Origin of the sequence: Pedosphaera parvula Ellin514, assembly GCF_000172555.1 — a bacterium.
Classification (GTDB): Bacteria; Verrucomicrobiota; Verrucomicrobiia; order Limisphaerales; family Pedosphaeraceae; genus Pedosphaera.
Genome location: NZ_ABOX02000020.1, coordinates 57672 through 115342 on the forward strand (window position 1 = coordinate 57672; position 57671 = coordinate 115342).

47 protein-coding genes (1 of these 47 only partly in view) are annotated in these 57671 nt (G+C 52.9%); 12 read left to right on the plus strand and 35 right to left on the minus strand.

The features are described from left to right. The 7 genes in view from CFLAV_RS16235 to CFLAV_RS16265 are tightly spaced (at most 53 nt apart) and all read right to left on the minus strand, a layout consistent with a single transcriptional unit that may run on beyond the window. On the minus strand, nt 1-111 hold the start of the coding sequence (locus CFLAV_RS16235) for a DmsC/YnfH family molybdoenzyme membrane anchor subunit (protein ID WP_007415861.1). The gene continues 1530 nt to the left of window position 1, outside the view; only the first 111 of its 1641 coding nucleotides appear in the window; it begins with the start codon at nt 109-111; its stop codon lies beyond the left edge, outside the window. Nucleotides 112-125: 14 nt separating this feature from the next. Continuing rightward, nucleotides 126-1652 carry an alginate export family protein gene (locus tag CFLAV_RS16240; RefSeq protein ID WP_007415862.1) on the minus strand — a complete coding sequence of 509 codons (1527 nt, stop codon included), beginning with the start codon at nt 1650-1652 and terminating at the stop codon, nt 126-128. Nucleotides 1653-1705: 53 nt separating this feature from the next. Then, on the minus strand, nt 1706-2614 hold the full coding sequence (locus CFLAV_RS16245; protein WP_007415863.1) for an ABC transporter ATP-binding protein: 909 nt from the start codon (nt 2612-2614) through the stop codon (nt 1706-1708). Beyond that, nucleotides 2611-3525: an ABC transporter ATP-binding protein gene (locus tag CFLAV_RS16250; protein ID WP_007415864.1), complete on the minus strand. Its 915-nt coding sequence runs from the start codon at nt 3523-3525 to the stop codon at nt 2611-2613. The genes CFLAV_RS16245 and CFLAV_RS16250 overlap by 4 nt, the downstream gene beginning before the upstream one ends. Before the next feature lie 7 nt (nt 3526-3532). After that, the gene (gene ntrB / locus CFLAV_RS16255; protein ID WP_007415865.1) at nt 3533-4318 is read right to left on the minus strand and encodes a nitrate ABC transporter permease; all 786 of its coding nucleotides are present in this window, start codon (nt 4316-4318) and stop codon (nt 3533-3535) included. A gap of 9 nt (nt 4319-4327) precedes the next feature. After that, entirely contained in the window at nt 4328-5617 is a 1290-nt protein-coding gene (locus CFLAV_RS16260) for a CmpA/NrtA family ABC transporter substrate-binding protein (protein ID WP_007415866.1), read from the minus strand. Then, nucleotides 5577-6683 carry a CmpA/NrtA family ABC transporter substrate-binding protein gene (locus tag CFLAV_RS16265; RefSeq protein WP_007415867.1) on the minus strand — a complete coding sequence of 369 codons (1107 nt, stop codon included), beginning with the start codon at nt 6681-6683 and terminating at the stop codon, nt 5577-5579. Before CFLAV_RS16265 ends, CFLAV_RS16260 begins: the two co-directional genes overlap by 41 nt. Nucleotides 6684-6798: 115 nt before the next feature. Here CFLAV_RS16265 and CFLAV_RS16270 point away from each other — a divergent pair, with 115 nt between their 5' ends. Beyond that, a complete protein-coding gene (locus CFLAV_RS16270; RefSeq protein ID WP_040549127.1) occupies nt 6799-7710 on the plus strand; it encodes a LysR family transcriptional regulator in 912 nt (303 codons plus the stop codon). Nucleotides 7711-7918: 208 nt separating this feature from the next. Here the strand turns inward: CFLAV_RS16270 and CFLAV_RS16275 are convergent, their stop codons facing one another. From CFLAV_RS16275 to CFLAV_RS16290, 4 genes are all read right to left on the minus strand, one after another. Then, nucleotides 7919-9535, minus strand: a complete 1617-nt coding sequence (locus CFLAV_RS16275) for a hypothetical protein (protein ID WP_007415869.1) — start codon at nt 9533-9535, stop codon at nt 7919-7921. A 124-nt stretch (nt 9536-9659) separates the two neighbouring features. Next, entirely contained in the window at nt 9660-11015 is a 1356-nt protein-coding gene (locus tag CFLAV_RS16280; protein WP_007415870.1) for an MFS transporter, read from the minus strand. Nucleotides 11016-11405: 390 nt separating this feature from the next. Continuing rightward, nucleotides 11406-12647 carry an acyltransferase family protein gene (locus CFLAV_RS16285; protein ID WP_007415871.1) on the minus strand — a complete coding sequence of 414 codons (1242 nt, stop codon included), beginning with the start codon at nt 12645-12647 and terminating at the stop codon, nt 11406-11408. Between the two features lie 53 nt (nt 12648-12700). After that, nucleotides 12701-13801: a response regulator transcription factor gene (locus CFLAV_RS16290; RefSeq protein WP_040549096.1), complete on the minus strand. Its 1101-nt coding sequence runs from the start codon at nt 13799-13801 to the stop codon at nt 12701-12703. Nucleotides 13802-14383: 582 nt separating this feature from the next. Between CFLAV_RS16290 and CFLAV_RS16300 the strand changes: the two genes are divergently transcribed. After that, nucleotides 14384-15181, plus strand: a complete 798-nt coding sequence (locus CFLAV_RS16300; RefSeq protein WP_007415873.1) for a histidinol-phosphatase HisJ family protein — start codon at nt 14384-14386, stop codon at nt 15179-15181. A 138-nt stretch (nt 15182-15319) separates the two neighbouring features. Here CFLAV_RS16300 and CFLAV_RS16305 read toward each other — a convergent pair whose 3' ends face one another. Beyond that, on the minus strand, nt 15320-16201 hold the full coding sequence (locus tag CFLAV_RS16305; RefSeq protein WP_007415874.1) for a prepilin-type N-terminal cleavage/methylation domain-containing protein: 882 nt from the start codon (nt 16199-16201) through the stop codon (nt 15320-15322). A 240-nt stretch (nt 16202-16441) separates the two neighbouring features. Between CFLAV_RS16305 and CFLAV_RS16310 the strand changes: the two genes are divergently transcribed. Next, on the plus strand, nt 16442-18061 hold the full coding sequence (locus tag CFLAV_RS16310) for a ribulokinase (protein WP_007415875.1): 1620 nt from the start codon (nt 16442-16444) through the stop codon (nt 18059-18061). Here CFLAV_RS16310 and CFLAV_RS16315 read toward each other — a convergent pair. The 5 genes from CFLAV_RS16315 to CFLAV_RS16335 all read right to left on the minus strand — a co-directional run bounded on the left by CFLAV_RS16315 (nt 18052) and on the right by CFLAV_RS16335 (nt 27321). Then, a complete protein-coding gene (locus tag CFLAV_RS16315) occupies nt 18052-19938 on the minus strand; it encodes an ABC transporter ATP-binding protein (protein ID WP_007415876.1) in 1887 nt (628 codons plus the stop codon). The genes CFLAV_RS16310 and CFLAV_RS16315 overlap by 10 nt on opposite strands. Beyond that, complete coding sequence (locus tag CFLAV_RS16320) at nt 19935-21797, minus strand: ABC transporter ATP-binding protein (RefSeq protein ID WP_007415877.1); 1863 nt, start codon at nt 21795-21797, stop codon at nt 19935-19937. Before CFLAV_RS16320 ends, CFLAV_RS16315 begins: the two co-directional genes overlap by 4 nt. A 245-nt stretch (nt 21798-22042) precedes the next feature. Then, nucleotides 22043-23692 (minus strand): putative manganese-dependent inorganic diphosphatase, encoded by a 1650-nt coding sequence (locus CFLAV_RS16325; protein WP_007415879.1) that lies wholly within the window; start codon nt 23690-23692, stop codon nt 22043-22045. Nucleotides 23693-23810: 118 nt separating this feature from the next. Beyond that, nucleotides 23811-24443, minus strand: a complete 633-nt coding sequence (locus CFLAV_RS16330; protein WP_007415880.1) for a response regulator transcription factor — start codon at nt 24441-24443, stop codon at nt 23811-23813. Beyond that, on the minus strand, nt 24421-27321 hold the full coding sequence (locus CFLAV_RS16335; RefSeq protein WP_160164597.1) for a PAS domain S-box protein: 2901 nt from the start codon (nt 27319-27321) through the stop codon (nt 24421-24423). The genes CFLAV_RS16330 and CFLAV_RS16335 overlap by 23 nt, the downstream gene beginning before the upstream one ends. 258 nt (nt 27322-27579) lie before the next feature. Between CFLAV_RS16335 and CFLAV_RS16340 the strand changes: the two genes are divergently transcribed. Then, a complete protein-coding gene (locus CFLAV_RS16340; protein WP_007415882.1) occupies nt 27580-31032 on the plus strand; it encodes a PPi-type phosphoenolpyruvate carboxykinase family protein in 3453 nt (1150 codons plus the stop codon). 27 nt (nt 31033-31059) lie between these two features. On the opposite strand, the gene CFLAV_RS16345 is transcribed toward CFLAV_RS16340, so the two are convergent. Next, nucleotides 31060-34221 (minus strand): ThuA domain-containing protein, encoded by a 3162-nt coding sequence (locus tag CFLAV_RS16345; RefSeq protein ID WP_007415883.1) that lies wholly within the window; start codon nt 34219-34221, stop codon nt 31060-31062. A gap of 101 nt (nt 34222-34322) precedes the next feature. On the opposite strand from CFLAV_RS16345, the gene CFLAV_RS16350 reads away from it, so the two are divergent. The 5 genes from CFLAV_RS16350 to CFLAV_RS16370 all read left to right on the plus strand — a co-directional run bounded on the left by CFLAV_RS16350 (nt 34323) and on the right by CFLAV_RS16370 (nt 39809). Continuing rightward, complete coding sequence (locus CFLAV_RS16350) at nt 34323-35729, plus strand: PQQ-dependent sugar dehydrogenase (RefSeq protein ID WP_007415884.1); 1407 nt, start codon at nt 34323-34325, stop codon at nt 35727-35729. A 71-nt stretch (nt 35730-35800) separates the two neighbouring features. Continuing rightward, the gene (locus CFLAV_RS16355) at nt 35801-36193 is read left to right on the plus strand and encodes a GntR family transcriptional regulator (RefSeq protein ID WP_007415885.1); all 393 of its coding nucleotides are present in this window, start codon (nt 35801-35803) and stop codon (nt 36191-36193) included. Then, nucleotides 36190-37137, plus strand: a complete 948-nt coding sequence (locus CFLAV_RS16360; RefSeq protein ID WP_007415886.1) for an ABC transporter ATP-binding protein — start codon at nt 36190-36192, stop codon at nt 37135-37137. Before CFLAV_RS16355 ends, CFLAV_RS16360 begins: the two co-directional genes overlap by 4 nt. A 2-nt stretch (nt 37138-37139) precedes the next feature. After that, on the plus strand, nt 37140-38768 hold the full coding sequence (locus CFLAV_RS16365; protein WP_007415887.1) for a hypothetical protein: 1629 nt from the start codon (nt 37140-37142) through the stop codon (nt 38766-38768). A gap of 45 nt (nt 38769-38813) precedes the next feature. Further along, nucleotides 38814-39809, plus strand: a complete 996-nt coding sequence (locus CFLAV_RS16370) for a coiled-coil domain-containing protein (protein ID WP_007415888.1) — start codon at nt 38814-38816, stop codon at nt 39807-39809. A gap of 48 nt (nt 39810-39857) precedes the next feature. Here CFLAV_RS16370 and CFLAV_RS16375 read toward each other — a convergent pair whose 3' ends face one another. From CFLAV_RS16375 to CFLAV_RS16385, 3 genes are all read right to left on the minus strand, one after another. After that, a complete protein-coding gene (locus CFLAV_RS16375; protein ID WP_007415889.1) occupies nt 39858-40367 on the minus strand; it encodes a phosphate-starvation-inducible PsiE family protein in 510 nt (169 codons plus the stop codon). Nucleotides 40368-40494: 127 nt separating this feature from the next. After that, nucleotides 40495-40854 (minus strand): hypothetical protein, encoded by a 360-nt coding sequence (locus CFLAV_RS16380; RefSeq protein ID WP_007415890.1) that lies wholly within the window; start codon nt 40852-40854, stop codon nt 40495-40497. Nucleotides 40855-41154: 300 nt separating this feature from the next. After that, nucleotides 41155-41595, minus strand: a complete 441-nt coding sequence (locus CFLAV_RS16385; RefSeq protein ID WP_007415892.1) for a rhodanese-like domain-containing protein — start codon at nt 41593-41595, stop codon at nt 41155-41157. Nucleotides 41596-41864: 269 nt separating this feature from the next. Here CFLAV_RS16385 and CFLAV_RS16390 point away from each other — a divergent pair, with 269 nt between their 5' ends. After that, nucleotides 41865-43832, plus strand: a complete 1968-nt coding sequence (locus tag CFLAV_RS16390) for a hypothetical protein (RefSeq protein WP_007415893.1) — start codon at nt 41865-41867, stop codon at nt 43830-43832. Between the two features lie 303 nt (nt 43833-44135). Here CFLAV_RS16390 and CFLAV_RS16400 read toward each other — a convergent pair whose 3' ends face one another. From CFLAV_RS16400 to CFLAV_RS16430, 7 genes are all read right to left on the minus strand, one after another. Beyond that, the gene (locus CFLAV_RS16400; RefSeq protein ID WP_007415895.1) at nt 44136-44771 is read right to left on the minus strand and encodes a flavin reductase family protein; all 636 of its coding nucleotides are present in this window, start codon (nt 44769-44771) and stop codon (nt 44136-44138) included. A gap of 74 nt (nt 44772-44845) precedes the next feature. Next, entirely contained in the window at nt 44846-45364 is a 519-nt protein-coding gene (locus tag CFLAV_RS16405; protein ID WP_007415896.1) for a GNAT family N-acetyltransferase, read from the minus strand. Nucleotides 45365-45433: 69 nt separating this feature from the next. Next, on the minus strand, nt 45434-45925 hold the full coding sequence (locus tag CFLAV_RS16410) for a GNAT family N-acetyltransferase (RefSeq protein WP_050785812.1): 492 nt from the start codon (nt 45923-45925) through the stop codon (nt 45434-45436). A gap of 29 nt (nt 45926-45954) precedes the next feature. After that, nucleotides 45955-46383, minus strand: coding sequence for a hypothetical protein (locus CFLAV_RS16415; RefSeq protein WP_007415898.1), 429 nt, complete (start codon nt 46381-46383; stop codon nt 45955-45957). Nucleotides 46384-46535: 152 nt separating this feature from the next. Next, entirely contained in the window at nt 46536-47033 is a 498-nt protein-coding gene (locus CFLAV_RS16420; RefSeq protein WP_040549102.1) for a hypothetical protein, read from the minus strand. Beyond that, nucleotides 47030-47377, minus strand: coding sequence for a hypothetical protein (locus CFLAV_RS16425; RefSeq protein ID WP_007415900.1), 348 nt, complete (start codon nt 47375-47377; stop codon nt 47030-47032). The genes CFLAV_RS16420 and CFLAV_RS16425 overlap by 4 nt, the downstream gene beginning before the upstream one ends. Before the next feature lie 115 nt (nt 47378-47492). Then, the gene (locus tag CFLAV_RS16430) at nt 47493-47840 is read right to left on the minus strand and encodes a hypothetical protein (RefSeq protein WP_007415901.1); all 348 of its coding nucleotides are present in this window, start codon (nt 47838-47840) and stop codon (nt 47493-47495) included. Nucleotides 47841-48276: 436 nt separating this feature from the next. Between CFLAV_RS16430 and CFLAV_RS16440 the strand changes: the two genes are divergently transcribed. Continuing rightward, complete coding sequence (locus CFLAV_RS16440) at nt 48277-49425, plus strand: right-handed parallel beta-helix repeat-containing protein (protein ID WP_040549105.1); 1149 nt, start codon at nt 48277-48279, stop codon at nt 49423-49425. 143 nt (nt 49426-49568) lie between these two features. On the opposite strand, the gene CFLAV_RS16445 is transcribed toward CFLAV_RS16440, so the two are convergent. Next, the gene (locus tag CFLAV_RS16445) at nt 49569-50735 is read right to left on the minus strand and encodes a sensor histidine kinase (protein ID WP_007415903.1); all 1167 of its coding nucleotides are present in this window, start codon (nt 50733-50735) and stop codon (nt 49569-49571) included. 371 nt (nt 50736-51106) lie between these two features. Here CFLAV_RS16445 and CFLAV_RS32485 point away from each other — a divergent pair, with 371 nt between their 5' ends. Next, a complete protein-coding gene (locus tag CFLAV_RS32485) occupies nt 51107-51784 on the plus strand; it encodes an ankyrin repeat domain-containing protein (RefSeq protein WP_007415904.1) in 678 nt (225 codons plus the stop codon). A gap of 86 nt (nt 51785-51870) precedes the next feature. Here CFLAV_RS32485 and CFLAV_RS16455 read toward each other — a convergent pair whose 3' ends face one another. From CFLAV_RS16455 to bamE, 6 genes are all read right to left on the minus strand, one after another. Further along, entirely contained in the window at nt 51871-52866 is a 996-nt protein-coding gene (locus CFLAV_RS16455) for a hypothetical protein (protein ID WP_150107454.1), read from the minus strand. An 85-nt stretch (nt 52867-52951) separates the two neighbouring features. Continuing rightward, nucleotides 52952-53752 (minus strand): Kelch repeat-containing protein, encoded by an 801-nt coding sequence (locus CFLAV_RS16460; protein WP_007415906.1) that lies wholly within the window; start codon nt 53750-53752, stop codon nt 52952-52954. Further along, nucleotides 53749-55653, minus strand: a complete 1905-nt coding sequence (locus tag CFLAV_RS16465) for a Kelch repeat-containing protein (RefSeq protein WP_040549106.1) — start codon at nt 55651-55653, stop codon at nt 53749-53751. The genes CFLAV_RS16460 and CFLAV_RS16465 overlap by 4 nt, the downstream gene beginning before the upstream one ends. A gap of 358 nt (nt 55654-56011) precedes the next feature. After that, on the minus strand, nt 56012-56266 hold the full coding sequence (locus CFLAV_RS16470; protein ID WP_007415908.1) for a hypothetical protein: 255 nt from the start codon (nt 56264-56266) through the stop codon (nt 56012-56014). Nucleotides 56267-56417: 151 nt separating this feature from the next. Beyond that, nucleotides 56418-57140 (minus strand): hypothetical protein, encoded by a 723-nt coding sequence (locus tag CFLAV_RS16475; protein WP_007415910.1) that lies wholly within the window; start codon nt 57138-57140, stop codon nt 56418-56420. Between the two features lie 60 nt (nt 57141-57200). Continuing rightward, on the minus strand, nt 57201-57515 hold the full coding sequence (bamE, locus tag CFLAV_RS16480; protein ID WP_007415911.1) for an outer membrane protein assembly factor BamE domain-containing protein: 315 nt from the start codon (nt 57513-57515) through the stop codon (nt 57201-57203). Nucleotides 57516-57671 lie beyond the last annotated feature (156 nt).

The window sequence follows — 57671 nt, forward strand, 5'->3', positions numbered from 1 at the left end:
GTGGTTTTCGTGTTGTCGTGCAAAACGATCTGCCGCTGACAATTCACGTTGATCCGCCAACAACGCATCAATTAGCGTGGGGCCATCATGAGATGAATTGTTGGTTGTCATGTTTCTATTGGTGACTAGAACAGCATGGTAAGTTGCACATAACAAAAGTCTGCATCACGCGCACCGAACCCGGGCGCAGACCAGGTCTGCGAGATGTACTGCCCGTGAAAGAAATGGCCGTAGCCTCCTTCAAGTTGGGCAAAACGTGTTGGTGCCCAACCAACGATGGCGGTCAACTCGGTCCCGAGAAAGTTGCTGTAATCAGGATTGACGCCGAAACCTGTGCCGGGTGTCGAGGTTGTCCCGCCGCGCGCGACGCCACCGACGTTGTAAAAACTGTCATGCGTGTCCGCGAGCCAGAGTGCGTTGCCCTGGAGCGCGACGCTGACACTCGGGAGAGGTTTTAGCTGAAGAATGGCGCCAACATCATGAATGTTTTGCAACGAAACAAAATCGAGGGAGCCGTAAAACCTATGGTTCGTAGGGAAGAGATTATCAAAAGTTTCGTGCTTGCCATCATGCGGGTTGCTGTCACCGGAAGCGAAATCGTATTCCAATCCCAATCGGGGCGTGGCCCATAAGTTGGTGAAAGTGTAGCCCCCTTGAAGCACGACCATGTAGGCTTGTTGATCAAGCCTTTGCTTCGGCGCGCCGGCACGGGAATCCCGGAAATTGCCGAATTGGTATGCGCCTTCGAGCGAATAATCCCATCCGGCAAGTTCACCCGGCCTGGATTTGAGTCGGGAACCGATGGTGTAGATGTCGCGAGCGCTGGGTTGAGGGAATTGCGGGCTAGGTTCGGCGGCGGCGGCTTGGGGCGAAGCGTTGCGGGAGAGAAAATAAACATCCAGTATGTTCTTTGGCACCATTGGTGAAGTGGCATAAACGCCCGAGAACCAGTCGTAATCATTGCTGACATCGAAACGGCCATTTTCCGGGATTACCACGCGACCGGTGAAAAAGTCGGCACCGAACCATTCATTCTGCCAGCGAAGTTTCGCAGCGTCGAATACACGGCCAATGTTGTTCCAGCCGTAGGCTCCCACGAGACGCTCCTCGCCGTAACTCAGTTCCTGACGGCCGACTTTGAGCGATAATGGAAATTCCTTATGATTGCCAATGGTGGCGAAAGCCTGGTGGAGATTGATCGCATCGTATTCCGGTCCATCGCCTTGTTTTTTCACCGTGCCGGCAACGGGAGGAACATTGGCATAGGCGAATCGCTGGTCGTTGTACGTCAGGCTGCTTTGGCCCTCGACGTAGGCACTCCACCACTCATCGACATACCCAACATGGAGACGGATACGTGATAGAAAATAGTCATTGTCAACGTCGGCTCCGTGAGCGCGAAAATCATTATTGAGCGCAGGTGGTGTGCCGGGTCGACCGGGAATGCCATAGCCCTCATGATCCTCATAGCGAAGGCGCATTGCACCGCCGAAATCCCATTTGTTCATGTAAGGGTCATCCTTGCGTAGATACTCGTTGATGAAGCCTTGGAATGGTTGCGGCGGTGGAGGTGGTGTGTACTGAGCGTAGACTTGGTTCGCAAGGCCAAGGACGAGGGAACTGGTCAGCAATGTTGGGCAGGTTCGTTTCATTCTTCGGTTGGTTAGGTTTAGGTGTGGAACTACAGGCTTACAACGGATCTGATTTAATTCTTGATTACAGCGGCTTCTGAAATGCGGTCGGCCTTTTGATTGTTGGGACCTGTTGAGAGAGGCTGATCCGAAGAGGAGTTATGTTTGATGACAGGTAAGGACGAATGTCTCACAGGCCTTTGTCCTTTGTGGGCATGCTCTTCGAGGAAAGTAATCAGGTGTTCTCGCAGCCGATAATAATCGGGATGTTCAAGAACCGCCTTGCGCTCACGTGGACGTGGAAATGTTACTTCGAGAATATCGCCCACTTCGGCTTCCGGCCCGTTGGTCATCATGACGATTCGGTCGGAGAGAAATAGGGCCTCATCGACATCGTGGGTTACCATCATGGCGGTCTTTTTGTCCTTCCTCCAGAGTTCAATCAAGACCTGTTGCAGTTCCATGCGGGTAAGCGAATCAAGCATGCCAAAGGGTTCATCCAGCAGAAGCATCCTGGGTGAAAGTGCAAAGGCGCGGGCGATGCCAACCCGCTGGCGCATGCCTTGGGAAAGCTGGGCCGGTTTCTTGTGCATAGCATCAGCAAGTCCGACCACGCTCAGATAGTATTCGGCGATTTGGCGGCGCTCATCCTTGTTCGCGGTATAAAAGACCTGGTCAACCCCCAGCATTACGTTTTCAAAGGCTGTTAACCAGGGCAGCAGACAGGGAGATTGAAAAACAATGCCGCGATCGGGACCTGGGCCGGTAAGTTCCTTGCCAGCCAAAATGATTCCACCGGAGGTGATGTCGTTCAGCCCGGCAACCATTGAGAGTACGGTTGATTTTCCGCAACCGGAATGTCCTATCAAGGAGATGAATTCGCCTTTTTTAATCCTGAGATCAAAGTCCTTTACGATGGTCGCTGGCCCCTTCGGAGTGGAATAGACCTTCGTTAGCTTGAAAATCTCCAAGTAGGTACTCATGAATCGATTTTAATGGTCTCAGTTTTAATCTCACTACGGCGAATCGGCTTGCGTCCGCTGAACCTCTGCCGGCCACGAGTCAAATCTTCGGGTTCGATATCTGGCAAAACCAGTTTTTTGCTAATGGCAGCCCGTTTGGAAGCTCCTGGTCCCAGGAGATAATCGATCACTTCCTTGCGTATCGCTTTAAACCGCGCGTCGTGGTTCATTGCTTTTCGATCTCGGGGTCGTGGAAGATCAATCTTCACGGACTTTCCGAGGGTTGCGTTAGGGGCGGCACTGAGAGGTATGATGCGATCCGCGAGGTAAATGCCCTCGTCCACATCATTGGTGATTAGTACCACCGTTTTCCTATCATCTGACCAGATGCGTGAAATCTCATCCTGCAGAGTGGAACGCGTCAATGCATCGAGGGCACCCAACGGTTCATCGAGCAAAAGAATTTGAGGGTCCATCGCCAGCGCGCGGGCGACGGAGACACGCTGGCGCATTCCACCCGAAAGTTCACTCGGTCGCTTATCACGAGCGGGAGTGAGATTCACCATGGCAACATATTTCTCCACGTGCTGCTGCTTCCTGGCGGGTGCCCAGTTGGGAAATACCTGGTCCACGGCGAGGTGAATATTTTCGTAAACCGTCAGCCAGGGCAGGAGTGAATAATTCTGAAAAACAATGCCGCGGTCAGGACCCGGTTCTGTAATTTCAAGATCGTTCAAGGTGATGTTCCCGGCATCCGGCCGGATTAAACCTGCGATCATGGAAATGAGTGTTGATTTGCCAGCACCGGAGTAGCCTACAATTGCAACAAACTCGCCTTTTTCCATGGTGAGATTTATGTCACGCAACACCTCGGTCCGCTGACCTGTCGCTCCGTATCCCTTACTGACATTTTTAAGTTCGAGGAAAGCCATGGGAATCTCAGGCGGTTTTGAAACGTTTTTCCGCCAAGCTCATCAGGCGGTCCAACACGAAGCCGACCAGGCCGATGACAATGATGCACAAAATGATGTGCTCATAGATGAGAGCGTTGTACTCCTGCCAAAGAAAGCCACCCACACCGGGTCGGCCAGTCAGCATTTCAGCAGCGACAATGACAAGCCATGCGATTCCCAGACTCAAACGGAAACCGGTGAACATGTATGGCAACGTGGCTGGAATCAGCACCTTAAACAGGGTCTTGCTTCGGGAGAGTTTCAAAACCCTGGCCACATTGAGATAATCCTGAGGAATTGCACGCACTCCAACCGCCGTGTTCATCACCGTGGGCCACATCGCGCATATGGCAATGGTAAACAATGCTCCGAGTTCTGAGGCCTGTTTGCCGAAGCTTAAGAACAGAATCAATCCCAATGGCAACCATGCCAATGGAGAAACCGGGCGCAAAACTTGAATGATTGGATCGAAGATTTTGGTAAAGGTTTTGGATAAGCCGAGGCAGAATCCGATCGGAGTGCCGAGGGCCAATGCGAGCACATAGCCTTTGGCAACGAGCACCAGCGAATACCAGGTGAAACGAAGAATTCCCTGGTCCATTTCGCCGCGTTTGGCAAACGGCTCCATGATGTAAGGCTTGCTGCTCTGCCAGGTTTTAAGCGGTGATGGCAATTCCTTCGCCCAGGTGGCACTCGAGATGGCCCAGATCGCGATGACGCAAGCCGCGCCGATCAGAGGCAGGATCAACCAATCAAGTTTGAATGTTTTCATAGGCAGATGTCATCCCTTGAGATTGCAAACCGAAAAGCCTTTGGCGTATTCCTCGGGTTTGGCCGGGTCGAAAGTTACGCCATCGAAAAGAGTTTCCTTGTCAGTGTTCAGTCCACCATGGGCATAGCCGATTTCCTTCATGGCTTCCTCGTAGATGTCATGGCGCATTACCTGTTTCGCGACGCCCTCATAATCCGGCGCGCCGCTGACCATTCCCCAGCGACGGAACTGAGTGAGCCACCAGACTGCGTATTTTGGTTGCGGGTAATTGCAGTTGCGGCTGCTGTAGATCATGTAATTAGCGTCCTTCTTTTTACGACCATCGCCGTAGTCTACATCTCCAACCAATCTGCCCAGAATGATTTCCTTGTTGCAGTTGATATAGGTGGGCTTGCTGACGATTTCACATTGTTCCGGGCGGTTTTCAAGCTTGTCCAACCATACACTGGCCTCGTGAAGAGCCTTAAGCACCGCTTTGACAGCGCGCGGGTTTTTATCAGCGAATTCTGCGGCAAAGGCGCAGACCTTTTCCGGATGATCCTTCCAGATGTCTTGTGTGAGAATGGAAGTGAACCCTATCTTATCTGCCACTGCGCGTGCATTCCACGGTTCGCCTACGCAGAAACCATCCATCTTGCCGATTTTCATGTTTGCCACCATTTGAGGGGGTGGCACGGTGATGAGGGCGACATCCTTGTCTGGATTAATTCCGCCAGCAGCCAGATAATAACGCATCCACATCGCGTGAGTTCCGGGGGGAAAGGTCATGGCAAACGAAAGGGGTTCGCCCAGTTTTTTGGCTTTTTCCACGAATGGCAAAAGAGCCTTCGGATCATCGGAAACCTTTCCTTTCCATTCCTGTTTCAGGGTGATGGCCTGGCCGTTCCGATTCATAATCCACGGAATGATCATTGGCTTTTTCGGCGAACCCAGGAGACCCATCGAGGAGGCGATGGGCATTCCCGTCAGCATGTGGGTGGCTTGAATATCGCCGGTGGAAAGGGAATCTCGAATGGCGGCCCAATTCGCTCCCTTGGAAACAACCGAGTCGATTCCGTATTTTTTAAAAAGGCCTTTTTCATGGGCGATGACAATTGGCGAGCAATCAGTCAGTGCTATGATGCCGAACTTCATTGACTTCAATTCGGGTGCATCATCTGCATAGACGCTCCCCACCCAACCACGAGGCAAACCACCCAACAATGCAACAGCACCAAGTCCGCGAATGGTCTGGCCGACGAAATTACGGCGACTGAGTCTAGGCGATGGTGTGGTTTTCTGCTTTGGATTTGTCTTCATGGTTGGTGACACTGGTGATCAGGTTCCTGGCCTTTTGATAAATATCCGACCGAAACACCTTGGGGATGCTGGCGGATGGAATGAGTGAACGGTTGGGGATAACACCGGTTTGATGCATCGTCTTCAAAACCCAGCCGGCCTTTTCGGCGGAAGGTTCGTTGGCGCCGTCGCGATGAAAAATTTGGAAGCCAGGCACCTTCTCCGTCCTACCATGGCCGAAATCAAAAGGACCGGTGATGCTTCTGCGCAACGAAGCGGCAGGAATGTTGAGATATTCAGGGCGCGAGAGGACGTTGATTACGTGATCTGCATTTTCAGGCTGGTCACAGTAGGTGCACGCTTCGATTAAAGATGCAATAAGTGCAAGGTGTTCAGTGGCGCGATCCGCGGCAAAGCGGCTGCGGACCATCAAAACTTTTTCGGGATGATTCGGAGCCAGTCCAACACTGGTGTCAGCGCACCAGCCGATCCGGTTTTGCACGGCGATTGAGTTCCAGGGTTCACCAACACAATAGCCATCCAGATTGCCTGCTTTCAGGTTGGCGAACATCTGCGGTGGGGGGACGACCACAATCTGAACATCCTTTTGCGGGTCGATGCCACTGGAACTCAACCAATGGCGTAACAGAAAATTATGACTGGAGAAAGGGAAGGGAATGCCAAAGGTGAATACCTTCCTGCCGCGCAGACGGGTCATGACTTCACGCAAGCTCTTTGCGTCACGTACGCCGTTTTCCCAAAGTTCACGAGATAAGGTGATGGCGTTGCCGTTCAATCCCAATACCAGACCAGTGACACATTCACAGGCTACGGAACCGAGGCCCAAGGTTGCGGCAAACGGCATTCCGGCGAGGGCGTGGGCGGCGTCCAATTCACCGTGAATTATCTTGTCGCGAATGGTGGCCCAGCCCAATTCGCGCCTTAAGTGCACTTCCAAATTGTATTTGGAGAACAGGCCCAACTCCCTGGCAATGGCGAGCGGTGCACAATCCGTCAAAGGTACGAAGCCGACCTGCAAACTCTGCGGATTTTCCAGCGAACGACCTGTATGAATGTTTCTGCTCATGCAACCATACTGACTGCCAACTAAAAAGAGCAGAGCTTTTGATATGCCAAATCTGAAATCTGGCGCGATGAATGCTGTGCATTGTTTTGATGATTGGAATGAAAATTATTCATTGATGAACAATCCACTTGATACCAGACAACTCAGAGCATTCGTAATGCTGGCAAAAACGGCGAGTTTCACATTGGCTGCAAAAGAATTGAATCTCTCACAGTCCGCAGTAAGCCATTCCATGAAGGCATTGGAAACCGATGTGGGGTGTCGCCTTTTGGACAGGATGGGCAAAAAGGTTTTGCTTACGCAGGCGGGAGAACAGTTGTTGCATCACGCGGAAAAAATAATGCAGGAGATGTCGATTACGCGTGCATCCCTGGAACAATTGGGGAAGTGGGGCAAAGGACGATTACGCATCGGCACCAGCGCCACCGCCTGCCAATATATCCTGCCAGCTGTGTTGCGGGAATTTAAGGAAAGTTTTCCGCAGTATGCCATCAGCATAGAGCCGGGAGATGCGCTCGAATGCGAGGAGGCATTGCGCAACAACCGGATTGACGTTGCGCTGGCATTGGAGCCTGAAAAGGAGGAACAATTTGCATTTCATCCACTCTTTACCGACGAGTTGCTTTTTTTGGTGAGTCCATTGCATCCCTGGGCCGCGGCAAAATCAATCAGCCGTTCGGAGATTCCGAAACAGAGTTATGTGCTCTACAACAAGAAGAGCCAGACATTTCGCATGGTCGAAAAGTACTTTCGTCATGAAGGGATGGTGCTGAATACGGTGATAGAATTGGGAAGCATGGAGGCAATCAAGGAGTTGGTAAAACTAGGGCTTGGAGTCGGCATTCTTGCCCCGTGGATTGCGCCCAGGGAAATTGAGGAAGGCTCCCTGGTCGCTTTGCCGTTGGGCAAGAAGAAGCTCAAACGAAACTGGGGAGTTTTTCATTGGCGCCGACACAGATTAAGCCTGGCCGAAGAGACATTTGTGGGCCTTTGTCGTTCTGCAACCGAGGGATTATCGAGGCACTGATGATTAGGCAAACCTGGCGAACTGACGGCAAATCTCAATGCTCTTGATGTGGTATGGCATACAATAATGCAGGGCTTTAATTTTTCAGCGTTAAGGCTTTCTTAAGAACAACTTGCCTTACCTTCTTTAAATTTTCGCTAGCAGGCATAATAAATGTGTTGCCCGGACTTTGCCGTGCTCGCAAGCATCTTTGTTTGAATCGCGAACCTTACTTGTCCCGCCATCCTTGCACCACTGTCAGCGGCATGTACTCGGCAGGATTCACCGTTCCCTCTTCCGGTGCCACTATGAAATCTTTGTATTGCTGGACATGAGACTGAACGAAATAGCCCGCTTCCAATGACCAAAGTTTCTGATAAGGAGTGCTCGACCATCCCGCAGGCCCGTTTGGCGCTGCTGGCAAACTCGGAGGTTTTTGATTGGGCGGTGGATAAGTAAGGCCGCCCACCAGGAAAACCCGATTACCCGATTTCAAAGTTTCTGTGATTTTATCGAGCACGCTGCCGATGGCCTCCATTTGATCCGGTTTCATCATGATTTGAACGACAGTGTCATAACAATGAAACTTATGGTCCTGGAGTTCCGGAAGTGTTGTCCATGGCGCCTCGCCGGAGTAGTAGTATTGAAAACTGATGCCGCAATACCAGGGATTAACCACGATCAAATCCCCCTTGTTCACGGATTCACTCAGCCTTTTGGCAATCAAATCCATATTGGTCATCCGCATGCGCACGGTGTTCCACACCGGCGGCGCCATCAAGCCGAGGACAACAACCACAAAAACCAGGCGGAGCTTCCGGCCTCTTTCCCAATTACCCAGAACGGAAAGGACGGCATCGATGGCCAACGCCGTCACTGCCATCAGCGAGGAGTAATACCAGGATTGTGTGCCAAATTTTAGGTTCCTTAGAAAGAGGAAGTATCCCACAATGCCGATGGCAAAGGCAGTGATTGAAAACAAGAGCAGATCGTTTTGCCCGGCTGTTATCTTCAGAACGGAGGGGCGGAATTGGCAGAAAACTGCCATGGCCAGCGCCGCCATGAGTAGGAGTGCCCAGATATACCCGGAAGCCGGTCGCCCATCCGTAACGGCCTCCGTAATTTTGGTGACAAACCTTTCGAAGTCAAAAGGGATTTGCGCGATGAGATAATGGCCTGCGATATGGTGAATGCCGATGAGATATGGTATCACGGAAACAACGGCCACCAGGCCGATGCCCAGCACCAGCACACTCCGCTTCCATTGCCCATGGCGCAGCGCCACCACGGAGCCGGCGGCACAAAGTGCGAACAACAAAACCCAATTGTAATAAGTAGTATGGACGCTGCCAATGGCTGCCATGGTGGCACCAAGAAAATTCAACCGGGAGGGAGACTCAACGACCCGCCAGATCAGGCCAAAAGTCATCAAAATCCAAAATGTTCCCCAACCCCAGGCCCGCATGGAGTCCCCCCAGAGAATGATGGTGGGGCTGAAACCGAGCAGGAGGAGAGAAAAGAACGGGAAGGAGATCTTCAAACGGCGCGCGTTGAACCAAAGCGCTCCCAAAACGGACAGTCCGACTAAAAGCCCCAGGAGGCGCAATCCGTTGTCACTGCCCAAACCCAGCCACAGCCAGGCCCGCGTGACTATCACCCAGAAGGCAGGGAATGAATCGTAGAGTAGATAAGCCCAGACATCGGGTAGATCGGGCCTGGCAGCCAGCCTGATTGTGCCAACTTCATCACGCCAAAGCCCGCCAGCATGCTGAAAAAAAACAAAATGCAGATATACGACCAGCGCCGTGACAAGGAGCGCAACACCCCATTCCGCTTTTCGCAACATATTTTGCACTTCAGATTTCCTGGCCTTGATAAGGCCCGCTTCTTATGCATTGGATGGTAATGAGGGAAGATGCGCCTGCTCAAGATAATTAAGAAGTTTGCCTTTGGGACCAATACCGATTGGCCTATGTAGTCACAGGCAATGCCGAGCGGGGTTCTTTGGGAACTTGAGGAGAAGCAGGCGGGCTGGTTTTGGGGAGCGCATTCCATTTGGGTAATAGAAGCACCCCCGCAATCACGAGAGTGACGGAGAGCGACACGAAGACTCCGTTCCAACCCCAACGTTCATGAAATACTCCTGGAATCGTGCCGCCCACAATTGCTCCGATGGAGCCGCAACCATTGATCAACCCGGCAGCAGTGGAAGCGCCTTTTTTGGTGCCAAAATCTATTGCGGCGGTACCACTGACCAGCGCATCTGGTGGAAATAACAGGAATCCGAGAAGGAACAGGCATCCCCCCAGCATCAATTGCGTGTGAGGCAGTTTATCAATAAAGAAAAGTAATATGCCACCAGCGATAAGACATACGACACAAACGGGGGTGCGTCGCGCGCCCAGCAGCTTATCGGAAACGACGCCGGCAAGCAGTACGCCCACTGGACCAGCGAGTTCAAATAAGGCACCGAGGGCACCAGATTTAGCCATGCCCGTACCGAGTTGGCTGTTCAAATACTTGGGTGCCCAGAGAAGGATGGCGTAGCGAGTGGGCTTCATGAAAAAATAGACCGTAGCTAAGAGTAGCACCATGGGGCTTTTCAATACTTCGATGACAATCCTCCAGGAGCCTTCCTGCTCTTCGGCGGCAGTTTCGCTGACTCCAACAACCGCTTCCTTTTCTCCGTGATACACTTCAATGGGCGGCAAGCCGATATCTTCCGGACGGTTACGTTGTAATAGCACAAACAGGATGCAGACCACAACCAACGCCAAAGCGGGCACCCAGAAAGCAAAACGCCAGCCAAACATTTCACCAAACTTTCCGGCGAGGTAGGACGCGATCAATCCACCGATTGCGTAATTGGTACACCACAAGCCCATGATTGTGCCACGTTCACGTTGTGAGAAGAAGGCTCCGATATTCTTGACCAAGGGAGCCCAACCGGTGGACTGACAGAGGCCTTGGAGGGCGGAGAAAAGTATCAGCATCGCGGCAACTGAGGATGAGCCCATGGCCACTGCAGCCAGCACTGAACCGATCATGCCGACCAGGATGACCTTGCGTGTGCCGTAGCGGTCCCCGCAAATTCCCCAGAAAAATTGTCCAACAGCGTAGGTCAGCAGCGAGGCGCCATCGATCCACGACATCTGCAGCTCTGTCAACCCAAGGCCGGCAGTCTTGCCCATGTCGATTTTGGCTACCGCGAAGGCCTTGCGCGTTTGATAAAACCCGACATAGGCCAGCCAGGTGATGGCGAAGACCTGCCAACGCCAACGCTCGTATTTCCAATTGTTACCAACCAGCTTCGGTCCGTTTTGCATAGCTCAATTGGGCATTGCGCTTCAAACGGCCCACAAGCCTGCCAGAGCTTGAAGACCGGTTCACTTACGCCTGCATTTAGGCGTAAGCTTTTGCTTCAAGACAAATTGCAGCCGGGTTTTGATGGCCATGAATCACAGGGAGTTCATGTTGATAGCTGCGGGAATTGCGAAACTGATGAAGCGAATGGCAAGGGATGAATCAGGTTCCTCAGCGTGCCAGGATGTTCGCATCAAGTCCATGGGCTGACATGCTATAAGATGCAAAGTCAGTTGCGCTAGCATTTTCTATTTTCGGAATGTAACGATTGGGCGAAATTGAATCTGGAGGAAGAGAGCCAAACTGCTTCATGTGCCAACCGCGATTGATTGATTGTTGATGGTCTGGTTTGCTTAAATCTTGAGGAATGTTTTTCTTCGATACATCCAAAAACACATCAGCCAAAGCACGAGCAGTGTTAAGGCCATCTCGGTTATTGGAGCACACGCGGTGCCCAGGATATTAAAGACGCCTTCGCCAAAATGAACTTTGAAAGTGGTCTTAATAAATTTATCCCACAAGTGAGCCATGACGTACATTGCAATTGAGTTCATGCCAACCACTATCAGCGGGAATGCCCAACGTTTGTACCCCTGCCAGTCAATAATCCCGTAAAAAGTTGCCAGCAGGATGCAGGTCCAGCCGGTGCTGAAGATTACCCATGAAGGCGTCCAGATGCGCTTTACTGACGGGCAGATGCCAGTCATATCAAGCACTGCTCCCAAAGCCAGACAGGCAATTCCTGCTCCAACCAGCAGGCGCACTTTTGAACTCTGAGTCGATTGCTCCCGCATAAACTGACCGGCTAACAAGCCGAAAATCATTGTGGCCAGCGAGGGCACAAAACTGAGAGTCAGATATCCACCACCATTAAATACGAACGGGTGTTCTCGTGGAAAGAGATTCAGGAACCATTGATCCACGGCAGCGGCCAAATTTGTGTTCTTGTCCCAGTGTGCGGCGAACCCGGTGAGATGATGCCAATTTGCTGGTATACCCACTTTTTGATAATCAAAATCGTTCACAGGCAGCGGATAAAGAGCAAATGCTGCCCAATAGCCCACAAGGATTAGCATGGCCGCAGTGAATTGCACCCGGAGTTTCGTCCAAGCCAGCAAAAAGAGGAAGGTATAACCAAGTCCAATCTGTGTGAGCACATCCTCAAAGGTGAAATAGGTCTGATGCCTGCCGACTGAGCGCAAAAAGATCCCAATGAAAACCAACGCGATTGATCGCCAAAGTGTGTGACCAAGCATGGTGTTGAAACTTTGTCCTTTGGCTCTGCGGCTGGCCAAGGAAAATGGCATCGCCACTCCCACCATGAACATAAATGAAGGTTGGATCAAGTCCCACAAAGCGCATCCGCGCCAATCCACATGTTCCGTCTGGTATTTCAGAAACTGCCAAAAGGAACTGTTCGGATTCTGCTCGGCCATACGCCACATATTGAAACCCTCTGAGGCCATCAGCAGCATCACAAATCCGCGGTAGGCATCAAGCGAAATGAGCCGCGTAGCTTTTTCAGGGACTGTCCGTGCTGGCCGCGATTCTTGGGTGGGGGACGCCAAAGTTGCCTGGGCTTCCTCAGGGTTCATGCAAATCAATTAAGACAAAGGTTCAGCAATTGCGAGCACAATTTCTTGAAGGGCTATTTTTGCAGGTATTTCAACGCTGCTTCCGTTCGAGTATGTACATTCAACTTTTCGTAGGTGTTCTTAAGATGATTATGTACTGTCCAGAGACTGATCCCCAGTTCGTGAGCGATTTCCTTATCCAGATATCCTTTGCTCACGCAATTCAAAACCTTAAGTTCGCGGTCGGTAAGATTTGCCATGGCCAGATTTTCCTTCTCCGACGATTCACCGCCAAAAAAGCTCTGAAAATAATTCTTTATCTGAGTGAAGACTTCCTTCGAATCAAGCGCGCCGTGCTTAAATGCTCCAAGAATTGGTTCAAGCAATTCACCTGGTGTGCGCCGCTTAAATATATAACCGGTCCTGACCCCGCTGACCCGAATGAAAATCTGGTCACTGTCCTCATAAATGCCGTAGGTGAAAACTGGAAGCTGCGGAAAGCGTGCCTTTAATTTGTCCACCAACTCCATCGCCCGCATGCCGGGCTGAAGCCGGTTCACGAGAATCATATCCGGATGTCGATGTTCCAGACGGCTTAGCGCTTCCTCGGCGCTGATCCAAATTTCATTGCATTCAAAGCCGGGCTGCCTGTTCAGCCAGAACACAAGGGCTTCCTTAAGTCCCCCGTCCGGCTCCACAATAGCCACACGCCAGCCTTTCTTCCTGGCGCTGCGGGCAGGTGCTGGTGTGTCCGCCTGTTTAGTCTTTTCCAATATGGAGTAAATAGTTGTGTATGTCACTGCAACCGGACTGACTGCCCAAAAAATCGCCAAAGTTATCTCCCGGGAGAATTGCTGGCACGCGGCTTTCCAGCCTTTTTCCACGACTGCCAGATAGATTTTGAGTGCTTGAATGGCAGCTGCTGCCCTATCGTCAGTCCCAAGGGGAAAATAATGGTAGTTTCCTCCGTGTTCGATACGAACGGTCCACTCCCTGCCCGGAGTGAGTTTTGCTTCCGTGTATTTGCACTCGATGAGCCGCTGCTGCCAATAGGCCTGGGAAGCCTTGGACATAGGTTGCTCCAGAATGTCCCCGGTGGGAGGTTGTTTCGAGCGGGCCAGTTTCCTGAGTTGATGAAAATGGATCGCTGTTTCCCAGCCGTGTTCCAAAATCATCCTATGAATCTCCTGAGCCTCCTTCAAGGCCTGGGCACGGGAGCTCGGAAGTAATGAAAATGTCCGGCGCCTGCGCTGGTGCTGAATTTTGACTGACCAGTGTTTCAGCTTTATCCGTCGCCCGTTCCGGGTGAAGGTGTTTTTGAAAATCTGCCCATGCCAAATGCGCCCGGATCCCACAGGTGCTTCTGCCTTTTGTATTAAAGAGGCCTCTTCGGAAAAAGTGCTTGGACGCAGCTTGGACATTGTTGTTTCGCGCAACATAGATGCTTGAAATTTCCCTGCCAAGCTCATTCTGTCCGCGACAGCGCTTCATGGTCCTGGTCGCGCCTGACACTATTTAATGATTGAGGAAACGCTGGCTGTTCGACAGAGTTTCAGTCTGGAAAGTTGCCGTTTAACGGCAATTGGTGCCGGAAATAAATGAACTGATCGAATATTAAACGTGGATTTGTGAAAAAAAGAATTCGAGTTTGTGCGAAGTTTTAGTAACTTCAGTGGGATGTACGCTTTAAATTGCAATCGACCGCCCGTAAGGCACTTTGCTCCATCCTGCTGCTTTAAAATAGAATAATATTTATCATGTCGACTGCCGATTACCACATGCACACTGCGCTCTGCCGCCACGCAGCGGGTGAGCCGATTGATTACGCTGCTCACGCTGTTGCGATTGGACTGACGGAAATCGGCTTTTCCGATCACTCCCCGATGCTCCGGGATGACTTTGACAACTGGCGCATGCGCTTTGATCAGCTGGATCAATATGTGGAGAACGTGCGCAAAGCGCAAAAGGCGTTTCCACAACTCACCATCAAGCTCTCTTTGGAAGTGGATTATCTGCCCGGTCATGAGGATTGGATTCGCAAACTTACAAGCCTTCATCCGTGGGACTACCTGATTGGCTCGGTGCATTATGTTTCGGATTCCTGGGACATCGATAATCCCAGCAAACTCTCCCAATGGAAAAACCGCGATCCTTACGAGGTCTGGACGGCCTACTTCGAACGGTTGACCATGGCGGCGGACTCGGGCCTGTTTGACATCGTTGGCCATGCAGACCTGCCCAAAAAATTTCGCATCTATCCCGAGCGCGATTGCACCCCGCTTTTCGACCGCTTCCTGACCACCGTTGCCCGCAAGGAAATCGCAATCGAATTAAACACGGCAGGGCTGCGAAAGGACTGCAAGGAAATATACCCAAGCAAACAAATCGTCCGGATGGCCAAAGAGCGCAATGTTGCCATCACCTTTGGTTCCGATGCCCATGCCCCAGATGAAGTGGGTATGGATTTCTCCAAGGCTATGGAACTTGCCCGCAGTGTTGGCTATACGCACTGGCGCCGCTTCACTCAAAGAAAGTCGGAGTCTGTCAAATTGTGAGGCAACGACCGCTCGCGTGTCGCATCACATTCATCAAAGAATGGAGGAATCTTTTTACCTTTTAGGGGGAGATGCTCAGACGGGGTGTATTCGCAATTCGCAGTATGCTGAAATAATTTAGCCTTGAGTTAAATCCTGCTAACGCGGGGCAGACGTGTGCTGCTGAAGCCAGGTCACGTCGGGATTGTTGGCCGATGAAACACCAAGCGGAAGCGGGACGTGTGTCACCGGAGGGGTTGTGCGGCCATCCTTCCACCTGTGAATTTCCGCGTGTCCTTCGGCGAAGGCAATGCCGCAGGCGCCGTTATGGTAACTGGCCGGGTAATCAACAATCATTGCGGCGGCATTTATCAGGCCGCATTCCACAGCCATGAGCGGATCGTTGATGCTGTCGGGATGTTCATCCATGAGCACCCAAAGATCGCTCGGGCTGGGTGCGGTGATATCGCTAAACTTGCCGTAAGTGCGCCAAGTGGTTTGGGCATCATTATATGATCCAGGCAGCCAGCCACCGCCGATGGCGGTTCCACGAGGACTTGTGTTCCAACGCGTGCCTACAGAGGAGTTCATGGACATGCTGCGTGCTCGCGGTGCGTTCTTCATCATGCTTTGATCGGCTGAACATTTGTAAGTGGCGGCGTTCGCATTATAGCTGGCCAGCATTGAGTATTGGGGATTTACCAGGATTGCGGTATTCGTAGCGTCGGGGAGGACGTCCATGCTGCCGACGACCCAACTGCGCAAGGTGGTATTAAAAGGTGTGGTATAAGGGTAATCATTCGGGGCCAGGACGTCATTATTATCGTCCGCGTACATGCGCCACGCGAGCATGATCTGCCGGTTGTTGTTCATGCAGGATATACCCTGGCCCTTCATTTTTGCCTTGCCCAGGACAGGCAGAAGCAAGCCTGCCAGAATGGCGATGATGGCAATGACCACCAGCAACTCAATCAGTGTAAACGCCCGGGTTTCGTAGTGGGGTGGGGCCAGGCGCGACCGACGTTTGTTTACGGTTTTCACAAGTGTGGATTGGTATTACTTTATCACCTCCAGAACCGATGACATGTCATGAAAAGTGATGACAGGAGCTGGTTGAGCAGGACATTGGCTGTGAAAGAAGCACCTTATGATCGGCGGGACGGATATACTTAAACACCCATTTTACAGGCGAGTTGTTCTGACTTTCATACTTGGTGTGACAAACGTTCATAATATTCTTTTCCTCAGACGTCTTTCCGAGTAAGAGGAATCAATCGCCACATGAAGGATTTGATTTCTCTGGGATTGGATTTTGGCACCGAGTCGGTGCGTGCGTTGCTCGTGGATTTAAAAGGTCATGAGCGCGGCTCCTCCGTGGTTGGCTATCGCCATGGGCAAATCACACAAAAGCTTCCCGGGTCCAAGAAGAACTTGCTGCCAGATTTTGCGCTCCAGCATCCCCGGGATTGGATCGACAGTGCCGCACGCGCGATTAGACAGGCTTTGCTTTCTGCAAAATGCGTTCCGAGTGAAATTATTGGCATCGGGGTTGATTTCACCAGTTGCACGATGCTTCCAACGAAAAGCGATGGAACACCGTTGTGTTTATTGAAGCAATTTGCTGCGGAACCGATGGCCTGGCCGAAGCTATGGAAACATCATGGAGCCAGGACCCAGGCGGATGCCATTAATGCACTGGCACACGAGCGCAAGGAGCCATGGCTTGCCCATTATGGTGGCACCATCGGCCTTGAATGGTTTTTTCCAAAAGTTCTTGAGACACTTGAAGTTGCTCCCAAGGTTTATGCTGCTGCCGATGTTTGGTTGGAAGCAGGAGACTGGTTTGTCTGGCAATTAGTGGGCGGTTCCGCGAAGGAGTTGGCAAGATCGACCTGCCAGGCCGGCTACAAAGCCATGTGGAATCGCCAGCATGGATATCCTGCTTCTGAATTTTTCCGTGCCATGCATCCCAAGATGGCGACGATAGTTCAGGACAAATTGCCGGGTCGTTTTTTAGCACCAGGCGAGTTAGCTGGTGGATTGTCTGCCAGCATGGCAACGAAATTTGGCTTGCGGCCTGGCACGCCTGTTAGTGCAGCCATCATTGATGCACATGCCGGAGTGCCTGGTGCGGGCGCATCCGAACCGGGAACGTTGGTGATGGTGATGGGAACCAGCAGTTGTCACATGCTTAACAGCGATCGTTTTCAGGCGGTGCCCGGAGTGGCAGGCATTGTGGAGGAAGGCATTCTGCCGGGCATGGTTGGTTACGAAACAGGGCAGGCTGCGGTCGGAGATGCTTTTGACTGGCTGCGACGCACCCTCGGACAAAGCGACTTCTCAGCCCTGACCAGGATGGCGGCCAAAATTCCCGCGGGTTCCGAAGGCGTGATTTGCATGGATTGGTTTAACGGTTGTCGCACACCGCTGATGGATGGCACGCTGTCGGGAGCATTTGCCGGACTCACATTGCGGCATACTCCCGCTCATCTTTACCGCGCGCTTTTGGAAGCTTCAGCCTTTGGGGTAAGGTGGATTGTTGAGTTGCTTCGCGAACACGGAGTGTCGGTGAACCGCTTTGTCGCAACTGGCGGGTTGCCACATCACAATCCTTTGTTGGTGCAAATTTATGCCGACGTTCTTGGTGAATCCATTTCAGTTCCTCCTTCCAAGCAGGGACCAGCACTGGGAGCTGCGATTCTCGGCGCTTTGGCGGCAGGGAAAGCAGTAACGGGCTTTTCAGATGTGGAGGAAGCCATCCGCACCATGGCGGCTCCGCCGCGGATTCGACGGGCCACCTCTACGATCAAACCCCGGCCAGGACAGGTAAAATCCTATAGCAACATCTATCCACGTTATCGTCAGCTAGCGAATATGCTGCAACAACTGAGTCAGGGATGAGCTGACAAGCCAAGGAATTCCTTATACAGACGTGCATATACGCCGTTAGCAGCCAGCAGGGAATTGTGATTGCCGCGTTCGACAATGCGGCCCGCGCCCAACACCAGCACCTGGTCGGCATTGCGGATCGTGCTGAGACGATGGGCCACGACGAATGAGGTTCGCCCGCGCAGGAGAACTTCCAACGCCCTCTGAAGTCTCGCCTCCGTGACGGTGTCGATGGCGCTGGTCGCTTCATCCAACACGAGAATACGCGGGTCAGCGAGGAACGCCCGGGCGAAGCAGACCAACTGGCGTTGGCCCAGCGAAAGCGATGCGCTCTTATCACCGACCGGCGTGGCCAGGCCTTGCGGGAGCGCTTCAATCATATCCACGCAATCCAGCGCCTGCAAAGCTGCCCGCACTTCGCTCTCGGTGGCAGTGGGGCGACCCAACCGAATATTGTCCATCACGGAACCGGTAAAAAGGTAGTTGTTCTGCTGCACGCTTCCCATTTGTGAATGCAAGGAATGACTCGTTACGTCCATTAAATCATGACCGTCGACGAGCACCCGGCCGCGCGAAGGCAGATAAAATTTTTGCAACAACCCGGCAATGGTGGATTTTCCGCTGCCGGTGTGTCCAACCAGGGCAACGGTTTGGCCGGGTTCAACGGTGAATGAAATCTCTTCCAGAACTTTGCGACCCTTTTCGTATTCAAAGTCAACCTGTTGGAATTCAACCTTTCCAAGAATATTGGGCAAAGGCTTTGCGGCAGGTGCGTCCTGCCATTCGGGTTGGAGATCCATCAACCTAAAAAAGCGCTCGGCACCCGCCATGGAGGTAAGGGCTTGATTATATTGATTTCCGATAACCTGGATCGGTTCGAAGAAAAGATTTGCCAGAAAGAAAAACATCACCAAATCGCCGACTTCCATATGCATCCACCCTTGCCAGCGAAGCGCCCCATAACCGCCAAGCCAAGCCATCGCACCCAAAAACAACTGACTCTTCATCTGCAGCAAGGGAATAAACACTGCCGTGGCACGGGCAGCACCGACGTTATTCTCTGCGAGAGAGCCGACCAGTTTGCGAAAGAAGCCGGAATTAATTTCCTGTCGCACGAAGGCCTGCGTTACGCGGATGCCACTGACAGACTCCGCGATGGTTGATGACAAACGGCTCCAACTTTCCTGCACCTTGCGCAATCGATAACTGACCTCCTCCCGATAACGCTGGTTCACCACCCAGATTATGGGAGCGAGCAGAAGCATGATTGCGAAGAGCTTCCAGTTGTAATACGCCATCAATACGGCGGAGCCCAGCATTTGAATGCCTTGCACTATCGAGGCAAACACCACGTCCTGCACGCCAATGCGCACGTTATCAATGTCCGACGTCATTCGACTGATGATGCGGCCGAATTTGGTGCGATTGAAAAAGGACATCGGCATGCCCATTAGTTTATGGAACAAAGCAGAACGCATGTCGTAAACCACGGCTTCACCCAATTCCAATGCAAGCCTTTGACGGAAGTGAAACGTGAACGCGGTCAGGAGAACGAGTGCGAGAAAAACAGCGGAATACAAAACAATTCCATGCTGATCACGGCCGGCAATCGGCCCGTTGATCGTTGCACCAATCATCCAGGCGAGCAGGGGAAGCTGGATACCGCGAAAGAGAGTGCAGAAAAAGAGCCAATTGCGTTTGGCGGCATGCGGCTTCGTGTATGTAAAAATGCGGCGAATCAGGTGAAGACTGAGAGGAGCGCGATCCGATTCGCGGTCTTCGACTGGATTATAATACGTAATTGCTTCCCGGGGATTCTGATGTGCCGTGCCGGCAGTCTCAAGCGACTCCCTGGAGGATTGGGATGAAGATTGCGGGGATGCACTCATGCTGCACTCCTTTCTTCCCTGGCCAAATCCATGAGTTGAAGCACTGCTGCATCCTGGTAGGGACCATGAATATGAGCAAGTTGATCATGGGTGCCTTCCTGAACCAACCGGCCTTCCTCCAGCACCAGTATCCTATCAGCGCGGCGTAACAAGCTGAGCCTATTGGCGACAACGAAAGCGGTGCGTCCCTCCATCGCGTGACGGAGTGCGGAGACAATTTCATGCTCCGTTTTGGCGTCTACCGATGCGGTTGGGTCGTCCAGGATCAAAATGGGAGGCTGTAACAACAAAGCGCGCGCGAGGGCGAGGCGTTGACGTTGACCACCTGACAGGTCGGCGCCGGATTCTCCCAAGACGGTGTTATATCCTTTCGGCAACGCCATGATGAAGTCGTGGGCCGATGCCGCCCTGGCAGCCTGTTCGATTTGATCCTGGGTGGCATAGGGGCTTCCAAAGGCGATGTTCGCGGCGACGGTGTTCGAAAAAAGAAAACTCTCCTGGTAAACGATGCCAATCTGGCGGCGATATTCATCCAAATCAAGATCGCGAAGATCCATTCCATCAATAAGAATGCGCCCTTGCTGTGGATCATAAAAACGAGGGATCAGGCCAAGCAGTGAAGTTTTTCCAGCGCCCGTCATGCCAAAGATGCCAATCACCTGACCTGATTGCGCAGTGAACGAGAGGTTCTTCAACACTGGTGTCTGCGGCACATAGCCAAAGGTAACACCGTCGAATACCAGATTGCCCTTGAGTCGCGAGGGTTTTACAGGGTTGGAATTATTTTCCACTTCAATTGGAGTATCCAGCACCTCAAAGACCCGTTTGGAGGCCGTGAGGCTTTGTTGCACTGAGTTGGCGATGGTTGAAAGGTTGGCCACCTGCCCAGTGAATTGTTGCAACAAACCTGCGAATACCACCAGTCCGCCACCCAATGGAATTCTTCCCTGCACATAAAGCCAGCCACCATAAGCGAACAGGATGACCAGGCTTAATTGAGACAGGAAGTGGGTGATGGGGGTAAAGACGGATAAATCCCAAAATATTTTTTGTTGCTGCGAAGCAACGGCTCGATTGCCTGTTTCGAATTTTTTAATCCGGTCAGATTCTGCCGCAAAACCTTTCACCGTTTGTATTCCCAGAACACTTTGTGAAAAGACCTCGACCAGACCGTCGTATAAATCACGATTCTTTTGGTACCCCGGACGCAGGCGGTTCGAATAATAATGCGTGACCAGTGCGAGTGGTATGGTCACTGAAAGACAGGCCAAGGTCAGCGAGGCCTGGATTTTCCACATGTACAGAAAGTAGGCTGCCAGCGTGATCAGCATGTTTAGTCCTTGCAGGATGACTCCATCCACGAATAAGCGGGTGTTCTGAACGTCACCCGTCAGGCGATTAAAAATGGAACTGGAGCCGTGAACTTCAAAAAAGCGAAAGCTTAACCTTTGAATTTTGGAATAAAGTTTGCCACGCAGTTCGGGAACAATTTTGCCTTGTGTCAGCCGGACGGTGGTCATGTTATAGCTGTAGGTTAAAACCGATCGCAAGACCGCCTGTGCGACGATGGCAAGAGAAAGCGCGGTTACCACATGCAAGGGGGACCAGTTTGCCGGCGGCTTCCAGCCGAACGGATAGGCTGGCGGAACTGCGGTTGGATCGAGGGCGTGCCGGATAACATCAATGGCGGTTCCGAGCAACTGAAGACCGACCAGTCCGAGCAACAACAGTATGATGCTCAAGGCCAGCGAAAGCAGGCAATCGACGCGAAACTGCCATGCCAGCGCCAGCAGACGCCGAAGCAGTTTAGCAGTCGAATAACGACTTTCATCTGTGTGAAGACTTGGTGTGTCAGACATCTTCTCAAATACGCATCCGATTTTGGATGTTCTTACAATAAGCCTTTTAGCATTCTCCGATTATTACCGCGCGGCAAGGGGAGAAACAATTTTTCTCGCTCCCTTTGGAGAAGAACCGTTTTTCCGCAAATCGAGGACTGACAGGGCGTGACCAATAGCACGGGCAACACGCATCTGATTTGAAGAAGAATCGGATTGCTTCTAAAGACCCGGTTATTGCCAGCCATTAAACCTTCCTGCCATGATCAACCTGCTCCAACGCCAATCATGCATTGCAGCAGATAAGGCAGGAGTTGCTTCTTCCTGGAAACGATGCCATCCAACTCCCAGATATGAGGCCCATGCGAAGGGAAGGTGATCCGTTGCTGGAACGCCGTTGATCCCGAAACCAATAGGAGTGAATTCTGGGTGTTGATGTCGGTAACCAGCAGTGCCGCAAAAAACAGCCCGCGACCTTCACAATGACGGTTTAATGCCTCCAGAAGGGAGGCTTGCTTCTCGGCCAGGTGGGAGAAATTAAGCTCTTCAATTTGGGAAACCGTGAAACGCTTGCCGTGTTCTTCGTATTCCTTGCAATCGGCAGTGATCACCTGATCGGGATTCAAGGTGAGCAGGGGGGAGCCGACAGAGAAAATGCGCTCTGCCAACTCAGCGGGATCTGCGTTGGCGATCTTTGAAAGGTGATCGAGCACGCGTGTATCCACTGGGGTAGCCGTCGGAGAAGTCAGGTTCAACGTGTCCGAAATCAAACCTGCCATCAACAGGCCCGCGACATCCGAAGGAATGGGTACGCCCATTTGTTGGTAGCAGAGGGCTACAATCGTGCTGGTGGAGCCCACGGGATTATTCCAGAAGTGAATGGGTGAATCGCTGGCGAAACCTCCGATACGATGATGGTCCAAAATTTCGGTGATGGGCACCTTGTCGGCTCCTTGAACGGCCTGCGATAACTCGTTATGGTCCACCAGTATGAGCCTGGTGCCGGGGGGTTTTAGGAAATCACTTTTGGATAGAACACCCAATAACTGACCATTCTCATCCACGATGGGGAAAATGAAGGAGGCGGAATTGGCAGCCCGTTCCCGCGCCAATTCCAAAGATGTTTCAGGGCTGAAACTGGTGAACGGTTCCAGGAGGTGGTCCGCGCGCACAGCACCGCGTGCCAGGAGCACGGTGGTGGCAGTATCGTAAGGCGAGCTGACGATGGTAACGCCGCTGCCCTTGGCCGCCTCCAATACCCGTTCCTCGACGGCCAAACCACCCGTAACGACTATGGCGCGCACCTTCGACACGATTGCCGCCGTCTGGATATGCTCACGGTCGCCGACGAAAAGCACGATTTTCTTATCCTTCTGGCGCAACATTCTCTGGGAGAAAGTATAAAGATCCATGGCGCCTACCATGAACAGCGTCTCGCTGGCTTCATTGGAGGCTTCTCCGGCGATGACATCGCCTCCGAACGTTTTTACGATACTGGCCAGTGAAGCGTTAATGATGCGCGCCGCTGAAGCTTCTTCGCGCGAAGGAAAGAGATAATGGCTCAACTTGAAGGCCGAAAGCAGCCCAAGGCACCGTTTGTTCCCGTCGATGACCGGCAAGCCGCGCAATTGCTTTTCGGCGATCAACTGGATGGCATCATAAACCGCTGAATCGGCGGTTACAGAGATGGCATCGCGCTGCATTACGTCCGCCACCCGAGGGGAAACATCACTCAAAAAAACGGGGGGCTGGACATGAAATCGTCCCAGCACATAGTCAATTCGGGCATTGGTATTGCCGGCCCGCGCGGCAATCACGTTCGGCACGCCGAGAAGTTGCTTCAGGCGCGCATACCCCACCGCGGCACAGATGGAATCCATGTCCGGGTTTTTGTGTCCAATCACAATTGTCTGCATGTCGCGATATGTATCCCCTCAAATCGGACTTCAATCAAGTCTGGGAAATCCCTATATACCAAATATTTGAATGGGGCCGCGCCGGTAAAACCGGGTTCATGGATGCGACGGCCGGCAATTATTTATCCGCCGAGGACGAACTCAGTATTTCCAAGGCACGCAGAGTGGCTGCGTTGCGGGATTCGACTCCGAGTTTTTCGAAGATATGGAGCAGGTGTTTTTTGACCGTCCATTCGGAGATGCCAAGAATGGAAGCGATGTCGCCGTTTGATTTCCCTTGAGTTACCCACAGAAGCACTTCAGCTTCCCGAGGCGCCAGGCCAAGGGCAAGCAATGGTTCAGAGGAGTCGAAGTTAGGCTTAAACTCGCGCTGGATTTGTTCTTCACGACGACTAAGCCGGGCTGAGATGGCGCCGAGAAGATCGGCTTTCGCCACCGGTTTTGTGAGATAGTCGTCCGCACCCCGGTTCATGCCATTGCGTTGATCGATTTTTTCGCCTTTGGCCGTGAGAAAAATAAATGGTATGGAGGCGGTGGATTTATCCTCCCGCAGAGCCTTGAGCACGCCGTAGCCATCCAGCTCGGGCATCATTACATCACAAAGGATCAGGTCAGGCTTTTCCTTTTTGGCCAGTTCGATTCCCAGGCGTCCGTTCTGGGCGCCGCTGGGTTCAAATTTTTCCAGCCTAAGAATGGTCAGGAGATTCCGGCGCATCTCTGGTTCATCCTCAATGACGAGTATTTTTTTCATTGGCTTCATTGAAAAGTGGCAACCTTACGGTAATTGCTGTGCCTTGGTCGACCACACTTTCTACCTTAATCCTGCCATTATGCAGTTCCACTGAGCGTTTCACAATGACCAATCCCAATCCCGTTCCTGGCAGGTTTGCGGCATTACTGCCGCGGTGGAAGGCTTTGAAAAGCCATTGCTGGTCTGCCTCGGGAATTCCAATGCCTTGATCGCGTACTTGGAAAACCGCATCTTTGCCTTCCTGAGCGACCATGAAATGTACTGGACTGCCAGCGCGCGAATACTTCACTGCGTTGAGCAGGAGGTTCGTGAAAATATGACGCAAAACCCGTTCATCAGCAAAAATATCGGTTGGAAAGGCTTCCATGGTCAGCACAATGGGGCATTGTCCATCCGTGGCGGATAATATCTCATCCTTCAGGCGGCGACAAAAGCTTGAAAGGCTTAATGGTGCAGGATGAAGCTCCATTTTCCCTGCCTCCACCTGTCCAAAAAGCAGGACTTCTTCCATCATTCCAGCCATTCTTTTCGCGTTTTTTGCGATCGATTCCAGATGCTCCTGGCGATGGATGGTTTCGAGTTGGTCGAGGTAGGAATGGAGAATTTCTGCCGAAGACATGATGATGCCGAGCGGGGTGCGGAACTCGTGTGATACCAGCGATACGAAACTGCTCTTTAAGACGCCCAATTCCTTTTCCCGCGCGAGCGCTTTCAATAGTTCGGTCTCGGCCTGCTTGCGTTCCGTAATATCGTTGATAACAGCCTGTATGACCGTGCGACCATGCAAGGGGATTGGAGTAAGGAAGATTTCAGCCGGAAAATCCTTGCCCTCGGGGCGCCGCGCCAGCCATTCGAACCGCGCGCTGCCTTTTTCCAAGGCCGTGCGGATGTGCTTGCGGGCCAGAGATTCTGCGGGTTCGCCATTGGCCTGTATGGGGGCGGAGATATCCCATGGACTTTTTCCCAGCAAATCCTCTTCATTTCCCCGTCCCAACATGCGCATGGCGGCCGAATTCACCTCGAAGATGATATTTTCATCATGCAAGAGTACGCCCTGGCTGGTTGCTCTAAAGAGTGCGCGGTGCTTCTCCTCCGATTCCCGCAACGATCTTTCAGACCGTGCTCTCTGGGCTGCTTCGATGGCCAATGAAATCATGGTTGCAACTGAGGCCGAAAAATCGATTTCCTCAGCCGTCCACTCGCGGCCCGGGCCGATGTGCTCATGGCAGAGAACTCCGACGACGCATCCATGCACCCAAACTGGTGCATCCAACATCGAGCTGATACCCAGGGGTTTTAGATAACTTTCACCGAGAGCGGCGGTAGCTGGATGGGTCAGGACCTGGTTGGCAACAATCGTCTCCTTTGCTCCCAATGCCTTGAAATAGTCCGGGCAGGAGGTTTGGTCCAACCTCATACCTTTGAAAGAAACCTCCACGCCCTTGCGGGCGTTGAGGTAAAGCACCTCACAAATAATGGCGGTATTGCCTTCGCACAAAGACCAGTAGCTGACGCGTGCCACATTGAAGGCTAAAGCGGCCAGGCCACAAATTTTCTCCAGTGCCAGTTCAAATTCGGATTTGTCGAGTTTGGCGAGTTCCAAAAGCATGTTGCGATGCCGCAACACTTGTTCGCTGCGAATGCGCAATGCCTGTTCCGCCTGTTTGCGCTCAATGGCGAGGGCGGTTTGTTCCGCCACGAAGGCCAGAATTCTCTTCTCCTCTTCGCCGTAGGCTTTTTCGTCATGGTAATCCTGCACGACCATTACGCCGAGAGCTTTTCCACGTACCACCAACGGTACGCCGAGCCAGATGGCGGACGGGGTTCCCGATTCCACGTACCAATTACCAGGTTCGATCGGGCCGGGCGGCGGACTGCCTTTAATCTGTCGTTGCAACATTGCGTTCCGGTCTGCCAACAAAGGTTTGCCGGTCTGGAGAACGTAGGCGGACATCCCGTATTTTAATTTTCGAGGTGGTGGTCGTTTATCGACTTCATCCACGTGGTAAACGAAATGATGCATGTCGGTGGCAGCATCGTGGAGCGAGAGGAAAAAGTTGTCCGCCGGCATCAACTCCTTGATCGTGCCATGAATCTGTCTATAGAGACTGTCCAGGTCATTGGCTGTGTGGATGGACTCGGAAATCTGGTAAATTGCCTTTTGAATCCTCTCCTTCCTACGACGTTCGGTATTGTCGGTGACACTGCCGCGGACCAGGTTCCGCCCTTCTGCAGGAAGCCGGACCAATCGAACTTCGCAAGGAATTAAATTTCCAACCGAGTTTTTGTGAATCCATTCAAAAACCGGCGTTTCTCCCGCCAAAGCAGCTGCTATTTTCTCTCGCGCAGCTTCGTCCGAAAATCTGCCATCTGCCTGAACAATGGGACAGAGTGGAGCCAGCCCCAATTTCATCAAGGCTTCCCGTGGATATCCAAATAATCGACAGGCATTTTCATTTACAGCGACAAACAACCCATTATCAAAGTCCAATACGACGATGGCCTCAGGGGCGTTATCCACCAGAATACGGGCTTGTTCTTCGCTCTGTCGGAGCAGGGCTTCGGTTTTTCGATGCTCCGTGATTTCGTTTGTGAGCTGGTTGTTGGCATTCGACAGGGCGGATGTCCGCTCGTTAACCCGGCCTTCAAGTTCCTGATTCAACTGCTGAATGCGGGCTTCCCTTACGGGTTGGGTTACCTTCCGGCTCGGGCGCTTCATCGCGAGCGCCCCGATGATAGCCCCAATAACCCCGCACGCTGCCGGAAGCAACCAGGAAACCGGGTCATTCATCTGAATCGCAAGCAAATACACGGGTGTCATTAAATCATTTCGGACCAGTTCCCAAGGAAGCCAGACGAATGGGAGATCATGCGTCATGCTCTCCCAGCCTGCATGGGTTTTCAGACCAATAAAGCAGTTAAGCATGGCTGATGCACGGGAATGAGTAAATCATTTTTCGTTTGCTGAGAGGGAGATAGCCACGATGGGTTCGGCTCACAGCTGGTAATTACTTGCGTGATTCTGGCAACATGCCGGCAGGTCGAGTTAGAGCGCTAAGTTGATTTCATGTAACTGCGATGGCTGGTGGCTTAATTCCGTTGCAGAGTACCCTGCGTTGATTGTATTAGACTGAGTATGAAGTTTGGAATGTCTGCGGGGAATGTGGAAACCGCCCCGGCCGGTCATCCGGATGAAACACTGATTGAGAGCATTAATTTGCGGCTGGCCATGACCGGTTGTCCCATCTTCGGCCAAAACGAGAGTGGCCGGGTGCCGGGCTTGACGGGGCCGATGTTCGCCCGCCAGAAGGAAACCATCCGGTTGCTGGCCAATTATCTTTGTCCGGCCGATTGGCGAATTCAGAAGTTTCTTGAAGAGTATCTTTATGACGCGGGGCTTTCAGTAAAACTGCCGGCCAGGACGTTTGTTTTGGACAGCGCCGGGCTGGCGCGAGTTTTGTCGTTACCGCCTGACAAGGATGAGTTTATTTCGGACATCACGAGTTCGTATCGTGTAAGGCAGGGAGTGTTGCACAATCCCGCCAAGGACCGGCGTACGACGCAGGGAGTATTCCATATTGCGGAAGGCGGGTTGCCGATTCCGGATGACAAGCTGGCAGTGCCAAAGAGTGTGTTTGCGAAGCTCCTGCAACTGGCATTGCAACCGCCGAAGGAACTGATGCGTCTGCCGTTCACCTCCACGCAGGCAGAGCAGGCGGAATGCTTTGTATCCTTGTTATTGCGACCGATTGTTTGCCCGGAAGTCCCCGGTTTTATTCCGGAGAAATCGATGGAGATTCGATTTTTCGCGCCGGGCAACCTGGTGAGCAATCTTGATTTTGTAGAAACGATTTTTGGAAATGCCGGGGATCCTCTGCTGCCGGAGAATGATGCGGGATTGGATACGGAACATTGGAGCGGCCACACGGGTTGTGTGATTTTGGCGCCGCACCTCGTAAAGGCGAACAAGAAGGAACTTGGGTTGCCACATTGGGACCAGGCCACCGCACGGCAGCGTCGGGACGGAATGTGTTGGAAGAACGAAGCGGAACTTTACAACAACGGCTCGGCTTTCAAGATCACGGCGCGCGATGAACATGGAGTGATCGTCACGCTGATCGCCGACAATTATTATGGGTACTGCAAGAAGGAGGTAAAGACGCAGATCAGTTATGCGGCGAATTTATTCGGGCTTTGCGAAGAAGAACATGCGGGTGGGGCATTGGTTTATCCGAGTTACGACCTGGGCGAGGAATTTTTTACGGACAAGCATGTGCGGCGACGCGGGCATACGCTGGCCGAGGTGGTGGAGCTTTGCGGGGAGGCGATGGAGATGCATCCGGATGGCTACGCCGTGGACAAGCGCTTTCCAGAAATCATTTACCTGCACCACGACGTGCGATTTGATTTGCACAAGCAGACTGTGACATGGCAGACACCGGAGGGGGAGAAGAGCATTAAATTGCTTGCAGATAAAATTTATGTCCGGCCATCCGGCTATCGCGTGCAGATGGAAAAGCCGATGAACCGCGCCTGGCGACTGGTGGGCACGGTATCCGAAGGAACGTTTTGCCATAAACCATCCACCGTTTCGGGTGGTGGAAAATCCGAGATATCCAAGCCCATTACCGACGCCATGTTACAAGGGCCGGTGTTCGTGGCCGATTTCAAGGAGGATTTTAATCACCTATCGAAGCTGTTGCGTCATGACTATTCCAACCGGTTCAAAGACCCGGCGAAGAACGGCATTGATAAGCGCTTGGTATTGAGTCAGGAACGGTCCCTGGGATCAGTCATCAAATTGTTTACTCCTTCGGAAAAGGAATATTCGGCCGAATTCAACGAATGGCTGGCCACAATTCCACAATATGTTCTGGAGTTGTTGTTTGTGGTTAAGAGGTTCTACAAGCCGCAATGGGGTGAGAAGTGGCTGGAGCATTTTGGCGTCGACATCATCAACGGCGTACCTGGCAATGAGTTGAGATATGATAACCGGAAACTGGTCTCGGCCTTTCTGCGCGTCGGTTATGATGTGGATGGTTCGTGGCGCGTTTTCGGGTTGAGGAAGGATTTTCATGAGGCAGCCAAGCTCCAGATGGAAGATGACATCACCGCCTCGATTGTGGTGCCGGCGGCGGGGTTGGAACATTTGAATCCGGAATATTCGAATGCTTCGGTGAAGTTTGTGATGAATTGCGAGGCGCGGTTATTTCAACGGCCGGACGAGGCAATTCACCGCGGTTACGATAAACAAACCGAGAAAGACCTGACCCAGCCGGGAAACTTTCTCTCTAATTTTGAGCCGTTGACCGCCACTGATGCGCGGGCATTGATTGAAGAGGCAACGAGTTTTGTGCAGTACACCAAGCCGATGCAAGACTTGATTTTGGCAGCTGCGAAGGGCGAGGGACCGGACTTTTTCGTTTCCTCCGCGCATCCAAGGATTGTTGATGGGAAGCCATCGAAGAATCCGCGTTATCTCCAGGAACGGACGGATCTGGCAAACCCGCGCGATGCATATCTGACGGAGATGTGCACCCGATTGCAACGGCGATTGCCGCTGGGAGCCCCGGTGCTTACGCCAGTTAATGCCGTGATGCCGGGCCGTCGGAATAATCCGCCCGAGGCAGCGGCGCATATTCGTTCACTGGCGGTTTATAATCCCATTCATTACATGGAGTTGCCGGAACTTTTCATGGAATTTATCTGCAGCATGACCGGTAAATCGCCTTCAACAACGGGAGCGGGATCGGAGGGTGCTTTAACGAAGGGGCCGTTCAATGCCTTGCCGCCGATCATCGATCTGAATGCGGCGTTGGTTTCCTACGCGCTCACCGGTTACGACGCGTTTATATCCGCTGCGGGATATGTGGGGCCGAACGTGCGTGTGGATCATGATGTCAGTTTGTTGATTCCCGAAGTTTGGTGCCGGATGACGCCGGATGAAAGGCGACCCAAATTTCTGATTGAGAATGGTTATTTGGAAAGATGCCAGGACATTGAATTTGGTGGCAACAAGGTGCTGGCCAGCAGGCTTGGTTATCGGATTACGGAGAATTTCGTGCGGACCTTTTTCGGCCGGGTTTTCAACCATCCAAAAGCGGTTTTTACTGACGAGATGTTGCATCCTGAAAAGCAGGATTTGGCAATTTTTGCCGACGGAATGGATAATATCGTGAGCACGCAAAAGCGCGTGGCCGAGAGTTATTTTGCAGATGGAAGCATGGAGATGGCCTGTCCGCCGTTGAAGGCGCTTTTGCATATGATGGTGCACGGCCATTACGAAGGATGGGATGTGAATCATCCTGAGTTTCGAGTATTGTTCACGCGGGATAATGTGCTGGCGAGTAAGTGGTATGCGGAGAGATTGAAAGCCAAGCAAAAGCAAGAGATTCAGCTGTGGCAGAAACATGCTGCCTATTTGAAAGCGTTCCTCCAAAGACCAAATTATGGGGAAGAGGCCGACAGGCTGGGGATCAAGGCGAAGTTGGAATCGGCATGGGATATGTATCACACGGTGAAGTCACCCGAGTATCTGGAGAGGCTGCAAGGGACAATAGGGGTGCAACCGTTGGCGAAAACCAAATGAGTCTCATAAGGCTTTCAGCAAGCGGGTTTATTGAACTTTGATTGCGAGACAGTCGGTGAATCGTTGTGATGGTTCATTCACTGTCCATGCGAGTCCGCGCAGGATCAGGATACGAAATGCGGGGTCATTGAGGGTCGAAGTGTAATGACCGGGGATGCTGGCAAACACACGGCCTTTGCCACGTTGATAGGTCCATACCATGGGACGGGGTTGACCTTCCATTTTAGCGGTGGCGAGAACTCCGATACGATTGGTATCGCCAAACATGGGCCAGTACGGTTCATCCAGAAAATGTAATTCCTTGAAACCGCACGTGAGCGCTTGATTGGAGGCTGCATTGAATTTCAAGTTGAAGGGAGTATGAAGGTATTTGGTGGGTCCGGGCTGAGCTGCCAAACCAATGCGCTCCGCCAGTTTTTCCGGGTCCTTGTCCGCGATGGTGGCGGCGTGCAGGAGAACCAGTCCGCCTCCACGAGCGAGAAAATCATCGAGTTGCTGATAGCGTTCAGCGCTCCAATCGTGATTCCAACAATACAGCATTATTACGTCAGCCTGTTGAAATTGTTGAGGGGTGGGCCAGTTCCAGGCATTGGTAACAGTCGTTGCGTGAATTTGAGCTAGAAGAGGAGCCCAGGCTTTTTGCCACGCGGGGTAATCATGTTGCCCGGTTGGATGATCCTGCTTGCCAGCCACCAGTACGATATTTAAAGGGCGAAGCGGGTTTGTGGCATTCAGGGTTTCAGATGGAGGGCAATGCAACAAGGCTTGGACCTGGGAGGCAGAACTGGTGGGTGGTTCGTTCAATAGAAAGGTAAGCAGGTCATCAACCTGATTTGTTTTCAGAGTATCCAGCAGGCCGGTGGGCATCAGGGAGACGGTGCTGGGTTGCAATTGTTTTATCTCGCTCGTGGCGATGGAATGTTCCTTGCCGGTGACATCGAGGATGCGGAGCAAACCAGCGGTTTGTGCCCGCACGAAGCCGGTGAGTTCCGTATCGTCACGCAGGAGGACATTATAGGCGACGTAGTCGGGATTGATTGTGGCATTGGGGTTTTTGATATCCCGCAGAATCGAGGCTGCGTCGCGATGAACGAGGTTGCTGAGATCAGGGCCAATCAGGCCGCCTTCACCGCGGATGCGGTGGCAGGTGCTGCATTTGAGTTGTTGGCCGAAAAAGAGATTGCGACCGTTTTCGAAATCACCATGGGCGAGATTGTTGTTCTCTTCCGTAACGGGAGTGAGTAGCTGATGCTGGGGGGCCCATGGAAGGTAAAAGATATTTAAGGGAAGTGGCCGCACGGTTGGATCGGATAGCAGCGAATAATCTGCGTGAACCAGGAAATCCAGGTTTCCGCCTGTTTCCAGCGCAATTGATAGCGGGACCAGTTGGCCTGTGGGACTTACTTTGAGTTCGGCACGATACAAACCATCATGCAATGCTGATTTGCTGGTAACGGTGCCGGCTGCAAGCTCAAAGGGGTGGCTGGATTGCAGGCGAAAAGTGACTTCGCCTGAAGGGAATGCGGCCTGAGTGTGCAATTTTAGGATTCCCTTTTTCCTGGTCAAGTTCCGGAGTTGTTCGTGTTCGGTTGAGTTGAGGGTAAAGGCCTTGTTTACGACGGAATCAAGATGTGGAAACCAACCACTCCATTCGGCATCAGTCTGACCTTTGCGAGACCAGGTTGCCTTGACGCCGTTTAGGGTATAGGCAGCGTCGATCTGGGTTGCCGGGGTTTTGGAGTTTGCAGCTTTAATGCCGGGTAAAGCCAGTGCGTAATTGACTGACTGTGGGTGTGGATCAGTGGTGAGTATTAGAGTGCGATGATCAATGGAGAGCCGAGTGGCTACGACGCGAAGTTTGCCACGCGGGGTGGCTTCCTGGCGATTGACCGCCTTATAGGGAGGTTTCAATACTTCGAGACGATCAGCAGTACTGACGTACTCACCAAAATCAATTTGCATCTGGCTTATCCAATTAGTCACTGAGGGGTCAATGGCCCGATCGAAAGCCACGCGCACTTCCATTGGACCAGCCGGCCAGATGGAAACCATCTGCGGAGCAGCGGAGTCGGTGTAGGAGATTTTAAAAAGTTTGCCTTCACCATGAGGTCCGGTTCCCCAGTCGGGAGAGCCGCTGTGGCAGGAGACGTAGAGATCGCCTTTGGGAGAAATCGCCACGTCCATTGTCAGCATGTTCAGTCGAGCGATGACGGTTTCCCTGCCAACGTAACCTGCCGGAGTTTTTACGAGGCGGACACGCCAGATTTTTCCGCGTGATTCACCCGCGACAAAGGCATCTCCTTCCCACCACTTGGGCCCGAAAGATTTATGGTTCTTAGACTCTTCATTAAAAACCAATCCGCAACTGGATTGATGTTGGGGACCGAAAGCAACGACCGGTGGTTCACTGATGAGAGCAGGAAGATATTTTTCGTGGCGCGGTGGAAACCCATAGTTGCGACCAGGTAAGATTTGGTTCAGTTCATCCAGAGGATTACCGCCGGGACACCAGGTTTCTCCTTCCTGATCGGTGACGAACAGGTCCCCGAGACGATTGAAAGCAAGCGTGTAGGGAACGCGAATGCCGGTGGCGATGGTTTCCAGGCTCCGGGTTGAAGGAGACCATTTCTGGATGGTGCCGCGTTTGCTTTTGAGATCGTAATGGGAGACGCCATTTTTGACGCGATAAGGATTGGAGTAATCGGCGGTGAGGAGGCCAAAATAAAGGTTTCCTTCGGAGTCGAGAGTCACAGCTGTGGCATCAACGCCGCCGGAGCCGACATCAGTGGGTGGCCAGCCGCTGGCGACGATTTCTTCCAGGTCAGCCTTGCCATCGCCATCGATGTCACGCAGCAGTGAAACCTTGCCATGAGAAGAGACGTAAAGACCATCCTTGGACCAGGTCATACCGACAGGAACGCTGAGAGTGGATTTATCCCAGTAGAGGAGGTCTTTGTCCTCAAGGCCGTCGCCATCCGTATCGAGGAGGATATGGACCCGGCCGTCGTAACCCAGTGCGGTCAATTTGCCATCGGGAGTGAAACGGAGATTGTTCACGTTTGAGAGGCGGACCGGTAGTTGCTGAACGGTAAAGCCAGGAGTCAGCATCGACACATTCGTCTGAACCTGGGTCGCCTCAGCCCGGATCAGAAAGGCTGCTGCAAACAGGATGGCAAAACGCAGGTGCATCTGACGATTATGATCAGCGAGGGAGGGGCAGGCAATTCTGGAATTGAACTTAACTTTGAAGATTGCCTGAAGCTCCACAAAGCTGCAAAACTGCGGGATTCATGAATCGACTTATTTGCCTTGGTCAAAGATTTGCAGTTTCGTGTTTGTTGCTGTTGATCGGCGGTTTGACAGGAGTTTCCCTTGCAGGAGAGCAATCAAAGCCTTTCAGTGAGCTCAATTTTAAAAAGGTGGTGTTGGCGACGAATTTGACGGAGCCGATGAATTTATCCGTGGCGCAGGATGAGCGCGTGTTTCTAGTGGAGCGGTTGGGGGCCATCAAGGTTTGGAAGCCGGAAACGGGTGAGATGAAAACCATCACGACCATCCAGACATTTAGCGGTTCTGAGAATAGTCTGCTGGGAGTTGTGCTCGACCCGAAGTTTTTGGAAAATCATTGGATCTATCTCTTCTATTCGCCGACGGCTCCGGAAGAAAACCGTGTTTCAAGATTTACACTAAACGGGGATGTATTGGACGTTGCGTCGGAAAAGGTGCTGATCCATTTTCGCACTGATCGCAAGGTGGCGAATCATGCTGGTGGGGACCTGAACTTCGACAAGCATGGCAATCTTTACGCTTCGACGGGAGATAATACATTTATCACGGAAAACGAGAGCTTCGCTCCGATTGATGAGCGTCCGGGAAGAGAGTATTGGGATGCGCAGAGGACGTCGGCCAATACGATGGATTTGCGGGGCAAGATTCTGCGGATTCATCCCGAGCCGGACGGCAGCTACACCATTCCGAAGGGCAATTTGTTTCCGGAGGATGGTTCAAAGGGAAGGCCGGAGATTTATGTGATGGGCGTGCGGAATCCATTTCGTTTCTCCATAGATTCGAAGAGTGGATGGGTTTATTGGGGTGATGTGGGGCCGGATGCGCGCGAGGCCAAGCCGGAAAGAGGGCCCGTGGGGTTCGATGAATTCAATCAGGCGCGAAAGGCTGGAAATTTTGGATGGCCGCAATTCGTCGGTGATAACAAACCGTATCGACGTTACGATTTTGGCAGCAAGCAGAGTGGTGAGTTGTTCGATGCGCAACATCCGGTGAATTCGTCGCCGCACAACACAGGCGCGAAGGAGTTGCCACCCGCACAACCTGCTTTCATCTGGTATCCCTACACACCTACATCACGTTTTCCTGAAATGGGTTCGGGTGCACGGGCGGCAATGGCGGGACCGGTTTATCATTTTGACAAGAAACTGAAGTCTGATTGCAAGCTGCCGAAGGAGTACGATGAGGAGCTCTTTATTTTTGATTGGGAGCGGAGTTTAATTAATATCGTACGTTTCGATAAACCGGGGAATCTACAGAAGCTGGAGCCGTTTCTGCCGGCGATGAAATTCAAACGTCCGATTTGCATCAAGCTGGGGCCGGAGGGGGCGTTGTATGTGATTGAGTGGGGGAGCAATTGGTACAACAATAAAGATGCACAGTTAGTGCGGGTGGAATTTCGGCAGAAGTAAGGGGATGACGCAGCGTCCTCAAAGTGGGGGTTGACAAGATCGAATTGGTGTATTAATAAACTAATACACTTATGCAGATTCATATCAGCTCGGCGGATGGGGTTCCGATTTACGTTCAGATTGCAAATCAGGTGAAGCATCTGGTGGCATCGGGACGGCTGGCGCCAGGGGAGGAAATTCCGCCGATTCGCGTCCTTGCAGAACAATTGGTGGTAAATCCCAATACTGTGGCGCGGGCGTATTTGGAACTGGAGCGGGCTGGTGTTGTCACCAAACGGCATGGCTCAGGGACTTATATTTCTGATGCTCATTCGCCGCTTTCACGGCGTGAGAAATTGAAGGTATTGACGCAACGAGCGGATTCACTGCTGGTTGAGGCGGGCCATCTAGATATCGATCTGGACGAGGTGATCGAGCTGCTCCGTGAGCGGCATGAGGCAATTCATTCACAGGCGAGCAAATGAAATTTCCATCGCCATCCTCGGCCGAGGCCGTGGTTTCCATCACCGGGTTGTGCCGCCGGTTTGGTTCGAAGACCGCGTTGCAGGAGGTGTCTTTGTACGTGCCGCGAGGCGGAGTGTTCGGGTTGGTGGGCGCCAACGGCGCGGGGAAAACGACTTTGATCAAGCATATCCTGGGGCTCCTGAGAGCTGAGTCTGGGAGCGTGCGGGTCTTCGACGTTGATCCGGTGGCCGATCCGGTTGGCGTGCTGGGGCGGATTGGTTATTTGTCAGAGCAACCAGATTTACCTGGATGGATGCGCGTGGATGAACTCATGCGCTACACGCAGGCCTTTTATCCGAAATGGGACATGGCCTATGCCGAAAAGTTGCGAGAACAGTTTGGGCTCGATCCAGCGGCCCGTCTCAAAACACTTTCCAAAGGCCAGCAGGCAAAGGCTGGTCTATTAGCGGCACAGGCGCATCGCCCGGACCTGCTGCTTCTGGACGAACCCAGTTCCGGCCTGGACCCAATCGTGCGGCGCGACATTCTGGAGGCGGTCATTCATACAGTGGCTGATGAAGGTCGCACGGTCTTTTTCTCCTCACATTTGTTGGAAGAAATCGAGCGGGTGTCGGACCACATCGCCATGTTGCATGAGGGAAAATTGGTGATGTGTGGATCACTCGACGAAATCAAATTACAACATCGATGCTTTATACTTCGCTTCCCAACGACGCAAACAAAGCCTCCGGTCATTGCCGGGGCATTGAGTGTAAGTGGAATGGGGCGGGAGTGGTCGGTGATGTGCAATGGCGCGCGAAACGAGCTGCCGGCGAGAGCACTCCAGATGGGAGCTGAAATTGTTGAGGAGCGGTTTCCCTCGCTTAATGAGATATTCGTGGCGCATGCCGGGGTGACTGCCTCCGCTCGCGCCAATTCCGAGGAACAAACAACGGCTCATTGATTATGCACGTACCCGTTGTGGCATTGACTTGGGAAATCTGGCGACGAAGCCAGAGATCCGTCTGGGTGGTGGCAGGTCTCATCGCACTATGCTCGCTTTGTGGTGTATTCTTTCCGAACAGAGCCCAGCTCTCCGCGGGGTTGGAAGCACTTTACTTGTTTTTGATGGTCTGTTCGTTTTTCTTTTTATTTGGTATTTTTCATTTTGCAGAGTCCAATACACGAAATAATTGGCATGGCTTTCCTTATCGACTCTTTACACTTCCAGTCGCGACCTGGGTTTTAGTGGCGCTGCCAATGGTTTTGGGGGTGATTTCTGTGGAGTTGCTATACATGGCTTGGGCGAAGCTTGTGTTTGCACCGATGGGAAGAATCATCAACCTGTGGCCCGCGGTTATACTCGGAACGGGAATGGTGTGTTATCAAGCGCTTGTTTGGAGCCTCGCCGGTTTTCGCATCACTCGGATTGTTGTCCTCGCTCTGGCTGGAATCGTCCTCATGAATTTTGCGATGGTACCACTCTTTCCTGAGCTTACGCGTTGGGAGCCTGCGAAGGCGTTTCGGGTGCTGAGCCTGGTAATGGCCGGGGTGGCAGGCGTGGCGTTTGGGGGAAGTTGGTTTTCTGTGGAAACGCAACGCCGGGGTGGCGGGCGTGGGCGGGGGTGGTTGAAGGCACGACTGCGCCATTTGGTTGATGCACTGCCGCGACGTCGCAAGGGTTTTGCTTCGGCGGCCGGAGCTCAATTCTGGTTTGAATGGCGGCGCGCGGGTCTGCTGCTCCCAGTCTGCACTGGCTCGGTCCTGCTGGTCATCTTTGGGCCAGTATCGTGGTTCACACGAAACTCGGAGGAGACGACGTTATGGACTTTCGGGTGGGCGGTGGCATTGCCCATCATCCTTGCATTGGTCATTGGCAAGGGTTTTGCCAAACCTGATTTTTGGTCTGGTGACATTTCACTGCCAGCATTCCTAGCCGTGCGCCCTTTGGCCACGGGCGAAATGGTAGTCACCAAAATGAAAGTAGCCGCATTGAGCGTGGCGATCACATGGCCGATGGTTATAGGTTTCCTGGCTCTGTGGCTTCCGCTGTGGGCCAACACTTCTTCATTAAAGGAATTATGGGATGCACTAATGATTTTGCGCAGTCCAGTGGGAACGTTGGCAATTTTGTTGCTGTTGCTTGTGTTGGCGATGGTGCTGACGTGGCGGGGCATGGTGGGGAGTTTATGGGCGGGACTCTCCGGCAACATGTGTCTCCTGGTGGGGGATACCTGCCTGAACGCGATTGCCATTGCACTGGCCGCATGGCGCATTGTCTCCTGGTTGAACCATTTTGAATGGAGCAAGGTGGAGGCGTATGTTTGGTGGATAGGCTCGGCTTTCGCCCTGGCTGCGCTGCTGAAGATATGGATCGCGGCTTTTTCCTGGAACAAGATTGGCCCCCGGCGGATCTGGAATTACGTGCTCATCTGGACGACAGGTACGTTCTGTTTTGTGGTTCTTGGGCTGTTGGTATGTCCTGATATTTTTTGGCTTAAACACCTCTTTATTCTGGCAGCCTTATTGCCGATTCCCCTCGCACGATTGGGATTGGCTCCCTTGTCACTGGCGAGGAACCGTCATCGACGATGAAAACATGGATCAAAGTGCCAGAACAGAATCTTAAAAGGATCAAGTATGAAAAACTTAATGATAGCCCTCGCCCTGGTAGTAACACTTCTATGTGGTTTCATTTTGTTGCAGAAGAACCATGAACTGGAGAAAGCCCGCGTGCAACTTGCGGCAGCGGACAGGCAGCGGGACCTCGCTGCTGCCGAGACGGCGCAAAAAGAAAAGCGAAGCAAGTATCTGCAAGCACGACTGCGCGAAAGTCGGGCGGAAACGCTGGGAAAGGAGGTCGAGACGCAGGAACTTCGGCAGCAGTTGGCCAGGAGTGAGATCAGAACGAATCAACATGCAGCGGTATCCGAAATGTTTCGCAGCCAGGCAATGAAGGAGGCGTTGAAGGCGGAGGCCAAGGTGGCAATTGCCAAGACAGTCAAGGCGCTGTTCGAAGCCGGGCTGGCCCAGCAACTGCAATTGAACGACAACCAGAGCGATGCGCTGAAGCAACTGCTCACTCAAAAAGCATCCATCGTTTGGGAGCAAATGCTGGTGCCGATGACAGCGGGTGAACTGGATGAAGCTGGCATGGCTGAGGCAGGAAAAGGAATCAAGCAGGCGCTGGAAGAGAACGCGGCTCAAATGCGTGCGTTGCTTGGTGATGATGGTTACAATTCGTACCAATTGTTCGAAAAGACGCAGCCTGAGCGGGATCGTTTGAAGCAATTCTCTGCACAGGCTTTACAATCTGGTTCGAACTTAACCGCCGAGCAGCAGGGTCAATTGCTTTCCGCCATGGTGGATGAACGGGCGAATTTCAAATTTCAGTTCGATATTGCAAACCCATTGAAATTAGATTTCGAACATTGGTACGACAATTTTACCGATCAAAAGCTGAATGCGTACAATCAGGATATGGAGCAATTGAATGACCGGATCGTGCAGCGGGCGCAAGCATTGCTCACGCCTGAACAAACCGAACTGCTAAAGAGTTCGCTCAATCGCGAATTGTTCCACAGCATGGTTACCATGCGAACGACGAAATCGATGATGTCTGCAAACGCACGGTGAATATTTTGCGGAAAGGTGGCGCCTTGGCCGCGTCGACACCTCATGGTGTCAGGGTTCAGTGGGCGTAAGGTTGGCTGATTGTTTTTGTGGAAGAGTTGCGAGGCGATCTACACGTTCGCGCAACAGCCAATAGGTTATGCCGAGCGCCAGGGTAATGGCGGCCAAGCCCAGCAATTGGTTGGGCTGCGTTTCCTTCAAGTCCATGATAATCAACTTGCGCGCCAATGCGAGAATGGAGATGAGAAGCACTATTTTGGTCTGAATGACACTTTGCTCGCGGGTGACGACGTAATGGAGCGTGTGGTTGAACTCCAGCGCGATCAGTACTGTCAGGATATCGCCGAAGAGGATTTGAAAAGTTTTTGGGTCGAGAGGATTCGAGGATTGCAAAACGAGCTTCTCGAATACCTCCCTGAGCACCTGCCAGAGACCCATCAAAATGATGAGGCTGATGGCGAAACTGAGCACGAGGGCGATCAGACTTTCGAATCGCTGGTAGATTGTGAGGCCAGGCCATTTATCGACTACGACGAACCATCGGGTGAAAAATGGTTTCATTCCTCCGAATCCGTTGTTTTATCTGCGATAAGAATTTTCTCCAAGGTGGCAAATTCTGGCTTGCTCCTCCTAATCCCGCGTCTGCATTGGGCAATTGGTTCCACTGTCTGCAGTATTCCTGCATTTATTATTTGGTGTGCGCCACTGCATCGATCATGCCATGTAAGTGAGCAGCGGCGTTCTCGATGTCCAAATGCTTGTATTGTCCAGCCCGGCTTTCGGCGCTTAACACTGCGCAACGGTGAACATTTGCGAAATCGCCATAGGGGAATTTGTATCTTGCCTTGGTATCCTCGGGTTCATTCTCATCGATTCCGAGGTGCCATTTCCCATATTCGTTGAACCCGTGCTCTTCGATGAACTCATTTTCCTTTTTTGTGGAAGGTTGGTGTTCGCTCCAGGCGTCTCTTTCGTCGAATATGACATGTCCCTCCGCGATGAGTTCCTTGGCGCGATCGAATCCCTTTTTATTTAGTTTTACTGCCATACGTTTTATCTCCGTTTCTCCGTCTTCGATTTGTCGATATAACCTCTTGTCAAAAGCGTAACGGACAGTGGCCGAGTTCCGAGTGGGGCGTTCCCCCCATCGTGAATGGAGATGCTCTGCAAAGGGGGGGCAAGGATCAAGATAGGATCTTGACGCAGGCTTATCGCGCTGAGTGGGAAGGTTGGTCTGAGTTTTCTCCAAGGAGGGAAGAAATCAATGATATCCGCCCAGCAGTTGAGAGGCTTCCCCATGTGATTCGCGCAGGGCCTGGACAAGGAGAAGACTGAGCCGTTTACTTTGTTATTTCTCGATGGGTTTGCCGGCTTTTTCCCAGGCACTCATGCCGCCTTTAAGGTCGTAAACGGATTTAAAATCGAGCTGGTTCATCATTTTGCAGGCTTTGGCGCTGCGGCCTCCGACGGCACAGTTCACGAGGTACGATTTGTCCTTTGGGAGTTGCTCCAGTTTTTTCTTAAAATCCTGATTGTGATAATCGATGTTGGTGGCTCCGGCGATGTGACCGGAGGCAAATTCAGCGGGAGTGCGCACGTCCAGGACAACCACCTTCTTGTCGGTGACAAGCTGTTGGGCTTTGTCGGGATCAATGGGTTCAGGAGGAGTCTTGACGGTTTGGGTGGATGACGCTGGAGCTTTGGCTTCTTCTGCTGCAGCGAAGTGGGCGGCGGCGAAGGTTACGCAAAGGATGCAGAGCAAGTGGCAGGTTTTCTTGATTGGTTTCATATCAGATAACGGAGATTATAGATTATTTTGTGAAAAGAAGCGAGGAGGCAATTAAATGCAATCCGGGGGTGGGGAACGGAGAAAGAATGTAATCCGGCCCTCAGTGGAGTAATTCCAAGTTCCAAGGTTCCGACTTCGTTGATTTGGAATGATTGAAAAGACGGGGCAATTCTGCTTTACCTGATATTGCTGAACCGATAATTTTTTACTAAAAGCAAACGCCTTAAAATCCTGCAACCAACTTCGATGAAAACTCAGTGTCGCTACGTATGAATATAGTTGTCCCCTCATCCAAAGTAGTGGCGGTGGCTGGCAAGGCTGGAACGGCGAAAACCGGTTGGAGGGTGCACCTTTGTTGGGCGGTGAGTCTTTTCCTTGTCAGCCTCGGAGGCAAGCTATGGTACATTTTGCACTATGGGAGCTCTTTGCCGTATTACGATCAATGGGATGGCGAGGCAGTGGACATGTATATTCCGTATTTTGAGCATCAGCTCTCGCTGGCCAACCTGTTCACGGCTCATAATGAACACCGGGTTTTCTTCACGAGGATTTATGATCTGGCACTGCTGCTATTGAATGGGCAGTGGGACAACCTAGTGCAAACCGTCTGCAACGCGATCATCTACACGGCAGGGATTGCAGGCTTCGGCTGGCTGATGGCCGGGTTGATTGGGAAAAGGATCTGGCCTGTCATATGGTTGCCGCTGGTGTTGATTTTGGTGCTTCCGTTTGCTTACGAGAACACGCTGTGGGGATTTCAGTCCAGTTTTTATTTCATGGCGCTTTTTTCCCTGCTGACCGTCTGGCTCCTGGGGATGAGCGAACCCAAATCGAGCCGGTGGCGATTGGGTCTGATGGCGGCCGGGGCGACGTTGTTTACGGTGGCTTCGGGCTTCCTGGCTGCGGTGGCGGTGGCAACACTGGTGATGTTGGATTTATTGAAGGACCGGCGGAATTGGCGGCAGTACGTGCCGACCCTGGGGGCATGCGCGGTGCTCGCTATCATCGGCATAATGATCAAAGTGGATGTTCCACGGCATCATCAGTTGGCGGCTCATTCATTAGGAGAATTTCTGAACGCACTTGCCACACAGCTCGCGTGGCCGTGTGCTTTTCAACCATGGGTGGCTCCCATAAACCTTCTGCCCATCGGAGTCCTGGCATGGATTTATATTCGCTCGGACCACAGGGAAATGCTGGCGGAAAGAATGATTCTTGGAGTTGGTTGCTGGGTGATACTCCAGGCGGTGGCGGGAGCTTATGCCCGAGGCAGCAAGGGGCAGATACTTGCTTCGCGGTACATGGAACTTTCGTGCTTCCTGATGGTGCTCAATTGCATGTGCATATACCTCCTGTTAACGCGGCACCGTCGACATCTCAAATTCCCACGAATCTGCTACTTGAGCACAGCTGGCTGGCTGGTGTGCTGTCTTTTTGGCTTGTGGTCCCTGAACGGATTCATCGCAAAATCCGTTCTTACCTCAGTACAGTTTTCCGCGAAGGCCCGGGAGGAGGCTACGCGCGCATTCATGGCCACGAATGACGAGCATGTGCTCAATGACAAGGAGCCTTTGTTGCTTCCATTTCCCTATGTGCCGATGCTGGTTTTCCTGTTGCGCGAGAATGATGTTCGCAGTCGGCTTCCAACTTGTGTACGGGATCCGTTAAAAGTGTTGGACAAGGGTGATGGGACATTTGTGCATAACGGATGGAAACTGGCTGAACCGGATGCGCCTACGGAAAGGAGCTGGGGATCGTATTCAGTAGCGGGCGCGAACGTTCCAAGAAGCTTCAAGAGTTTGCCGATCAAAAAAAGTACCTTGTCGTATTTGGAAATTCCGGTGGCTGGTGACCTGGGCGAGGCAGGGTTGTCCCTTCAACTGGTGGACATGGCCAGCGGCAAAACAATCGACATCAAGCCAACCAGGAAGGCGGGCGGACGCTGGTTGAATATCCAGGTTGCGGCGCCAGACGGTGAGTTCGAGATTGTGGCGCGGGATGAGAGCGAAACCAAATGGTTTGCGTTTAAGGAGCCGCGTGAGATGGGGCGGTTCTCTTATTTGGCGACAAAGGTGTCCGCGGCGTGGGGATACTTTGTGATAGCCGGACTGGCGTGCCTTATTTTTAGCCTGGTGAAGCTATTTGCGGATCGGACACTAATTGGAACCTCCCCTGACGGCGAATTGCGGGAGCGGGCAGGGAGTGGCTTGGTTAGCTATACCGAACGCCAAAATTAATTTCCGGAATGGGAAAAGAAACGGAATGAAAGGAGGCGGTAAGCCGGATGAACGTGGAGACTGAAAAAGCCATGACCCTGAGGAAAGAGGAGCCTCGTTAGTCATTGGGTACAGGGTGCTTTTGATTTGAGGCGGCGTTGTCGGCCTTGGCGTTATCTTTCAGATAGCGCCTGCGGCCTCCGCCTTGCCTCAAATCAAAATCCCTCCTGCCATCCGGAAATTTCTTTCGGCATTCGGTATAGATTATGTCCTGCCGAAATGGAACAAGCCTGGCTGTCGGGTGTGGGTGCGTGTGCGTTATGATTAATGGTTCTTTTTCCATTCTTCGTAGGGAATACGGGACATGGAAAAGAAGGCATCCCTGGTTTTGACGTAGGCGCCGAGGCCATTCATGCGCCCGATGGCGTGGAGATTTTCGGCGCGGATGTAGGGGCCTTTGGGATCGATGAACTCGTCCTTCACGTAAATCGAAATGACTTCGCCGAGGATAATGCGGGAACGGCCGATTTCCATGGTGGTGACTTCGCGGCATTCGAGGCTGGCGGGAGCTTCGAGGATTCTCGGCGGAGAAACCTTGGAGGACGGAGCGGTGTTCAGCTTGGCCATTTCCAATTCGTTCACGCCTGTGGGGAAATCGATGGCGCAAATATTCATGGCTTCAGCGATATCTTCACTGACGACGTTGATGACGAATTCGCGGGTGTTGCGGATGTTGCGCGCGGTGTCCTTGCCGATGATGCCCGGGCCAGGGCGATTGCCGACACCGATGGCGACGATGGCAGGATCAGTGCCGACGTAGTTGTAGGCGCTGAAAGGGGCAGCGTTGACCTTGCCTTCGAGATCGATGGTGGTGATCAGTGCGATGGGGCGGGGTGCGACGAGGCCGATGAGGAGATTGTAGGTTAGATTTGGAACGGCTTGGGAGAGGTCGAAAGTCATGGTTGAAGCTGGAACGACCGGGACATTCAGTCAACGATGGATTTATGGGGAACCAGTAAATGACAGGCTGAATGTTAAACAGCACGGTTCAGGTCCAATTGCATCAGTTCGAAGTCATAGAATTTTCCGTCGAGGTGCAGGGCCTGGGGTTCGATGCCGCAACTGACGAAGCCGAAGCGTTGATGGAGGATGCGGGCGGGTTCGTTGGTAGTTGTCACTTGTAACGTAGCGAATCGGACGCCGGGAAGGCTGCGCGCGAATTCAATACGAGCCTCCATCAAATGGCGGCCGAGGGAGCGTCCACGGTAAGCGGGTAAGATATAGAATCCCCAGAAAAAGACCTTATGGGAGTATTTAGGATTGAGTTTGCGGCTCATTGCGGCGACGCCGGCGCACACATCGTCCAGAAAGCAACCGAAGAGATAAGTGCCCTCGGATTCGTAACGGTCCATGCGGGACTGCAACTCGGCGAGGTCGCAGAGGGCTTCCCACTCGGCAGAGGGGCCTACGAATTGCGGGACATCCTTGAGCGCGCATTGGCGAATGTGCTGGTATGCGGGCGCGTCGGATGAGGTGAGTGGGCGGATGGTCATGGTGACTGTTGGCTTGTATGCGGGGAAGCATAGCGACAGTTCGCTGGAGGGTAACGATCAGGCAAAGGTTCACGTGACTTTGTATTCATAACGTGAAACAAAATACGGGCCAACCTGCCTGTCGCTGTGATGGCGGAATCCGAATTTTTCGTACACGGCCTTCAGGCGTGGGCGTGATGCCTCACAGTCGAGGCGCAAATGTTCTCTGCCAAGGAGACGCGTCCTCTCAACCGCCCAACTCAACAAAACCGAAGAAATGCCACCCCCTGCGAACCTCCTTCTGACCGCAAGCCGATGCACAAAACCGGACTTTGCGAGCGGAATGTCTGGCCAGAACAGTTTGTCTTCGAGCTGAAACTTCACAACGCCAGCTGGCTCACCATTACACTCAGCAATGAAGAACAGCCCGGCATCGACATCGGCAGCGATGTGTGATGGCAGCAACTCCTCATTTCTCCACATGGCCATTCCGCTCTCCTGCAACCAGCGCGCCGCCTCAGAGAGAATACCAGCGACCGCTTCAGTATCTTGTCGCGTCGCTTGTCGGATGGATGGGTGCATGCTGGTCTATGGATAAAACATCATTACTTTTAGCCTGCTTTCTTGCTAACAACCGCATAAAAATATGAAACACTGTCCACCTTCCCATTTTCCAGTAACTTGAAGGCTTTCCCAATAGGATTCCATACGTTCCCATTTGGCGTCTCAATCACCATTATCTTCGTATTGCCAAAACCCAGCTTCGACCAAATGCTCTGTTCTGGCATCTTCCAAACTCCGCCTTGATGACGCACCAGCACTTCGCCGACGTAACAGCCGAATGAAAAGATGGTCGAACCAATCTGGCCTGGGGTCAGCTTCTCCGAATGAAATCTCCCGATGATGCCGTCGACATCAGCCAAACTCCGTGGCGAATAATCAAGCTCGATGGAATCAACGTTTCGGGCGGCATCCACCGCAAGTTGTGCAAGTGCAGCAGCGTTTTCCGGCGTGGGTGGATATTGCAGACGTAGATTCATTATTTAATTATAGGGAAAGAATTCCTGCCAAGTTGATTCATGGCAAAGCGGGGGAATGGTTTCCTCGTTTCGTTCTGTAGGTAGAATTAGGAGTTGGAATGAACGCGGTCAAGGGGAAATAGCCGGGCGTGGACGTGCTGGCGTCCGTGTCCTCAGACCTTCACGCTCTTGTAATAACTCTCAGATGACTCCTCGACAAGCACATGCTTTGACGGCGTTGCGACCTCTGCCCTGAAAAGGGCGGCTGTCTCCGATGGCAGAATGATGGCGAATTCGCCCACGATACTTCGATCATCGGCATCCCATTCGGCACGAAAACGAAGGTACCAATTTCCATCTTCTGGCGCGACGCCGATGAAGACTTCATCGTCATCCGGCGTGGCCTCGAATAAGGTCCGTGGTGTTTCGAACATGGCGAACAGATCGTGGAAGGTGATTTGGCCTTCGTCGAAATGAAGGCCGTCGTGTTGCCACCAGTCGTGGTAAAGGCGGAGTGGCTGGGGTGCCAAGTCGAGACTCTGCAAAAATGTGGTTATTCGACGCAATATGGCGGAGAGTTCGCCGACGGGAATTTGGTCTGCGGTGTGGAAGGCTATTCCGGATGGTGGTGAAAAGGGCATGAGATTTTCGATGATCTGCGGAATCGTCAAATAGATCGGACTTTGCCGTCTGAACCTGCGACAAATGTGGTTTTGCGTCGGTTTGCTTTGTTGCCTGACTCGAGCTGTTCCCAGGCCTGTCGCAACAGCTTCCTGCCAGTCTCGATCTGACCGTTGCGGTAGTGTTGCTGAGCTTGCCTTGCATATCCCAGAGCAATCATGAACCAGTTGTGGCGTGTCTTGTTGCGATTCCGTGCGATTTTGTCTTCGATACGTTCGACGAACTCCGCGACCTTCTTATTGATCTCAAGATTTGAGTCGAAGTCAGGCCAAGCTGATGCGACCAAATAGCATCCACTGATGTGACCCATTGTGTTGTCATCGTTGAATGGCATGAGCGGCTAGTGACCTATGACGAGAACTGAGCCATGCCGGGGTGGTGGTGTCAACTGGGAATGCGGGACTACGAGGCAGACGGCGTTGGTTGCGGTTTTTTCCACGTCATTTGTCTCACCGTCTGCGCTGGTAGAAAGCTTCAATCTTTTCCTTCGCCTCGCGCAGGCCGACTCCGGGATTCTGCTCCCGGTAAAGTTTGATGGCTGCAATCTTCCCGTTGGGAACGCTGGCCAGTTGTTCAACCTCGGGGGATAGGCCGGACGGTGGTGGCTGTGGCAGTTCAATGCCTTGGTGCTTGAGGAGGGCGTCTAGTTTCTTTTGAAGCTCTCTCACTTGCAGTTGCAAAAGTTGCAAGTCAACCTGTGGTCGGGCGTTGAGGGCCGCGCCTCCTGCAAAGGCCACCACGATGACGGCGATAATGGCGTAGTCCTTGAACTCCAGAACTGCAAGTAGTGTTGTCATAAGCTAGGTGCACTGCCGGCTAACAGTTAAATGAGTGACTTGGCGTCAATAAGTTCGTTGCACTACTTTTGTGGCAATAGCAAGTGGGGAATATGGAATTTTTTCCAGTTTTGATTTGCATGAGTCCGCCCCGCTTTTTTCGGCTATTGACGGGCCAACGGCACGTCGACCGGCGTTGCTGATTGCAACCGCGACGCGACCGCCGCCAATCGTTGGCCACAGGTCGGCAAAACGTGTGACGAGGTGACCACCAAATTGGTGAGTCGGTTCGCAAATTGAGGACATACACTGGTTGGCCGCCAACAGAGGATTTTGAGCTTGATACGACTCTAATGGCCATGATAACAAACGTTGTTTTCAGATTTTGGCTTCTAGCCGGGTGCCACCAGCCTGAGGATGTTGTACCAGTCAAATGAACCTGCTGGCTAAGTACATAATGAATCCAAAAATCGTCCCTCTCATTGCTGCCGTGTGCAGCTGTTTTGCAATCACCTACTCCGCCCGCGCCCAAGGAAGTCTCACGCCACCTGGCGCGCCCGCGCCGACGATGAAGACTTTGGCGCAAATCGAGCCGCGCACGCCGATTTCGTCGCTGCCTTACGTTATCACCAACTCCGGTTCCTACTATGTGACAACCAATCTGACAGCAACCAACATAAATACGGGCATTACGATTATCGCCAACCAGGTCACGATCGACCTGGGCGGTTTCACTTTGCAAGGTCCAGCAGTTTCAGGCGTCGGAATCTATGTTGGGGGCAGTCTTACCAATGTGGTTTTACGGAATGGCAGCGTGACTGGTTGGGGCAGCCATGGCGTGGATGCCTACAACGGCGGCTATCCGCGCAACATGCTTTTTGAGCACCTCACCATATCCGGCAATGGTGGGCACGGCCTGTACACTGAGGCGGGCAGCATCGTGCGCGACTGCCTTTTCATAAACAATATCAACGACGGACTCAACAGCGTCGGCGGCGAAATAAGCGGCTGTATTGCCCGCAAGAATGGAGGTTACGGCTTCGAGACCAGCTACGCCACCCTGCACCACTGCCTGGCCGAGTATAATGGCGGTGGCGGCGGCTTCAGCCTTTATTCCAGCCGGGCGCTGGATTGTAACAGCCAATTTAACTCAGGCACCGGGTTTGATTGTTTTGGAATAGGGGATGCAATTCGCAAGTGCCGGATCGCCTCTAACAATGGCAACGCCATTCACATTAATAGCGACAACGGAGCGAACGTGATCGAGGATTGTGAAATTGAGAATAACAGCTTGTATGGCATCTACGGTCCTGGTACCGGCGGCTCATTTATTGCCAGAAATAATTTTAGCCTGAACGTCGCTGGCGGCATTGTGATTTCAGACAGCAACAATTATATTGAGGGCAATCATGTGGTGACGAGCGTCGGCGTGCATGGCATTTCAATAACCAGTTCCGGTTACACCAATAATGTCGTGGCCAAAAACGTCGTCGTCGGCGGCGGTTCTGCGAGCAATAATTACTCGAATATCGGCGGCGCGAATGATTTCGGGCCGATTGGCAGCGCCGCCAGTGCTACAAGCCCGTGGGCGAACATTTCGCACTGACATGCGAGGATGAGTGCCGGATGTGGACGACTCGTGTAGCAGAGGCGTGAGGTAATTGGGCTCGGACGTTTGTAATGCGGGACGAATTCTCGAATTCTTTCCCTCCTAAGGCCGACTGAGTTCACGCAGGGATGCATGCTTTTTTACGCCTTTTTCAGTTCAAGCCAGAAGCAAGCGCCCTTACCCAAATCGGAAACCACTCCAATCGATCCACCCATCCTCTCAAGAGCCTTGCTTGCAATGGCCAGTCCACTGCCTATTCCAATCTCCGAATCCGTATCAAGCCGCTCAAATAAACTAAAAATCTTATGCTGATAGCGTGGGTCTATGCCCAGGCCATTGTCCTTGATCCAAATCTTGATTCGGTCCTGCCGGCCTTCCATGCATACGTTCACCACCGGTGCTGTGGCGCCACTGTGGAATTTCAACGCGTTGCGGAGGATGCTTTGTAGTGCGATGGCCAGGAGTTTTCGATCGGCCTGCAATTCCAGCGGGCTTTCTTCGATGTGTATTTCTGCTCCGGCCTTCTCAACGTCGGACTTCATTGAAATGACTATTCCCTTCACGAAGCTCGCAGCGGGAATTGGCACCAGAGAAACTGTCGCATGGCTTAATCTTCCATAGAGCAGAAGAACATTAATCATCTTGTCCATCCTTTCACTGCCCTCCTTGATCATACCCATTGCGGCTTTTTCTTCTTCATTAAGTTTTGTGCCAGAACTCATTTCCAGGAGTGCAGCTCCTCCATGCATGGCACGCAATGGTGCGCGGACATTGTGCGCGATGGAATAGCAAAAGTTTTGGAGAAATTCAACCGACTGGCTCAATTCTGAAGTTCGCTGCGCCACCTGTATCTCCAGTTTGAGAGCGTGCTCTTCAATCTGTTTCCGTGCCTGAGCCAACTCGTTTGCGTAGTAGTCGATTCTGCGTCGCGCCCGGTGCATGAGGGCTATTGCAGAAATAGCCAGGAGCCCGGTGAGCACATTGCCCAAGAGCTCCATTGCTTCGGCCTCTTCATAAACTCCGATGCTTTGAATCGGAGGCAGAAAGAAATAATCACCTAAAACAAAACCTAAAACGATGGCATATAGACCCGGGCCAAGTCCACCCAGCCAGGCAGCGACGATTGCGCTGGTGAGAAAGAAGGTGAGTGGAAAATGTTCTCCGAGCGCAAGATGGAAACCCTGTCGCAGCAGGAACGCCAGGAGCACCATAAGCGTGGCAAAACCGTAGCGGACAGCGGCGGGTCTTTCGCTAAGTCGCTGGCAGAAAAGTTCACATTTCCTTATGTCGGCTTGAAGTTTCCTCATATGTTCTCAATTAAAATATCACCCCGAAAGCAGCATTCACAAAATTCCAATCAATCGTTGTGGCACCTGGTTGAACAGAAGGAACAAATTTGCGTAATGAACTCGAACTTCCTGAGGCGCAGTCAGTAAAATGGAGGTTCGCGATGTGTCCATGGGCTTGGGGGTTGCTATACTATCGGCTCGGAGAAATGCAAAGCAATTTCGTGGCATTGGCGATAACTTACCAAGCTAAACGATGCTTCCTCTGCTCTTCGCGCCTGGCATGCCTTCGGGAAGGGCGGCGGATGTTCCGGCTTTCCCGGATCGACTTATGCCGTTGCAGGGTTGAACGGGAGCATCAATGAGTATAAAGAATAAGGACCGGCCCGTTCATGGATGCAATTCTTATAGCCATACTTGATGATGATCGGCCGAGGGTTAACAAGCTGCTGAAGGCCGAGCCCCGGCTGGCGACGTCTTTCATTGATTCAGCCCGACTGTACGAATCCAAAATCTTTCACTGGATTTACGTCGGGGATACTGCATTGCATCTGGCAGCTGCGGGTTATCGCGTTGAAATTGTTCGATTATTGCTGGCTGCCGGTGCCGATCCGAACTCAACGAGGAATCATCGTCAGAGTGGTCCGCTGCACTATGCGGCGGATGGCTGCATAAACGGGCCCGAATGGAATGCGAAAAGGCAGGTCAAGACCATCCAATGCCTGCTCGACGCCGGAGCGGAAATTAATGCCCAGGACAAGAATGGTGCTGCCCCGCTGCACCGGGCAGTGCGTACGCGATGTGCGGACGCTGTGAAATGCCTGCTGGAAGGAGGCGCTGATGCGAAGCTGAAAAATAAATCCGGGTCCACACCTTTTCACCTGGCAGTGCAGGACACCGGTCGTGGTGGAACTGGCACAGAGGCAGCAAGAGCGGCACAGCGACAGATCATCCGCGGGTTTCTTTCCCTGGGACTCAACGCTGCGCTTAAGGATGGCAATGGCAAATCTGTCTTCGATTGCGCTGGGAGCGGTTGGATACGAAACGCGCTTTCTGGCGAGAGCGTTTGATTCTCTAAAACATGAGGAAGGGCGCATTGTTGGGAGTTAAAGGAACTTCAACCGCACAAGTTAGCGGTCTGGGCCTTTTCCCTGGGTCACGGTTTTTGTTCCGTCAACCATTCTTCGTAGCTGCGTTTGGGCAGTGACAGGCAGGCGGCGGAGAGAGTCGTCTGTGATTTTTCGCTGACGACGTAGAGCAGGAAACCGCCGGGGGTTTCGATGACGGCACTCACATCGCCAGGGTGGCGGAGTTGCACGCGCAGGACGTTCTGCAAGGCGGGCGGTAATTCCTCGAAGTAAAATTTCTGTTCCTTCGCCGGGCCGTGTGGCCCGGAAATGATTTGTGCGTCCGGGCCGAAACGCTTCTTGATATCGAGTTCATCGGCGGCGGGGGCGTTTGTTTCGGCGGGACGCGGGGTGAGTTGCCAGGTGGTTTCGGTGACGGCGTTGGTATTGGCTTTTTTGAGTTGGGCGAGGAGTTGCGGGGCGGTGGCGCCGTTGGTGCGGGCGGCGAGCAAGGAGTTGCGGATTTGCTCGGATTCGTGGCGCTTCGCGGCATGGAGTGCGTCGTCATTCTCGAACTTGTCGTGCAGCAATCGCTCCACGAGGATGGGGCGGGCAAAGGCTTCCGCAAACCGGGTGGGGTCGTTGCCCAGCGCCGCCTTGATTTCGGCGAGCATTTCCGGCGCGCGGGTCGTGGTGTTGATGCGGTTGACCTCGGCATCAAGCAGGGCGGGGGTGATGGTGATGCCGTAGTTTTTTCGGAGCACGGATTCTTTCTTCAGATCTTGTTGCACGAGATTTTCCAGTGTGGCGCGCGGGAGGGTTTCCTCGAAGGACGCTTTTGTGCCGGTGCGATGATTATAATACACGCGCTCGATGGCGGCATGGTCGGCGCAGAGAGTGGCGAAATCGACGGCACTTGCCGTGGAGCACAAGGTCAGCAGCAGCACGACATAACATTTCTGAAAAAGAATGTCGGAAAAGCAGCGAGCAAATGAGCCCCTCGTCATCGCCTTCTTCCCGGTCGTGGAGAAGAAGAAGAAAGGACGCCTGAGATTTCCACCCTGCACTGCCTTGATTGCGTTCATTTCAGTCATTGCTATCAAAGCACGAATCTTTTTTCGACATTCTTTTTGCAGTGAGGTCTAGTGGATGCCAGCTCAACGGTGGCTGTCACAACCGCTGATAGAGGTAAAGTGCTCGCGCTGGGCGGTAGCTGAAGGTGTCGTTGTAGTACGTGCTGCCGTTAACTCCACCAAACACGATCAGCTCGCTGCCTGTCCACACCGCCGTGTGACTATAGCGGCCAACGGGTGCGCCGGGCATGGTTACCACGGTCCAACTGTCAGAAGCGGGATTGTACCGTGCGCCGTCGTTAAAGGTGCTGTTGCCGAGCCCGCCCCAGATGATCATTTCGCTCCCGGTCCAGACTGCCGTATGTCCGTCACGTGCGGCGGGCGCACCGATGGTGGATCCCGCCAGCCAGCCTATCCAGCTGTTGGAGGAGGGACTGAAGCGTGCGCCATCATTCAAGAAGTTGGTGCCGTTATACCCGCCCCAAATAATCATTTCGCTGCCTGTCCAAACTGCACTATGAGCGGAGCGTACGGGAGGTGCCACGGTGGTGGGCATGGATGTCCAACTATTGGCTGTGGGATTGTAGCGCCCACCATCATTCAATGTGTTGATGCCATTGTTCCCGCCCCAGACGATCATCTCGCTGCCGGTCCATACTGAGGTGTGCTGGTAGCGCGCACTGGGCGCGCCAGTGGCGGTCACAGCGGTCCAAGTGTTGGCGGTAGGATTATAACGCGCGCCGTTGTTAAATGGGGTAGTGCCGTTGAATCCACCCCAGACAATCATTTCGCTGCCTGTCCAGACCACCGAGTGAAAGTAACGTGCGGTGGGTGCACCAGTGGTGGTTACCGGCGCCCAGTTGTTGGCGGTAGGATTATAGCGTAAGCCGTCGTTCAAGTAGTTAGTGCCATGAATCCGCCCCAGACGATCATCTGGCTGCCTGTCCAGACCGCGGTGTGAAGCGCCCGCGCAGTGGGTGCACCGGTGGTGGTCACCGTCGTCCAGTTGTTGGCCGTGGGATTGTAACGTGCGCCGTCGTTAAAAAAGCTGGTTCCATTGTATCCGCCCCAGACAATCATCTCGCTGCCCGTCCACACCGTCGTGTGATAGGCGCGTGCGGTGGGTGCACCGGTGGCAGGAACCGTTGTCCAGATGTTGGCTGCAGGATTGAAGCGCCCGCCGTCGTTCAAGTAGCCGAAAAAGCCATATCCGCCCCAGACGATCATTTCGCTGCCCGTCCAAACTGCCGTATGACTATAGCGTCCGTTGGGCACGCCAGTGGTGGCCACCGCCGTCCAAGTGTCGGCCGCAGGATTATAGCGTGCTCCGTCGTTAAAATAGTAGCCGTTGTATCCACCCCAGATGATCATCTCATTGCCCGTCCAGACCGCCGTGTGATATGTGCGCGCGGCAGGGGCACCGATGGCGCTTACTGCGGTCCAGCTATCGGCTGCGGGATTGTAGCGTCCACCATCACCTCGATAGTCGGCATTGGCACTTCCGCCCCAGACAATCATGTCACTCCCCGTCCACACTGCCGTGTGCACGTAGCGTGCTACGGGCGCACCTGTGGTGGTCATCGCCGTCCAGGTGTTTGCTGCGGGATTATAGCGCGCGCCATCGTTCAAATAGTGGCTGGTGGCGTTGTGGCCGCCCCAGACGATCATCTCACTCCCCGTCCACACGGCTGTGTGCTGGTTGCGCGCGGCAGGTGCTCCGGTGGCAGTTATCGCCGTCCAGGCGTTAGTAGTCGGATTATAGCGTGCGCCATCGCTAAAAAAGCTGGTGCCGCCACTCCATCCGCCCCAGACGATCATCTCACTCCCCGTCCACACGGCTGTGTGCTGGTTGCGCGCGGCAGGTGCTCCGGTGGCAGTTACTGCCGTCCAAGCGTTAGCGGCGGGATTATAGCGTGCGCCATCGCCAAAATAGCTGGTGCCGCCACTCCATCCGCCCCAGATGATCATCTCACTCCCCGTCCAAACCGTGGTGTGGTACATGCGCCCAGCGGGTGCCCCGGTAGTGGTTATCGCCGTCCAGATGTTGGCGGTAGGATTATAACGTGCACCATCATTCACATAGCTGCTGCCGCTCCATCCGCCCCAGATGATCATCTCACTTCCCGTCCAAACGGCTGTATGCTGATAGCGGGTTACTGGGGGAGCACCGCTGGCGCGCTGTTCCCAAACATCACCCAAATCGACCTTGCCCAGTTTCACATAGCCGACATTGAGGAGATTGAGATCTGTGTAATTGCTGGAGAGCACCATGCCTCCGCTGGGCACGGCACTTTGGCCCAGCGCATTGAGGTTCGCCGCCGCTGCTCCGGTGGCCAGCATGTTGGAAGTGATGGTGCCGCTGCCGATGTTGCCGGCGGGGATCGTTCCGTTGATGCCGGCTGCGTTCACGCCGCCTGCGAAAATGGCATAGGGCGATGGCGTGAGCGGCTGCCGTGGAGTCAGTGTGGTGAACGCGCCGCCACCGTTGGTGCACACCCCGATCTCCAGCCAGCGATTGTTGCCGGTGAAGACGCCCGGGCCGAAATCCAGTGTGACTGTGAACAGGCCGTTGCTCACGGCCGTGGCGGCGTTGGTGATCGGCCCGGCAAGGAGGACGCCGGGGGTGTTGGTGGAATCGTAAATAGCAAAGCGCAGATCGTAAGTTCCATTGGCCGGACTCGCGCCATTGTTCAAACGGCCCTGGTAGGTGAAGGCGGTGCCCTGGGCGCAGGCCGAGGGTGTGCGGCCAAACAAAAGGGTGAGGGAAAAGAAAATGCAGCTGAGTCCTTTGAAGTTCATGAAATTTTTAAGTGCCATGTGAAAACCCTGAAGGCGAGACGGTAGTAAAGCGGGAGGGTAAAGCAAGGCCAAAAACGCGTCATCAGCGTGCTGAATTGGATGCGAAGAAGGAGCTGGATTGGGCTGGTGGGTTCCGCTTCGGGCACGGGTGAGGAGTTATTTGGAATCGTGGGCCGAAGCGGAGGATGGTAGAGATGATAAATGACAAATTCCCGAAGCCCAAGGAATGTTCAGTGTTTAGTGTGCGCAGGAGGAGTTTCCATGGAACTGGATTTCTTTTGGATTTGTAATAACAGACAGGCCTGCCCTGCTATGAGATATGCCGGAGGCTTAACAGGGATCAAGCCACACTGTTTCTTTAAAAGTGCGAGACTACCCAATTCCACGCATGAGATAAAACAATGAAACACGCGATCCCAGAAAATGCCGAGATTCCCAGCCATAAACCAAACTTAGTTCCCCACCAAGGCAAAAATGAAAACAGACCAAAGGACTTCTCATACCACTCCTGAAACGACTGGGTGGAGTCGTCCGCATCACGGAAAAACCAGTTTAACGTGATCAATGCCACGGCAATCGATGCCACAACCGAGATAATGAGAATGATTGGCATAATCGCTCGTGGCCTAAAGCCCGCGTACAGCAGCCGCCGGGCCGTGAGCGGGGGATGTAATGCAGATATGCTACAGCTTCTTGTCAGGCATCCAAGACATCTCGAATCCTTTCGAGGATAAATGGCAGGAGGTTTTTCCCTTCATTGGTTGTCAATGCGCGCTAACCGATTTGGAAACCAGCGCTCCGGGCGAAACAATTATTTCTTTCCCGGTATAGATTGGAGTTTGTTTAGCGGCAGAGGTCTTTTCCGGAATGAGCGGGACCTGATCCAGCGGCAGGGGTGGGCGGTACATGCCGTCGCTCGTTGATGGCTGATATATGAGCGGGTTACTCGGATCCTGCGGATCATAATATGGCTGTGTTTGTGCAAGAGCGCTTTCTGCTTTCATTTTGGACTCCTTCGCGATGCGCTCCTGCTCAGCCTGGGCTTGCCGGGCTTGTAGCTCGGCGTTTTCTCTGGCCTCGATTTCCGCCTGTTTTTCTTCCTCAATCCTTCTTATGGCAATGTGATTGGTTGCGTCCTCGTATTCTGACCAAAATTTCTTTTGCAACGTCTGTTGAGCGTGAACCTGGTCTGTTTCAAAGGCGGCTGCCTTTTGTGGGTCATAAGCGTATTCGCGTTGCAGATTCTCAGGCAGGATCGCAAATTTCAGTTTCGCGCTTCCGAGTCCGCCGCCTGGAGGTTGGTAGCTGAGAATGATTCCGTCGGGTTCAACCCTTTCTACTTCGGCTGCGGGATAAGTTTTTCCTTCGCGCGTGGTGATTTCCCCGGCCGGGAGGAGGGGGGGAATGAGCGATCCCAGGATGACGGCGAGTCCGAGCGGTACCGGCTTCATATTTGATTTGATGATTTGGGTTGCCGGATTATTCATTGTACTTTTCAGTTCAGGGGCGGAGTCCAGCGCGTCGAAGCCAGTTTGTTAGACCCCGGCTCAATGTGAGTAGGAACCCCAGGCTGTTGCGATTGGTCTTTCGCTAACATCTGTAACCGTGTCGCCACTGAACGTAACCTTCCAACTACCCCAACCGTGGACGTCATGTGGGATGCCCCACTTTGCGATCTGGCAATGCTCAACATCGCCCATCGGTTGCACGGATTTCGGCGGACCGAGTAATGCATAGACCTGCTCCCGGGTCATTCCGACCTTCAGTTGGTCGTAAGCTGCTGCGGTCGCTTTTGGATTTGAATTTGGCGTGCTGCAACCCAGCAACGAGACGCCAAGAACAGCAAACAAAATGTATTTCATAGTGTATGGGGTCTAACAATCCTTTGGCCGCAATCGTGCGGTCTGATATTGTAGTCTGCTTCTGATTCTGTTTGCGCCCTGTGTTTTGTCAATCAAATGTTCGGCCTGATTCCAGATGACTTTGGATTTGGGAAAACTAAATCGGGGGAACCCCAC

What these genes read in the sequence shown, in the direction of transcription:
- CFLAV_RS16240 (WP_007415862.1), bottom strand. Translation starts at nt 1,652, where the DNA reads ATGAAACGAACCTGCCCAACATTGCTGACCAGTTCCCTCGTCCTTGGC.
- CFLAV_RS16245 (WP_007415863.1), bottom strand. Translation starts at nt 2,614, where the DNA reads ATGAGTACCTACTTGGAGATTTTCAAGCTAACGAAGGTCTATTCCACT.
- CFLAV_RS16250 (WP_007415864.1), bottom strand. Translation starts at nt 3,525, where the DNA reads ATGGCTTTCCTCGAACTTAAAAATGTCAGTAAGGGATACGGAGCGACA.
- ntrB (WP_007415865.1), bottom strand. Translation starts at nt 4,318, where the DNA reads ATGAAAACATTCAAACTTGATTGGTTGATCCTGCCTCTGATCGGCGCG.
- CFLAV_RS16260 (WP_007415866.1), bottom strand. Translation starts at nt 5,617, where the DNA reads ATGAAGACAAATCCAAAGCAGAAAACCACACCATCGCCTAGACTCAGT.
- CFLAV_RS16265 (WP_007415867.1), bottom strand. Translation starts at nt 6,683, where the DNA reads ATGAGCAGAAACATTCATACAGGTCGTTCGCTGGAAAATCCGCAGAGT.
- CFLAV_RS16270 (WP_040549127.1), top strand. Translation starts at nt 6,799, where the DNA reads ATGAACAATCCACTTGATACCAGACAACTCAGAGCATTCGTAATGCTG.
- CFLAV_RS16275 (WP_007415869.1), bottom strand. Translation starts at nt 9,535, where the DNA reads ATGTTGCGAAAAGCGGAATGGGGTGTTGCGCTCCTTGTCACGGCGCTG.
- CFLAV_RS16280 (WP_007415870.1), bottom strand. Translation starts at nt 11,015, where the DNA reads ATGCAAAACGGACCGAAGCTGGTTGGTAACAATTGGAAATACGAGCGT.
- CFLAV_RS16285 (WP_007415871.1), bottom strand. Translation starts at nt 12,647, where the DNA reads ATGAACCCTGAGGAAGCCCAGGCAACTTTGGCGTCCCCCACCCAAGAA.
- CFLAV_RS16290 (WP_040549096.1), bottom strand. Translation starts at nt 13,801, where the DNA reads ATGATTTTGGAACACGGCTGGGAAACAGCGATCCATTTTCATCAACTC.
- CFLAV_RS16300 (WP_007415873.1), top strand. Translation starts at nt 14,384, where the DNA reads ATGTCGACTGCCGATTACCACATGCACACTGCGCTCTGCCGCCACGCA.
- CFLAV_RS16310 (WP_007415875.1), top strand. Translation starts at nt 16,442, where the DNA reads ATGAAGGATTTGATTTCTCTGGGATTGGATTTTGGCACCGAGTCGGTG.
- CFLAV_RS16315 (WP_007415876.1), bottom strand. Translation starts at nt 19,938, where the DNA reads ATGAGTGCATCCCCGCAATCTTCATCCCAATCCTCCAGGGAGTCGCTT.
- CFLAV_RS16320 (WP_007415877.1), bottom strand. Translation starts at nt 21,797, where the DNA reads ATGTCTGACACACCAAGTCTTCACACAGATGAAAGTCGTTATTCGACT.
- CFLAV_RS16325 (WP_007415879.1), bottom strand. Translation starts at nt 23,692, where the DNA reads ATGCAGACAATTGTGATTGGACACAAAAACCCGGACATGGATTCCATC.
- CFLAV_RS16330 (WP_007415880.1), bottom strand. Translation starts at nt 24,443, where the DNA reads ATGAAAAAAATACTCGTCATTGAGGATGAACCAGAGATGCGCCGGAAT.
- CFLAV_RS16335 (WP_160164597.1), bottom strand. Translation starts at nt 27,321, where the DNA reads ATGACGCATGATCTCCCATTCGTCTGGCTTCCTTGGGAACTGGTCCGA.
- CFLAV_RS16340 (WP_007415882.1), top strand. Translation starts at nt 27,580, where the DNA reads ATGAAGTTTGGAATGTCTGCGGGGAATGTGGAAACCGCCCCGGCCGGT.
- CFLAV_RS16345 (WP_007415883.1), bottom strand. Translation starts at nt 34,221, where the DNA reads ATGCACCTGCGTTTTGCCATCCTGTTTGCAGCAGCCTTTCTGATCCGG.
- CFLAV_RS16350 (WP_007415884.1), top strand. Translation starts at nt 34,323, where the DNA reads ATGAATCGACTTATTTGCCTTGGTCAAAGATTTGCAGTTTCGTGTTTG.
- CFLAV_RS16355 (WP_007415885.1), top strand. Translation starts at nt 35,801, where the DNA reads ATGCAGATTCATATCAGCTCGGCGGATGGGGTTCCGATTTACGTTCAG.
- CFLAV_RS16360 (WP_007415886.1), top strand. Translation starts at nt 36,190, where the DNA reads ATGAAATTTCCATCGCCATCCTCGGCCGAGGCCGTGGTTTCCATCACC.
- CFLAV_RS16365 (WP_007415887.1), top strand. Translation starts at nt 37,140, where the DNA reads ATGCACGTACCCGTTGTGGCATTGACTTGGGAAATCTGGCGACGAAGC.
- CFLAV_RS16370 (WP_007415888.1), top strand. Translation starts at nt 38,814, where the DNA reads ATGAAAAACTTAATGATAGCCCTCGCCCTGGTAGTAACACTTCTATGT.
- CFLAV_RS16375 (WP_007415889.1), bottom strand. Translation starts at nt 40,367, where the DNA reads ATGAAACCATTTTTCACCCGATGGTTCGTCGTAGTCGATAAATGGCCT.
- CFLAV_RS16380 (WP_007415890.1), bottom strand. Translation starts at nt 40,854, where the DNA reads ATGGCAGTAAAACTAAATAAAAAGGGATTCGATCGCGCCAAGGAACTC.
- CFLAV_RS16385 (WP_007415892.1), bottom strand. Translation starts at nt 41,595, where the DNA reads ATGAAACCAATCAAGAAAACCTGCCACTTGCTCTGCATCCTTTGCGTA.
- CFLAV_RS16390 (WP_007415893.1), top strand. Translation starts at nt 41,865, where the DNA reads ATGAATATAGTTGTCCCCTCATCCAAAGTAGTGGCGGTGGCTGGCAAG.
- CFLAV_RS16400 (WP_007415895.1), bottom strand. Translation starts at nt 44,771, where the DNA reads ATGACTTTCGACCTCTCCCAAGCCGTTCCAAATCTAACCTACAATCTC.
- CFLAV_RS16405 (WP_007415896.1), bottom strand. Translation starts at nt 45,364, where the DNA reads ATGACCATCCGCCCACTCACCTCATCCGACGCGCCCGCATACCAGCAC.
- CFLAV_RS16410 (WP_050785812.1), bottom strand. Translation starts at nt 45,925, where the DNA reads ATGCACCCATCCATCCGACAAGCGACGCGACAAGATACTGAAGCGGTC.
- CFLAV_RS16415 (WP_007415898.1), bottom strand. Translation starts at nt 46,383, where the DNA reads ATGAATCTACGTCTGCAATATCCACCCACGCCGGAAAACGCTGCTGCA.
- CFLAV_RS16425 (WP_007415900.1), bottom strand. Translation starts at nt 47,377, where the DNA reads ATGCCATTCAACGATGACAACACAATGGGTCACATCAGTGGATGCTAT.
- CFLAV_RS16430 (WP_007415901.1), bottom strand. Translation starts at nt 47,840, where the DNA reads ATGACAACACTACTTGCAGTTCTGGAGTTCAAGGACTACGCCATTATC.
- CFLAV_RS16440 (WP_040549105.1), top strand. Translation starts at nt 48,277, where the DNA reads ATGAATCCAAAAATCGTCCCTCTCATTGCTGCCGTGTGCAGCTGTTTT.
- CFLAV_RS16445 (WP_007415903.1), bottom strand. Translation starts at nt 50,735, where the DNA reads ATGAGGAAACTTCAAGCCGACATAAGGAAATGTGAACTTTTCTGCCAG.
- CFLAV_RS32485 (WP_007415904.1), top strand. Translation starts at nt 51,107, where the DNA reads ATGGATGCAATTCTTATAGCCATACTTGATGATGATCGGCCGAGGGTT.
- CFLAV_RS16455 (WP_150107454.1), bottom strand. Translation starts at nt 52,866, where the DNA reads ATGAACGCAATCAAGGCAGTGCAGGGTGGAAATCTCAGGCGTCCTTTC.
- CFLAV_RS16465 (WP_040549106.1), bottom strand. Translation starts at nt 55,653, where the DNA reads ATGAACTTCAAAGGACTCAGCTGCATTTTCTTTTCCCTCACCCTTTTG.
- CFLAV_RS16470 (WP_007415908.1), bottom strand. Translation starts at nt 56,266, where the DNA reads ATGCCAATCATTCTCATTATCTCGGTTGTGGCATCGATTGCCGTGGCA.
- CFLAV_RS16475 (WP_007415910.1), bottom strand. Translation starts at nt 57,140, where the DNA reads ATGAATAATCCGGCAACCCAAATCATCAAATCAAATATGAAGCCGGTA.
- bamE (WP_007415911.1), bottom strand. Translation starts at nt 57,515, where the DNA reads ATGAAATACATTTTGTTTGCTGTTCTTGGCGTCTCGTTGCTGGGTTGC.